A 57,671-nucleotide genomic window follows, 5' to 3' on the forward strand; every position below is an offset into this window, starting at 1 on the left:
GATGATGGAGGGCTAGATAATGGCTGATGTTGAACAAAAGGATACAGTAATTGTTGGTGGAGGTCCTGGTGGTTATGTAGCCGCTATTCGAGCTTCAGAATTAGGTCAAAAGGTTACCTTAATTGATAAGGGAGAACCAGGTTTAGGTGGTGTTTGTTTAAACGTTGGATGTGTGCCATCTAAAGCATTAATTGCTGCTGGGCACCGTTACCAAGAAACTTTAGACTCATCTATTTATGGTATTTCTAAGACCGATGCAAAGTTAGACTTTACTAAGACTCAAGAATGGAAAGACCATAAAGTTGTCGACCGTATGATTCGTGGAGTTAAGATGCTATTGAAGAAGCATAAGGTTGAAATCATTGATGGAGAGGCAATTCTTGATAATGACCACCAACTTCGTGTAATTAAGCCTGGTCCAAAGCAATTCATGGATAATGATAATGGTCGGACTATCACATGGAAGAATTTGATTCTTGCAACAGGAAGCCGTCCAGTAGAAATTCCTCATTTTAAGTTTGAAGGCCGCGTTATTGATTCAACCGGTGGCTTAAACCTTAAGGAAGTACCAGAAGAATTAGTTGTAATTGGTGGGGGCTACATTGGTACAGAATTAGCTGGTGCCTATGCCGATCTTGGTGCTCATGTAACAATTATTGAAGGTACTGATTCAATTCTTGGTGGATTTGACCACGATATGGTTGATATTGTTGTCAAGAATCTTGAAAAGAAGGGCGTAGACATTGTAACTAAGGCAATGGCTAAAGATTCTCAGCAAGATGAAAATAGTGTTACTGTCACTTATGAAGTTGATGGTAGCGAAAAGAGCATTAAAGCAGACTACTGCATGGTATCTGTTGGTCGTAAACCAAATACTGATGATTTTGGCCTTGATATGACAAATGTTAAGTTAAACGACCGCCATCAAGTAATTGTTGATGAACAAGGCCGGACGAATGTACCTGGTATTTGGGCTATTGGAGATATTGTTCCTGGTCCTGCACTTGCTCACAAGGCATTCTTTGAAGCTAAGACTGCTGCTGGTGCAATTGCTGGTAAGAATACTGCTAACGATTGGGTTGGAGTGCCAATGGTTTGTTTTGCTGATCCAGAATTAGCTCAAGTTGGTATGACGGTTGAAGAAGCTAAAGATAAAGGAATTGATGTATCTACTGCTCAGTTCCCATTTGCCGGTAATGCCCGTGCTGTTTCTCTTGACGCTGCCGAAGGATTTATTCGCTTAATCTACACTAAAGATAAGAAAAATGTTATTGGTGCTCAAGGTGTCGGCCCTGGTGTTAGTGACCTTGCTGGTGAACTTTCATTGATTGTCAATTGTGGAATGAATGTTGAAGACGTTGCTTTAACAATCCATCCACACCCAACTTTGAATGAACCTGTTCAAGAAGCTGCAGACATTGCGCTTGGCTTCCCAACACACATCTAAATTTTAGTAAATTAAATTAGAAAAGTTCTTAGTGATGGATGACTCGATTTTGAGATCGCTAAGAACTTTTTCTGTTTGTATTCTTTTAGGCCTTTTATTCCTAAATTTCCGTTTGGATTGTATAATACAAGTAGGAAATGAATGGAGGGACAAAAAATGAATTCACAAAACTATAGTTATCCGCTTGATCTATCATGGACAACTAAAGAGATGGAAACAGTAATTGCCATGTTTAGGGCGGTTGAAGATGCTTATGAAGTTGGGATTGACAGAGATAAAATTTTAGATTGTTATCGTGCTTTTAAGCAAGTCGTTCCCTCAAAGGCTGAAGAGAAACAATTGGGTCGCGAGTTTGAAAAGAATTCGGGTTATGTTCTCTACCGTGTTGTCAAAGCAGCACAAGAGTCAACAGATAAGCGAATTAAAATGGTTGGGCAAAAAAATGATTAGTATTGAAGAGTTAGATCAAAAAGCACAACAAATAATCCGTCAAGCAGGTCAAAATGCATACCAGAAAATGGAAAACGATTACCAGGTTGATACGAAGACGAATTATACGGACCTTGTAACGACAATTGACCGAGAAAATGAACAATTAATAAATGATCAACTGCGAAAAATTGATCCTGATAGTCAAATTTTAAGTGAAGAAGGATTTGGCGACCAGCAAATAAGCAATATGCAAGGACATGTTTGGATTGTTGATCCAATTGATGGAACAATGAATTTTGTTAAGCAGCATAATAATTTTGCTGTTATGTTAGCATTGTATGTTGACGGTCAACCAACGCTTGGCTATATTTTAGATGTAATTAATAATCGTCTTTACCATGGTCGCAAGGGTGCTGGTGTTTATGCTAACAACCAAAAAATTAGCCAGCCAGCTGATTTAGGCTTACGCGAAAGTTTGTTAGCAATGAATCGGATATTAACTTTAAGTGGCGATTCAGCATTAAAGAAAATCGCTCAAGACGCAATTGGCTTACGGATGTATGGAAGTGCTGGTATTGAGATGATTGGTGTGATCACTGGTCAATTAGGTGGATATATCTCGAATTTGAAGCCATGGGACCTTGCTGCCGGGCGAATGTTAGCAGAAGAATTAGGCTTAGTTGTGAAATCAATTGACGGTAGTTCTATTAATGTGTTATCATCTAATCTTGTATTAGTAGCAACGAGGCAGGTTAGTCGAGATATTCGACAGATCATCAATTAGTTGTCGAGGCTGTGACCGCGATGTCACAGTTTTTTTATGAAATTGGCAATTGATAGGCCGCTGCTGTTCGACTTAAAAATGATATGACGAAAGGGAGAATCAAGTTTTGAAAACTCGTGACGACATTCGTAACATTGCGATTATTGCCCACGTTGACCACGGTAAGACTACCTTAGTTAACGAAATGTTGAAGCAATCAGATACTTTACCAGAACACTTCTCAATTGAAGATCGTGCGATGGATACTAACGCTATTGAGCGTGAACGTGGTATTACTATTCTTTCGAAAAATACTGCTGTTAAATATGACAATCACCAAATTAACATCTTGGATACACCAGGACACGCGGACTTCGGTGGTGAAGTTGAACGTGTTATGAAGATGGTTGATGGTGTATTACTTGTTGTGGATGCTTTCGAAGGGACGATGCCTCAGACACGGTTCGTTCTTAAGAAGGCTCTTGAACAACACTTAACACCAATTGTTGTGATTAACAAGGTTGACCGTAAAGGTGCTCGTCCTGAAGAAGTTGTTGATGAAGTTCTTGACCTCTTTATCGAATTAGGTGCTGATGAAGATCAACTTGACTTCCCAGTTGTTTACACTTCAGCAATGAACGGTACTTCAAGTTATGATTCAGATGTTTCTACTCAAGAACACACCATGAAGCCATTGTTTGATACTATTATCAAGACAATTCCTGCTCCAGTAGACAATTCTGATGAACCACTTCAATTCCAAGTTGCTATCTTAGATTACAATGACTTCGTTGGTCGAATTGGTATCGGTCGTGTCTTCCGTGGTAAGATTAAGGTCGGAGATAATGTTACCTTAATGAAGCTTGATGGCTCAAAGAAGAATTTCCGGGTTACTAAGCTCTTTGGTTTCTTCGGTTTGAAGCGGTTGGAAATTAATGAAGCTGAAGCCGGTGACTTAATTGCGGTTTCTGGGATGGAAGACATCAACGTTGGTGAAACTGTAGCTGATGCAGAACACCCCGAAGCAATTACTCCATTACGGATTGATCCACCTACATTACAAATGACTTTCCGGACCAACGATTCTCCATTTGCTGGTCGTGAAGGTAAATTTGTTACTGCCCGTCAGCTTGAAGATCGTTTGAAGCGTGAAATGCAAACTGATGTGTCATTAAAGGTTGAAGATACTGATGACCCAGGTGCATGGACTGTTTCAGGTCGTGGAGAATTACACCTTTCTATCTTGATCGAAACTTTACGTCGTGAAGGATATGAATTATCTGTATCACGTCCACAAGTTATTTACCGTGAAATTGATGGAGTAATGAGTGAACCATTTGAAGAAGTTCAAATCGATACTCCAGATGAATACACTGGTGCAGTTATTGATAGCCTTTCTAAACGTAAGGGTGAAATGAAGAACATGGAACCAGGCGAAAATGGTCAAACTCGTCTTATCTTCTTAGCACCATCACGTGGTTTGATTGGATACTCAACTGAATTTATGACTATGACCCGTGGCTACGGAATCATGAGCCATACCTTTGAAAAATACGCACCAGTTATCAAGAACTGGAACCCTGGTCGTCAAAAAGGTACTCTTGTATCCATGAATGCTGGTAAGGCTACTACTTACGCAATGATGGGTATCGAAAGTCGTGGTCAATTATTAATTGATCCAGGTACGGAAGTTTACGAAGGTATGATCGTTGGTGAAAACAGTCGTGAAAATGATATTACTGTTAACATCACCAAGGGTAAGAACTTAACGAACGTTCGTGCTGCTGGTTCTGATGAAATGGCTCACATTAAGACCCCTACTCACTTCTCCCTTGAAGAATCGCTTGAATTCTTAAATGAAGATGAATACTGTGAAGTAACTCCAGAAAATATCCGTTTACGGAAGAAGACCCTTAACACAAATGCCCGTGAAAAGGAAGCTAAGCGTCGTCGTGCTGCTTCACGGAAGTAAATATTTAAAAAAGCTTGGGAGGCTAACTAGCTTTCCGAGCTTTTTTTTGTTGTATAATAATGATTGTATTTTGTTTTTAGGTAGGTGCACTTTGTGAAGAAAAAGAAATTAAGATTCCGTAAGATTCGTTCTGTATGGAATAACGTCCGCTACCTTGATTATTATATTTTAGTTCCTTATCTTGCTTTATGTTTAGTAGGAATTGTAATGGTCTATTCAGCTAGTGCTTCCATTGAAATGCAAAATGGTGGAACCCCATTAGGATATTTAGTAAAACAAACAATTTATGTTGTAATGGGAGTTGCAGTAATGGCATTTATGGCAAATTATCCTTTGCGGCATTATCGAACGCCAAGGTTTTTGCGGGATTCAACATTGGTGGTTGGTGCTTTACTTGTCATTGTTTTAGTCTTTAGCCGAGCTGTTAACGGAGCTAAAGGTTGGATATCTTTAGGCTTCTTTAATATTCAACCGGTGGAAATTTGTAAGCTATATTTTATCTTATATTTAGCTGATCGAATGGCTAAAATTAGGCAACGGGGACAACATTTTACCACTGATGCTAAAGGTCCTTGGCTCATAATTGTAGTCTTTCTCGGATTGATTATGATTCAACCAGATATTGGAGGAATGGCGATTAACGGAGCGATTATTGCAATCATGCTTTTAGCGGCGGATTATAAATGGGGCGTTGGTTTGGGGATAATTCTTGTTTTACCAGCGCTTGGCTACCTTGGATTGGAACGACTAGTTGAAAGTGGTTTGCTCCAAGGCGGTGGATACCAAGTTGCGCGTTTTGTTGCCTTTCTAAATCCTTTTGGAAATGCTAGTGGTTCAGGAAGCCAATTAGTTAATTCCTATTACGCAATCAGTAATGGTGGTGTATTTGGGGTAGGACTTGGAAACAGTATCCAGAAAATGGGATATTTGCCAGAACCCAATACCGACTTTATTATGTCGATTACTAGTGAAGAATTGGGCCTAGTTGGGGTAACGGCAATTTTGGTTACTTTACTCTTTTTGATTTGTCGTATTATTCAAGTTGGGGTGCGGGCAGATAGTTTGTATCAAACGCTCATCTGTTATGGTTCAGCAACATTTTTTACGATTGAAACACTCTTTAATATTGGTGGAGTTCTAGGACTCTTGCCGATTACGGGGGTTACCTTCCCATTTATTAGTTATGGGGGATCAAGTATGTTGATTCTTTCTGCAACGGTAGGCATTATAATGAATATTAGTATGCAGCAAAACCGTGATCGCTTGGTTATGGGAAAACCGTTTGTTCCTGAAACAGGAGGCGTAAAGAATGTTTAAATTAATTCCACGCCGTTCCTTGATAATTTACATTAATAATAATCGTGTGATTCGAGCTCTTCGTCATTATGGTCAGGTTGATTATATTTCTCGCCGAATGCATTATGTGGTAATGTATGTAGACCAAAGTGATGTCGAAAAAATAAAAGAGAAGATAGGTCGATTACGCGCAGTGAAAAAGGTTGAATTATCAGCTCGGCCAGATTTAGACCCGACGTTAGCTGATCTTGAATTAACGGGGGTCTATCAATTACATGATGAGGATGATAAAAAATGAGAATTGTTGCAGGAGACTTTGGGGGACGAAAGCTAAGTGCTGTTCCGGGAATGGCAACGCGTCCAACAACTGATAAAGTTAAAGAAGCATTATTTAATATAATCGGTCCTTACTTTAATGGCGGAACCAGTCTAGATTTGTTTGCCGGAAGCGGTGGATTAAGTATTGAAGCTGTATCACGCGGAATCAGTCAGGCAGTCCTAGTTGATCGTCAATATCAAGCAATCAAAACAATTAAGAAGAATATTGACGTTACAAAACATGTTGAACAATTTAAAGTTTATAAAATGGACGCTCATAAAGCATTAAATTTGTTTGCAAAAGACAAGATGAAATTTAACTTGGTCTTTTTAGATCCGCCCTATGCTAAACAGCAAATTGTTAATGATATTGAGCAGATGGTTAAAAATAATTTACTAGCTAAAGATGCAATAATTGTGGCAGAAACAGATCAGAATGCGAAATTGCCAACAGATTTAGCTGATTTTAACTTTATTCGCCGTCAAGAATATGGAATTACGGTTTTAACAATTTATCAATATGAAGGAGAATCAAAATAATGAAAGTTGCAGTTTTTCCTGGATCATTTGACCCATTAACACTTGGACATTTAGATTTAATTAAACGAGGAAGTGCATTATTTGATCAATTGGCAGTAGCGGTAATGACTAATGAAAGTAAAAACCCGCTGTTTACTGTTGAAGAACGAGTAGCGCAAATTAAAGAGGCAGTTAGCGGACTAGATAATGTTTCGGTTATTACAACAGAGGGCTTAACTGTTGATCTAATGAACCGCATTGGGGCAGATTACTTAATGCGTGGTTTGCGTAATACTACTGATTTTCAATATGAACGTGATATTGCGGCGATGAATAACTTTTTAGATGATCAGTGTGAGACCGTCTTTTTCCTTGCCAAGCCTGAATATCAGCACTTATCTAGTAGTTTGCTAAAAGAAGTAACATCGGCTGGGGGAGATATCTCAGCTTATCTTCCTGCTAATATTAATGAAGCACTAAAAAAGCGTTTAATGGAACGAGAAATGTTACGGGTTAAGAAAGACAATGAAAAAGCAAGATAATGTAATATTACGACGAATAGGAATTATTTTAGGGCTTGTCCTTTTACTAGGCTGCTTTTTGTTCTGGCCCCTAAATTCCTATATCGAAAGTCCGGGAACGGCAGCTGATTTACAGTCTTTTGTTAAAATAAAGAGACACCCCGATCGATATAAGGGGAGTTTTATGTTGACATCGGTGGCGATTCAACGCGCCCATCCTGCAACATATTTATATGCCAAAATGATGCCCTATATGTCAATCGAGAGTGCAGAGGATGTAACTGGCGGTCAAAATAGTGCAACGTATGACCGTGTCCAAAAATTTTATATGGATAGCTCAATTAACGAGGCAATTGCAGTTGCTTACAATGCCGCTCACCAAAAAGTAACGCGACGCTATCTAGGAATTTATGTATTGCAAGTTCAGCCTAATTCTAAATTCAAACATGATATTCATGTTGGGGATACAATTACAAAAGTAGATGGTCATCACTTTAATACCGCTCAAGGCTTTCAAAAATATATTGGTGCTAAAAAAGTTGGCACTCCGTTAGCGGTTACTTATACTCGAGATGGGAAAACTAAAACTGTCACTCATCCGCTTGTTAAAATTGCTAATACTAATAAGCCGGGAATTGGGATCATCCTTACTAACAATATGCAAGTTAAGACTAAGATCCCAGTAAAGGTTGATGCTGGTCAATACGGTGGGCCATCCGGTGGCTTAATGTTCAGTTTACAAATATATCAACAAATTAGTGGAAAAGATTTGCAACGGGGACGTAAAATTGCCGGAACTGGAACGATAAATTCAGACGGGACCGTTGGAGAAATTGGTGGAATTGACAAGAAAGTAATCGCCGCGCACCGTGCAGGAGCCACTATTTTCTTTGCCCCTTATATAAAACCAACGAAAGAGATTCTTAAGTATGAAGAAGGTCATCTGACTAATTATCAAATGGCTAAAAAAGCAGCTAAAAAATATGCACCGGGAATGAAGGTTGTCCCAGTCACTTCCTTTGATGACGCGGTGAAATATTTACAAACGCATAAGTAAATTAAAAAGCAAGAGGCAAAATAAAGGTCTCTTGCTTTTTTTAATGCAAAATTGATTTTTTTACGTATTTATATTTATAGGGAGGTGAGAAACATGCAGCAATTATCAGAATTATGGATAAAATATCGAGTACAAGTGCTGATGATAGTGATTGCTGCAGTGGTTGGGGGATATTGGATACTTAATAAAAACAATAACGATGCTTTAATTTCAAATACTAATGCTGTTTTAACAAGTAGCGAAACGGGAAGCAGTTTAACTTCTACCACTACGATGAAAGGGACCGTTGCCATTGATATAAAAGGTGCCGTAAAAATGCCCGGAGTTTATGAGTTGAAAGCAGATGATCGTGTGAACGAAGCCTTGAAGGCGGCAGGTGGACCACTACCCAGTGCAGATTTGCGTCAAGTGAATCTTGCTAAACAATTAACAGATCAGCAAATGATCTATATTCCGCTTCAAGGCGAAACGCCGGTAGCTTCCAGCAGTACAGAACCATCAGCAGCTAATAATGAAAATGGCAACGATAATTCTGCAAAGATAAATCTAAATACGGCAACCAAAGAACAACTATGTCAAATAACGGGAATTGGCGATAAAAAAGCAGACTTGATATTACAATACCGACAAGAACACGGTCAGTTTAAGAGTATTGACGAACTTAAAGAAATAAATGGCTTTGGCGAAAAAACTGTTGCTAAACTAAAAGATCACCTATCTATCTAGTTTTTATTTTTTTGATGAAGATATTTGTTATACTATATTTCAAATATAGAGGAGTGAAATAATATGAAACCGAGAATTGATTGGGACCAGTATTTTATGATTCAAGCAGCTTTATTGGCGTCGCGAAGTACCTGCAACCGCCTTTCAGTAGGTGCAGTTTTAGTTCGTGATAAGCGGATAATTGCTGGTGGGTACAATGGCTCAGTCGCTGGTGATGCACATTGTATTGATGAAGGCTGTTATTTACGTGATGGACATTGTGTGCGAACTATTCATGCAGAAATGAATGCTCTTTTACAGTGTGCTAAGTTTGGTATTTCTGCTGATGGGGCAAGCATTTATGTAACAGATTTTCCTTGTTTACAATGTACCAAAAGTTTATTGCAGACTGGAATTAAGGAGATAAATTATATTCGTAATTATCACAATGATGATTATGCAATGAAATTACTTAAACTAAAAAATGTTGCGCTTCATCAGATTAAATTAGATAGTGATATTTTAGAAGAGGTCGATCTGGACCAGTATATCAACCCAGATCAAAAATAGATTATTCAACACTTTTGGTTTTTCCCCGCGCTAATTGCAAGTTTAGTAGCAGTTAGTTTCTTTAGTTCATATTGGTTAATTTTTCTTTTAATTGCTATATTTTACCGAATTGCCGTATTAAAAAGGCCAATAGTACTTGGGATTGGAGTGCTGACATGTTTATTAATGGCGATTTTGTGTTACAGTTTACAAAAAAATTGGGCAACTATTACGGCAGATAAGCAAATGGAAGTTACCCAAAGAATATTAGTTTACCCTGATGAATTAAAATTTAATGGAAATTTTATGACAGGGACTGCGATCGACATTCAAACTGGACAACGCGAAGCAATAACGATGTCGTTTAAGTCACCCCAGATGCTAAAAAATATTGATAAGCTTACAACACCCTCGATATGGCTTATTAATGGGCAGTTAAAACCGATTATTCCCCGTACAAATGAAAATCAATTTGATAACTTAACTTATAACCATCATCGTCGGATCTGTAATCAAGTTCAAATTAACCGGGTAGAGCAAATAGTTAGGCAAAAAAGAGGGATAGTTGGCTGGTGTCATACATTAAGAAAACGACTCAGCCTCTACTTCGAAACTTTACCGCCTCCTCTTAGTGCATATTGCCAACAATTAATAATTGGTAGTAGTAATGAGGATTCGGCTGAATTAATGGTAAGTATCAAAAGGCTTGGCCTGCTTCACCTTTTTTGCATTTCAGGAATGCATATCGTACTTTTCACTGATTTATTACGGCGACTATTGGTTCATTTATGGTGGCGTAAAGAATCGATTGATTTATTCTTAATTATTATTTTGCCGTTTTATCTTCTCATTGGTGGTGGAGCAACAAGCTTGATAAGAGCAACCATTATGGCTGAACTTGGCCTTCTTCATCGATATTTAAATTTGGACCGTCTTGATGGGTGGGCGCTGAGCTTATTAATTGGATTGGTTATTGATCCGTTGCTATTGCTTACATTAGGCGGTCAATTAAGCTATTTGCTTTCTTTTATTCTTCAAGTTCTTCCAGAATCAGTACGTGGTTTTAAACAGTCTTTATTATTGAATTTAATTAGTTTGCCTTCGTTATTGAGTTATGTATATGAGGTTCATCTTCTAAGCTTTGGGGTTAGTTATTTAATAATTCCGCTATTTTCTACAATTGTTTTTCCAGCGGTCTTGGTTGGGGCACTTAGTTTTAAGCTTTTTGAACCACTCACGTATCTAATTAATGCTGGTTTAAAATGCTTTCAATATATTTTAAATTGGTTATCTGATTTTCCAGGAATGATTCATTTTGGGAAACCACCGTTAATTTTGGCCCTTCTATTATTTGCGGCATCTTTATTTGTTATTTCTCAAGATACATCTTTAAAATCATGGAAGATATTAGCCTTATTGTATGTAATTACTGGAGGGATAATTCATTTGCCACTTAATGGCGAAGTTACCTTTGTTGATATTGGACAGGGGGACTCGATAATTATTAGAGAACCTTTTAATCGACGGGTAACAATGATTGATACAGGAGGCAAATTAAATTTTAAAAAGCCGGATTGGGCGACTTCAAAGCATTCTCAAGATGATGCCCAACGAATAACTATTAATTATTTGAAAAGTAAAGGCATTAGGCAAATTGATAATATTTGTTTAACTCACCATGATGCAGATCATATCGGCTATTTAACAACGATTTTAGATAATATAGCAGTGAAAAGATTGATTGTCTCAGCGGGGATGGAAAGACAACCAGCACTTCTTAATAAAGTAAGGACTGCTGAAAAGTCATCGCCAATGATAATTCCGGTGACTGATAATGTTAAGTTGTCATCATTTCCATTGCAAATTCTACATCCTTTTGTTCCGGGTGAAGGGAAAAATGAAGATTCTTTAGTGTTAGCTGGGAAATTTGGTGGGAAAAGATTCCTTTTTACTGGGGATTTGGACCAGGAAAATGAAGAAAAAGTTATTCAAAAGTATCCGCAACTAAAGTCAGATATCTTAAAAGCTGGTCATCATGGCAGTAAAACTGCTAGTAGTTATTTATTTTTGCAGACAGTTGCTCCTAAGTATGCGATAATTTCAGCTGGACGATTTAATAGGTATCGCCATCCTGATGAAATAACAATAAAAAATTTTCAAAGATTAAATATTAATTACTTATCAACGCAGCAATTTGGAATGATACAATATGTATACCATGGTCGAAATGGAAAAATAAAAACAACATTGAGGGGAGATGAGACAAGTTGGACATTGCCCAATTATCTACACAATTAAAAACTAAAACCCCAGCAATGGTATATTTGATTTTAGGAAAACAACAGGTTCTTCAACAGCAGGCAATTGATGCCTTTACAAGCCTTATTCCAGAGAATGAACAGGTCATGAATGTTGGTCGATATGATATGGAAGCCACGCCGTTGGCAGTTGCTTTGGATGATGCGATGGCGACTCCATTTTTTGGTGAACGACGATTAGTTATTATCAATAAACCGTTCTTCTTAACTGGTGAGAAAAGGCATTCGAAAGTTGAGCATGATTTGGATAGCTTAAAAAAGTATCTTGAACACCCTGAACCGTCTACAATTTTAGTTTTTACGGCCCCTTATGAAAAGCTTGATGGACGAAAAGGGATTGTAAAGCAATTAAAGAAGACAGCAGTTTTAGTTGATGCTAGTCCACTTGATGAACGAGCAGCTCGTCAAAGAGTGAGAACTCAATTATCAACTGCTGGGTTTGAAATATCAGAAGCTGCTTTGGATGAGTTGGTTCAACGGACTAATGCGGATTATGGGATGATGGATGCAAGCTTAACTAAATTAAAGATTTTGGCTTATCATGAAAAAAAGATTGATCAAAACATGGTAGCCGCTTTAGTTCCGCAATCATTAGATGAAAATGTATTTGATTTAGTCACTGCGGTTCTTAAGCATAATCAAATAAAGGCCTTAGATCTCTATCAACAGCTATTAGCAGGTCAGCAACCACCGTTAAGGATTAATGCGGTGCTAGTGGGGCAGTTTCGGTTGTTGATTCAAATAAAAGTATTAAGCAAACGCGGCCTTACGCAAGGGAGTCTAGCAAGTCAACTTAATGTCCATCCTTATCGAATTAAATTGGGATTAAAGACTGCACGTGATTTCTCAATGCAGGCGTTAGAAAATGCCTATTTGGGATTAATTCGTATTGAACAATCGTTAAAAACGACACAGCGCGATCCATCACTTTTATTTCAGTTATTTATGTTACAGTATTCTCAGCAGAGCAAAGGGGCATGAGATACAAAAAGAGGATAAGAAAACAAAATTTCTTATCCTCTTTTTGTGAAAAGTTAAAAATAAAAAAGCAACTAACTTAATAGTTGCTTTTTCATTACTTAGCGTAACGTGCTGAGAGACGTGACTTGTCACGTGCAGCCTTGTTAGCCTTGATAAGGCCCTTAGAGTGGGCACGGTCAATTGCTGAGATAGCAGCCTTGTATAAGTCGTCAAGGTTATCTGCGCCAGCAAGCTTTGCCTTATCGAACTTCTTAATAGCAGTCCGCATTTGGCTTAATTGTGAAGCGTTACGTGCTTCAGCTTTTTCACTAGTACGAACACGTTCAATTGCTGATTTGATAATTGGCATGAGTTTCACCTCCGTTACCCGATTTTCAGTTGACCAGAATTTTCAACATTTGTCATTATACAAAAGACTAGCGAGCAATGCAATAGCTAACGACGATCAAGTCAAAATTTCACAGAAATAGTTGCAACATTGGTAAATTTTATGTATATTTGTATAGGTTACTTCAAGCAAGTAATTAATTGCCTCTTCTCAGTTTAACGATCCTCACCGACGTTATACTTAGATCTTAGGCGCATTAATATTGAAAGGTGGGAAAATAGCATGGCTATTTCAAAAGAACGTAAAGATCAAATTATTAAGGAATTCGCAACTCACGAAGGAGACACTGGTTCTACTCAAGTTCAAGTTGCTGTTTTAACTGCTGACATCAACGAATTGAACGATCACCTTCGTACACACAAGCACGATTACCATTCACAACGTGGTTTAATGAAGAAGATTGGTCACCGTCGTAACTTATTAGCTTACTTACGTCGGACTGATTTACCTGCTTACCGTGAACTTATCCAAAAGTTAGGTTTACGTCGGTAATATTTTATTATCAAAGCACTTTGCCTTTTACTTGGAGGCAAGGTGTTTTTTGTTTTTACTCCATTATTTTCACTGATTGTGGTAAGATATTTATAACTATAATGAACGATATAAAATTCTTATCGCTACACATTGTAATCGATAAGGGGTTCAAAACTAAATATTAAAGGAGCCAAATCAATGGATAATAATATTAAAATTATTCCTTTTGGTGGTGTACGCGAAAATGGTAAAAATATGTACGCCGTTGAGATTGAAGACCAAATTTTCATTTTGGATACGGGGTTAAAGTATCCGGAAAATGAATTAATGGGAATCGATGTTGTCATTCCTGACTGGGAATACCTTCGTGAACATAAGGACAAGATAGTCGGAGTATTCTTAACACATGGACATGCAGATTCAATTGGGGCACTTCCGTATTTCTTGATGGACTTTAATGTTCCGGTATTTGGAAGCGAGATGACGATTGCCTTAGCAAAACTGGCAGTTAAAAACCATAAGGAAGTTAAGAAATTTAATGATTTTCATGTTGTTGATGCTTCAACAGCAATTGATTTTAATGATGTTACAGTTTCGTTCTTCCAAACGACCCATACTATTCCTGAAACTTTAGGGGTTGTTTTAGAAACTAAAGCAGGAAATATTGTTTACACTGGTGATTTTAAATTCGATCAGACAGCTAAAAAAGGTTATCAAACAGACCTTGCTCGTTTAGCAGAAATTGGATCACAAGGTGTATTAGCACTTTTAAGTGATTCTGCTGGTGCTGGAATTACGGGTGCGTCTGCTCGTGAGCAAGATATTGGAGACTACATTAAAGAAACATTTAAATATCAAAACGGTCGGATTATTGTTGCTAGTGTAGCTTCAAATATTATGCGCGTACAGCAGATTATCAATGCTGCTGTTGCCGTTGGTCGGAAGATTGTTTTATCTGGTAAAGATATTGAGCAAATCATCGATACAGCAATGTCTTTGGGAAAGCTGCACTTACCAGATGACTTATTCATTAGTCGCAAGGAAGCAGAAAAACTTGAACCAAATCAAGTTGTTATTTTGGAAACTGGTAAAATGGGCGAACCGATTAAGTCATTACAGCAAATTGCAAACGGTGATAATCCTAATTTACAATTAACGAGTACCGATCTTGTCTTTGTTACTACTACTCCTTCTTATGCGCAGGAGACTGAGGTACAAAAGACAAAAGATATGATTTATCGTACGGGAGCAGAAGTTAAGTTTATTTCTGATGATTTGAATCCTTCTGGGCATGCTAACCAAAATGATGAACAGTTAATGTTGAACTTCATGAAACCCAAGTTCTTCATTCCAATTCAAGGCGAATACCGTCTGTTAGATCGTCATGCAGAATTAGCAGAAGAAGTAGGAATTCCAAAAGAAAATATCTTCCTCGTTAATAAGGGTGATGTTCTAACCTACAAAAATGGTAAATTCCATGTTGGAGAACATATTGATGTAAGCAATACTATGATTGACGGGACAGGTGTCGGTGATATCGGTAATATTGTTTTACGAGATCGGCGCGTCCTATCAGAGGATGGGATTTTTGTTGTGGTGGCAACTATTGATCGGAAAAAGAAAAAGATCGTTGCTCGACCACAAATTACGTCACGAGGATTCGTGTTTGTAAAGACTAACCGTCAACTAATGCAACAGAGTGCTGACTTAGTTGAAAAGATTGTTCAAGAAAATCTAGATCAAAAGGAATTTGATTGGAGTCACTTGAAACAAGATGTTCGCGATAAATTAAACCGATTCTTGTTTGATCAAACTAAACGGCATCCAGTTATTTTGCCAGTTATTATGGAGATTAATCAACACCAAAAGAAGATTAAAAACAATGTTGAGAAGAAAGAAGAGAAATCTGCAAAGTCACGTTCAACGAAAGAACATCATCGTGGTCGTGGTAAAAAACGAATGGCAAAAGAAAAGAAGTAGCTGTTTAATATAAATAATGTGAAGGGAGGCTGGGAGAAAACTTTCGTTTTTCTCCCAGCCTCAACTGCTTTTATGAATAATTGTATAAAGTAATGAAATAAAAAAGGGTGATAAAAATGAACGAAACCCAACAAGATCAATATCTCCAGGCTCAAAAATTAATTGCTGAAGAAAAATGGCAAGAAGCTAGTAATATTCTGGAAGATCTTATAAACGAGGTTGATGATTCAGAAATCGGTCGATTGACGATCATCGCTCTGTATCATTCTCAACAATATACCAGGGCTTGTACTTACTTGTTTGAGTATTTAGAAGTAATGTTTGATAGCTTGGCAGATGCTCAAATTGCCATTAAAATTTTATGTCAAAATGAATTATTTGTTTTAGCAAGACAGGTGATTAGTAGTCTTTCGCAATGGCAGGAAGATTTGTTGACAATTGTTACAATGGGTGAGAAAAAATCTCGTCAAGAGTACCAGGAGACATTACAAACACGTTTGCGAGACTTTTATCATTTAGGAGATTACTCCCTTGAAGAGCAGCAAAGTAGGCTGCAGGCGGCTTTTAAGCTTCCTTTAAATGAATTTATTACAGGCGCTAAATTCCTGCTTCGTGACCCCTATACTCATCCACTGGTAAAGTCTAGTTTGGTTGAGCTACTTAGTAAGTTACAAGTTGCAGATCCAGTTACTGTTTATTGGCTAGATAAGAAAGAATATACAGTTGTGCCAGCCGATATTCAGCCTTTAAATTTATTGCCAATCGTTAGTGAAGGTAAGAGATTAATTACAGAAAAGTGTGGAAATCAAAACCCGCAGACAGAAAAGCTGGCAATTCAAGAATTTCAATTACAGGTAATGTTTTTGTATCCGCGAATTAATCAAATTATTGAGGACATTGATGAATGGACAAACGTTTTAATCGCAAGAATAGAAGGAAAGAAAGTCGCAACAAATACAGTTTCTAATACCTGGCAGAAACGATTAGGTAAGCAGATTGACGAATTAATAGAAAAACATTAGTCAAATACATTTACAAATGAACAGATAGTTGATATTATATTTAAGAATTCTTCTTCAGAGCCTAAGATTAAAGCTTTCAATTGGCGAAAAGAAGTTGTACAATATGTATAAGGGTATGTCAGTCACCGAATCAGATGATCTGGCATTATACTTGTAAATTATCAGGAGGTTTTCATTAATGGCTGAAAAAGAACATTATGAACGTACAAAACCCCACGTTAACATTGGTACTATTGGCCACGTTGACCACGGGAAGACTACTTTAACTGCTGCTATTACAAAGGTATTGGCAGCCAAAGGTTTAGCAAAGGCAGAAGATTACGCTGATATCGATGCTGCTCCAGAAGAAAAGGAACGTGGTATCACTATCAACACTGCCCACGTTGAATACGAAACTGAAAAGCGTCACTACGCACACATCGATGCCCCTGGACACGCTGACTACGTTAAGAACATGATCACTGGTGCTGCCCAAATGGATGGTGCTATCCTTGTTGTTGCCGCTACTGATGGTCCTATGCCACAAACTCGTGAACACATTCTTCTTGCTCGTCAGGTTGGTGTTCAATACATCGTTGTATTCTTGAACAAGACTGACTTAGTTGACGATGATGAATTAGTTGACTTAGTTGAAATGGAAGTTCGTGACTTACTTAGCGAATACGATTTCCCTGGTGACGATGTTCCAGTTGTTCGTGGATCTGCTCTTAAGGCACTTGAAGGTGACCCAGAACAAGAAAAAGTTATCCTTCACTTAATGGATGTTATTGATGACTACATTCCAACTCCAAAGCGTCCTACTGACAAGCCATTCATGATGCCTGTCGAAGACGTATTTACTATCACTGGTCGTGGTACTGTTGCTTCTGGTCGTATTGACCGTGGTACTGTTAAGGTCGGTGACGAAGTTGAAATCGTTGGTTTAACTGAAGACGTTCTTAAGTCAACTGTTACTGGTTTGGAAATGTTCCACAAGACTCTTGATCTTGGTGAAGCCGGTGATAACGTTGGTGTACTTCTTCGTGGTATTTCACACGACCAAATCCAACGTGGTCAAGTTTTGGCTGAACCAGGTTCAATCCAAACTCACAAGAACTTCAAGGGTGAAGTTTACGTTATGACTAAGGAAGAAGGGGGACGTCACACTCCATTCTTCTCAAACTACCGTCCACAATTCTACTTCCACACAACTGATGTTACTGGTACTATCGAATTACCAGATGGTGTAGAAATGGTTATGCCTGGTGATAACGTTACATTCACTGTTAACTTACAAAAGCCAGTTGCTCTTGAAAAGGGTCTTAAGTTCACTATTCGTGAAGGTGGACACACTGTTGGTGCCGGTGTTGTATCCGACATCTTAGACTAATTTTTGAGTACAGATGTGCTAAAAGGCTTGGGGAAACCCAGGTCTTTTTTCTTTAACAAAAATATTTGAAAATAACTTGGGGATCAGCCGTCAATAAGTTGCAATTACTGGTCTCCTACGGTAAACTAATATAGTATGTAAAGACTAATTATAAATATTAATTAGTCAAATTGATTTGTTATTGGAGGAAATAAAATGTCAGCAAAATGGGAACGCGATAGCGATGCCAGCAAAGGTACATTGACATTTGAAATTGATGTCGACACTATTAACAAGGGAATTGACGAAGCTTTCGTTGAGACTCGTAAAAAGATCACTGTTCCGGGTTTCCGGAAGGGTCGTGTCCCTCGTCAAATCTTTAACCAAATGTACGGTGAAGAATCATTGTATCAAGATGCCTTAAACAAGGTATTACCTGATGCATATAATGAAGCAGTAAAAGAAACTAACATTCAACCTGTAGATCAACCTAAGATTGATATTAAGAGCATGGAAAAGGGTCAACCATGGGTATTAACTGCTGAAGTTGACGTTATGCCAGAAGTTAAATTAGGTGAATACAAGGGTATGGAAGTTCCTGCTCAAGACACCACTGTTACTGATGCTGATGTTGATGATGCACTTGAAACTAAGCGTCAACAACAAGCTGAACTTGTATTAAAAGAAGATAAGCCAGCCGAAAAGGGTGACACTGTTGTTATTGATTACAAGGGTAGCGTTGACGGTGAAGAATTTGATGGCGGTTCAGCTGAAAACTACTCACTAGAATTAGGCTCAGGCTCATTTATTCCAGGTTTTGAAGATCAATTAATCGGTCACAACGCTGATGAAGATGTTGATGTAAATGTTACCTTCCCAGAAGATTACCACGCTAAGAATCTTGCTGGCAAGGATGCACTTTTCAAGGTTAAGATTCACGAAATCAAGGAAAAGCAATTACCAGAACTTGACGATGATTTCGCTAAGGATGTTGACGAAGATGTTGATACTTTAGCTGAATTAAAGGAAAAGACTAAGAAGCAACTTCAAGAAGAAAAGGATAACCAAGCTAAGGCTGCTATTGAAGATGCTGCTATCAATAAGGCTGTTGCTAATGCAGAAATCCAAGATATTCCACAAGCAATGTTGGATGATGACACTAACCGTCAAATGCAACAATACTTAGCAGGAATGCAACAACAAGGTATCAGTCCTCAAATGTACTTCCAAATTACTGGTACAAAGGAAGAAGATTTGAAGAAGCAATTTGCTAATGATGCTGCTCAACGTGTAAAGACTAACCTTGTCTTAGAAGCAATTGTTGACGATGCTAACTTAGATGCTACTGATGAAGAAATTGCTAAAGAAATTTCTGACCTTGCAAAGCAATACGGTATGGAAGAAGATGCTGTTAAGAAGGCATTATCTAAAGACATGTTAATGCATGATATTAAGATCCGTAAGGCTGTTGACTTAGTTGCTGATTCAGCAAAGCAAGTTAAGGATGACGAAAAGTCTGACAAGTAATTTGTTAAATAATTACTAATCAATGAGGCTGGAAGAAAACAGTAGTTTTCTTCCAGCCTCGCTATTTATCAAATATTAGTAAGATAAAGTAGAAAATAATTTACTGAGTAATTTAGTCGAAATTAAACAGTAATTTTGTTATTATGTTTTAATAAGTCTTAGAGGAGGTTCATTTATGTTTGAAGATACCACTGGTATGGATTCAGTTCACTGTTCATTTTGTGGAAAGTCCCAAGATGAAGTGAAAAAAATTGTTGCTGGTCCTGGCGTCTATATTTGTAACGAATGTGTTGACCTTTGTAAACAAATTATTGATCAGGAATTAGCAGAAGATGAAGCTAAAAAAGCTTTCCGTGTGCCAACTCCAGGAGAGATTGTTAACGAACTGGATGACTATGTAATTGGTCAAGGTGATGCTAAAAAAACATTAGCAGTTGCTGTTTATAACCACTATAAGCGGGTTAATGCAATGATGAGTGGTGATAATAATGATACAGAACTTCAAAAGAGCAACATTGCCGTAATTGGTCCAACTGGTTCTGGGAAAACCTATCTTGCCCAGTCACTTGCCCGCATTCTCAATGTTCCATTTGCGATTGCAGATGCTACAACTTTAACTGAAGCTGGATACGTTGGTGAAGATGTTGAGAATATTATCCTTAAACTACTTCAGGCTGCTGACTTTGATGTAGAACGTGCTGAAAAAGGAATCATTTACATTGACGAAATTGATAAAATCGCAAAGAAGAGTGAAAATGTATCAATTACACGTGATGTTTCTGGAGAAGGGGTTCAACAAGCTCTTTTAAAGATTCTTGAAGGAACAATTGCTAATGTACCGCCTCAGGGAGGACGTAAGCATCCACAGCAAGAATTTATCCAAGTCGATACAAAGAATATCCTCTTTATTGTGGGGGGAGCCTTTGATGGGATCGAAACAATTGTTAAGGAACGACTTGGTGATAAGACAATTGGATTTGGAACAGACTCACGAGAAGCTGAAGAGGTTACGGATAAAAATATTTTGCAACATGTTATTCCAGAAGACCTTCTTAAGTTTGGCTTGATTCCAGAATTTATCGGACGATTACCTGTGATGACTGCTCTTGAAAAACTTGATGAAGATGACCTTGTTCGAATCCTTACTGAGCCGAAGAATGCATTAGTTAAGCAATATCAAGAGTTAATTCGCCTTGATGGAAGTCAGTTGACCTTTACTGATGGTGCATTACGAGCAATGGCACAACTAGCAATCAAGCGGAATACAGGTGCTCGTGGTCTCCGTTCGATTATTGAAGATGTAATGCGGGATGTAATGTTTGACTTGCCAAGTCGTAAAGATGTAGAAAAGGTAATTATTGATAAACGATGTGTAACGCAACATACAGAACCTCGTTACGTTTTAAAGGATGAAAAAGCTTCTTAATGAAATGAGGTAAGCAAATGGAAGTTCACAATGTAGATTTAACAATCAGTGCCGTAAGTGATGAACAATATCCTAAAACAAATATTCCAGAAATTGCTTTAGTTGGTCGTTCAAATGTTGGGAAGTCATCGTTGACAAATGTCTTAATCAACCGGCGCAATTTTGCTCATACGTCTAGTCAGCCAGGTAAAACCCAGACGTTAAATTTCTATGACGTTGAGGATAAGGTATATTTTGTCGATGTTCCAGGATATGGGTATGCCAAAGTCTCGAAAAAAGAGCGAGAACGATTTGGAAAAATGATCGAACAATACTTAACCCAACGTGAACAATTACGCGGAGTTATTCAATTAGTTGATGCACGGCATGAACCAACCCCTGATGATGTAAATATGTATAATTGGTTACAATATTATAATATTCCAACATTAATCGTAGGGACAAAGATTGATAAGGTAAAACGAAGTGCATGGAATCGCCAACTAAGCCTTATCAAAAAGACCCTTGATGTTGAGAGTTCAACACCGATTATTCTATTTTCAGCTACAGAGAAAAAGGGTAAAGATGATGTTTGGCAGTGGATTGAAGAGCGAATGGGGAAGAACTAAGTTGGATTTTAATGAATACCAAAATGCAGCAAAACGAACCTTATATGGGAATGAACAAGTTTTAACAAATTGTGCATTAGGATTAGCTGGTGAGTCAGGACAAGTCGTTGATTTAGTAAAAAACTATACTTTTCGTAGTCGAAAATTAGATCGTAAGGAACTAATCCACGAAATGGGTGATGTCTTATGGTATTTATCTCAGATTGCAGAATGGGCCGATATTCCATTTGAAGAGGTTGCCAAAGCAAATATTGAGGAATTAAATCAGCGCTATCCGACTGGTTTTAAAAAACAAGATTAAAAAAATAAGCGGGGGTATGAGTGATCACATCTCCGCTTTTGCATTATTTCTTTTCTTTATCTTTACTATCTTTTTCTTTTTTATCGTCATTTTTTTTAGTTGCTTTTGGTTTTTTAGGATCAATCGCAAATTGATCAAATAATTTATCAAGCTGTTCGCTTCTTCTAGTAACTAATCCCATTTTTTTAGCTCCTTTTTTATATTTGACAAAATGCTAGCATAAATTTTGCTAAATGTACAATTATTTCTAAACACTTTCTTTGCCTTAATGATGATTTTTCAGATATAATATATTGTTAGATAATTTTTCGGAGGGATTTTGCGATGGCCAGTGAACATTTAGAACATAAACTAGCATTGTTACCTGACAAGCCAGGTTGCTACCTGATGAAAAACATTAATGATCAGATAATTTATGTTGGTAAAGCTAAAAATTTGAAGAATCGGGTTCGCTCTTACTTTAAGAGTAGTCACACCGGTAAAGTAGCTAAAATGGTTTCGGAAGTTGCAGACTTTGAAACCATTGTAACTTCGACTAATAAAGAGTCGTTCTTACTCGAAATAACGCTGATTCAAAAACATCAACCTTATTTCAATATCAAATTAAAAAAGGGAACTGGTTATCCCTACATAAAAATAACAAATGAGCGAGATCCTCAAATTAAGATCGTTAGTAAAATAAAAAAAGATGGTGGATATTATTTTGGCCCTTATCCAAATGTCTATGCTGCGGAGGAAACGATGCATTTTATTCAAAAGGTTTACCCATTAAGACGATGTAATGGGTACCAAGGCCGTCCGTGTTTGTATTACCATATGGGACAATGTTTAGGAGCTTGTTTTAAAGAAGTTCCTAAGAGTGACTACGAAGAGCAAATTAAGAAAATTAAGTCATTTTTGAGTGGAAACACAGCGACAGTTAAGCGACAGTTAACCAAAAAGATGCAACGAGCAGCAGAAAATATGGAGTTTGAACGAGCGGCTGAAATTCGAGACCAGCTTCACTATATTGAAGTAACGGTTGAAAAACAAAAGATTATTTCAAATGATAAGACCCCTCGTGATTTGTTTAATTTCTATATGGATAAAGGGTGGCTTTCTATTCAAATTTTCTTTATCCGACAAGCACGGTTAATGAAACGAGAAAAACGTCTATTTCCAATCGTGGATACGGCAGTCGAAGAAATGACCAGCTTTATTCTTCAATTTTATAATCGTCGTAATAATATTTTGCCGCATGAAATTCTCCTTCCCAAGGGTCTCCCTAATAAAGAAATAAGTGAAATACTAGGGGTGCCGGTTCGGACACCTGTTCGGGGAGAAAAACGAGATCTCTTAGCAATGGCACATGAAAATGCTCAGTTGTCCTTAGATGAAAAATTTCGACTGCTTGAGATGGACCAAAGTAAGACTACCGGTGCGATGAAAGAGATTACGGATGCCCTTGGACTTCCAGAAGGTCACCGGATTGAAGCATTTGATCATTCTCATATTCAGGGGGCTGACCCCGTCAGTGCAATGGTTGTATTTATTAATGGAGAACCGGCTAAAAATTTTTACCGGAAGTATAAATTGAAAACGGTGATTAATCATGCTGACGAAGCTGCCAGTACCCGTGAAGTTATTCGGCGGAGGTATTCGCGTCTCTTAAAAGAGAATAAGCCAATGCCGGATATGATTTTTATGGATGGTGGCGAAATTCAGATGGATGCGGCTAAAGATGTTTTAGAGAATGAACTTGGTCTCGAGATTCCGGTAGTAGGGATGGTAAAGAATGATAAACACCAAACCGCTGACTTATTGTTCGGGGATGATGATCACCATATTAATTTGAATCCACGGAGCCAAGGCTTTTACTTAGTTCAACGCATTCAAGATGAGGTTCACCGGTTTGCGATTACTTTCCACCGGCGCGTTCATACTAAGCATTCGTTGAGCTCGCGTTTGGATGAAATTAAGGGAGTGGGACCCCGAACTCGAACAAAATTGCTTAAAAAATATGGATCAATTACCAAAATTGCTCAAGCCTCAGTTGATGAAATCCATTCACTAGGAATTAATCGACCTACCGCCCAGTTAATCAAGGTTTCATTGCAGAAAAATGCTGAGGTGGCGAAGGGTAGTAGTCATGATTGAGTTTTGACAGGCTTATAAATTTTAAATATACTAAATAATAGACTAAAGAACGGAGACAATCATTATGAATATGTTTGTTGATCAAATAAAAATTGAAGTACATGCAGGTAAGGGTGGCGATGGAATGGTAGCATTTCGTCGTGAAAAATATGTTCCTAACGGGGGCCCAGCTGGTGGCGATGGTGGCCGTGGCGGTAGTATCATTTTAAAAGTTGATGAAGGATTACGGACATTAATGGATTTCCGTTATCACCGAATTTTTAAAGCTAAAAACGGTGGCAATGGGATGAGTAAACAGATGACTGGGCCAAGTGCAGAAGATACAATTATTGCTGTTCCCCAAGGTACCACTGTTAGGGATCTTGATACTGGCAAGATTATTGGTGATCTCGTTGAAAAAGACCAAGAATTAGTAGTTGCCAAAGGTGGCCGTGGTGGTCGCGGCAACATTCACTTTGCTAGTGCTAAAAACCCTGCTCCTGAAATTGCTGAAAATGGTGAACCAGGAGAAGACCATTACTTAGAATTAGAATTAAAGATGCTTGCTGATGTCGGATTAATTGGGTTCCCTTCTGTTGGAAAGTCAACTTTATTATCAGTAGTAACCGGTGCTAAGCCTAAAATTGCTGCATATGAATTTACGACATTAACTCCTAATCTCGGAATGGTAATGCTACCAGATGGCCGTGATTTTGCGATGGCTGACATGCCTGGTTTAATTGAAGGAGCATCGAAGGGTATCGGCCTTGGATTGAAGTTCTTGCGGCACATTGAACGTACCCGCGTTCTTCTTCACCTAGTGGATATGAGTAGTGAAGATCCTCATCAAGCAATTGAACGTTACCGGCAAATTAATAAGGAACTTGCTGATTACGATCCTGAATTATTAAAGCGACCACAAATTGTAGTTGCGACGAAGATGGATTTGCCAAATTCTGCCGATAACTTAGCCGCTTTTAAAGCTGATTTGGCAGCAGATAAGACTTTAGAAAAACAGCCAGAGATTTTCCCTATTTCAGCGGTTACTCATCAAGGTGTTCAACAATTAATGCAATTAACTGCTGATCTCTTAGATAAGACGCCCGCATTTGATAGTGAGAGTCATGATAAAGAATTGGTCGCTGAATATCGTGCTGCTGCTCCTGACAAGAAAGATGAAGCGGACTTTACCATTACCAAGGATGAAGACGGCACCTGGGTATTGGGTGGTGAAAAACTTATTCGGTTATTTAAGATGACTGATTTAACTCATGAAGAAAGTCAATTACGCTTTGCTCGTCAACTTCGCCATATGGGGGTTGATGACGCGTTAAGAGCTAAAGGTGTACAAGATGGCGATCTTGTAAGAATTGAAAAATTTGTTTTTGAATTTATTCAATAAAATTATACGTAGCAAAGGTAGGAAAAATATAAATGCAACTTGAATTTTTAGGAACAGGCGCTGGTTCCCCAAGTAAGCAACGTAATGTAGCAAGTGTTGCATTGCGGTTGTTAGAAGAACGAAACGCAATTTGGTTATTTGATGTTGGAGAAGCTACTCAACATCAAATTCTCAATACGACAATTAGGCCACGAAAGATAGAAAAAATCTTTATTACTCACTTGCATGGTGATCATATCTTTGGTTTACCTGGTTTACTAAGTTCCCGCTCTTTTCAAGGAGGAACCGAACCATTGACGATCTATGGACCAGTAGGAATAAAGCGGTATGTTCAGACTTCTTTGCAAGTAAGTGAGTCACGCCTCAGTTATCCTTTGCATTTTGTTGAAATAACAGATGACGGGGAACTATTTAATGATCATGGTTTTAGAGTGATTGCACGAAAGTTGGATCACAAAATTGCTTGTTTTGGATACCGGATTGAAGAAGCGGATCATCCAGGAGAATTACAAGTTGAAAAATTACGAGAACAAAAAGTACCATCTGGGCCAATTTACGGCCAACTAAAAGCTGGAAAAACGGTTACTCTTCCTGATGGTCGCGTATTAGATGGTCATGACTTTATTGGCACTCCTCAACCTGGACGCATTATTGCAATTTTAGGCGATACTAGACAAACAAAGAATGCAATTTTGTTAGCACAAAATGCGGATGTATTAGTGCATGAAAGTACTTTTGCTAAAGATGAGACGAAGATGGCACACAATTATTATCATTCAACCAGCAAACAAGCAGCTGAAATTGCAAAAAAAGCTGGTGTTAAAAAATTATTGTTAAATCATATTTCAGCACGATACACCGGTAAAGCAGCCTATCAATTGGCATATCAAGTTCGTAATATTATTCCTGATACTCGAGTTGTTAATGATTTTGACGTGATTGATATTCCGTTTAAAAAATGAAAAGAGATGGCAAAAAAATGCTGAGAAGAGTAAAGACGTTACGTTTTCTGCGAAATGAAGTTGTATTAATTACTGGTGGTTCAAGTGGAATCGGCAAAGAGTTGGCTTTTGAGGCAGCTCGTCGCGGCGCAATTGTTGTTGTTGTTTCTCGTAACCTTGAGAAGTTGCAAGAGGTAGCCAAGAAATGTTTAATTTTATCTGGTCGGCCAGCATTTGCTTATCAATTGGATGTCACCGACCCTGATCAGATTGATGATGTGCTTTCGAAGGTTCAACATGAAGTAGGAGGAATCGATGTATTAATTAATTCTGCTGGGCTTGGTGACTTTATTCCCGTAGTTAAGGAATCTTACCGCTCAATGGAAAAAATGGTACATACAAACCTCTTAGCCTTAATGTATATTAGTCGGTGTGTGGCTAAACAAATGATGGATCAAGGGTATGGGGCCATTATTAATATGGGTTCATTTGCTGGTAAATTGCCTACACCAAATAGCGCTGTATATTCAGCAACGAAGGCTGGGGTAATCCAGTTTGATAACGTTTTACGAATGGAAGTTGCTGATTATGGTGTCCAAGTGTTGACAGTTAATCCTGGTCCAATTGATACGCCTTTCTTTGATAAAGCGGATAATGATTATACATATCGGGCACATTTGCCAAAATGGGTGTTTATCTCTCCTGAAGACTTAGCTCGACGAATTTGGAATAATGTCGGGTATAAGACAAGGGAAATTAATGTTCCAGGATATGTGGCTTATCTTGGCTGGGCTTACCAAGTTATTCCCGGTTTAGGTGACTGGGCAATTAAGAAATTTTTTGATTTCCAACAGGATAAGAAGAACTTATAATATGCTCCCTTATTTTCATTTTCGTTAAATTGCAGAATTTAGCAGTTTCTTTCAAAAAATGAAAGGAGCAAAATAAAAGAGACTGAGTTTATCCCAGCCTCTTGTTTAATTTTGGCGTTGAAATGGTGGTTAATTTTAAATGATTGATGCAAAATTTAAGTGGAAACTTGCCGATAATGCTTCCTCAGCAACTGTTGATAATCTCGAAAAAGAGTTAGGCATTTCTAGAATATTAGCAACCTTATTAGCTCAGCAAGGAATCGATTCAACCGAACAAGCAAAAAAATTCTTTGAACCATCGATGGAAGAGATTCATGATCCAACCTTATTGCATGATATGGATAAGGCAGTTGAGCGGATTGAGCAGGCAGTTGAAAAGCAAGAACAAATTACTATTTATGGTGATTATGATGCCGATGGAATTACTAGCACATCCTTAATGTATGAAACATTATTATCTATCGGTGCTAATGTTAATTATTATGTCCCAAATCGGTTTACAGATGGATATGGGCCCAATATGGACGCTTACCAACGCCTTTGGGCTTATCTAGCAACGTTTTTACCATTGCTGGGTATTGTTGTTGCAATTAGTAACTTATTTTAAGGAGTAATAAGAAATGAGTTTATACACTAAAAAATTTGAAGAAGAAATATTAAGTAAAAGAATTATTGATATAGAAGACAGGATTGTTAAAGCTGGCAGTTATATAAATTCAATTACTGAAGATTGTTTTGAAGGTACTATCACTAAAGAAAATGGAGAAATAATTGCAGATGATCCGATTTCCTCAGCAGATGAAATTATTAAGGTCGCTAAAGAAATTAAAGATTTAGCAATTCAATATAAAACTTTAACTGATTTTGAAAACGACTTTATGGATGGTAATAAAAAAGCCGTTGATAGTGAGAACGCCAATTCAGACACTAACAACGACTAAATAAAACTTAGAGAATTAAATTTAGCTAATAAAAAAGCCAACAATCTTTACGGGGGATGTTGGACGAATTACTAATATTTAATTCTCTTTCATTCTAACATGAGTGGAGGGTTTAAACAATGGAAAAAGATAAGAACCAAGAACTAGCGTTTGAAAATCAGTTGTGGGAAGCAGATTCCAATGTTGAAGAAACAACCGGAATAGCCCAAGCACTGTATGATCAGTTAAATGATGTTTTTGCTCCAATTGTACGAGTAGACAATTATGCAGCAATGAGTGATGAACAAGTGTCTACGGTTGCTCAAACAGTAGTATCACGTAAGAAAGCATTGTTAGCACTATCTAGTATTTTGTTGGATAAGTTAGATCAAATTCATGATCAATTGCAATAGGTGGGACGTGATTAATAGTGTTAAGTTTTGAAGAAAAACTATCCGTTAATCCTTTATTAGATAGTGACAAGATGGAAAAAATTATTAATTCAACGTCACATCCCCTTAATGAGTACGCAAAGAAACAGTTTCAGAAAGCACTTGAATACTATAACGATGATTACAAGGTTATAGAACGAGCTGTTAGTAGTAAAAGTAGTAGAAAATTTATTGCTCTTTATAAAAATAATGAGGAAATAATTTCCTACTACCTAAATAAATATCATAGCGTTAAACCTGCTATTGGTGCAATGTGTTTTTATCTTCTCTACTACACAGGGGATGACGTTAAACAAGTTAACCGAATACTGCACCGTACACCACTCTTTAAGTATTGGAATAATGCTAGTCAAAACGAAGATCAATCAATAGTCGATTGGGACAATATATACGAAGAAACAAGTTTAGACGGGAAAAGCTTTGAATATATCAAAACAAAAGGCGAAGTAGAGATTATCAGTCTTAAATACAAACGCTAAATTACCATGTAAAGAGAGGGAAAATATGGCTAATATTGATGACTTAGTAAATAACAATAGTTTTCCAGAATGGTTAACTGTAAGTGATAAAGGAAATAAACTGGTTGATGAAATTAAGTTGGCTAAATATTTAGAAAAAAAGTATCACTTTACATCCAACCAATTTATAGAACACGGCTATTGGTTCGATCCTAAAAGTAGACAATGGAAAAATTACGCTGATTCAGTCATTGAAAAATCAATCAAAAATGAAATTGTACCTCATGGAATATGGAGAACGAACTTATTAGCATCGGTTTCTAAATTAATTGCCTTAGATTCACAAGAAATTGTAGAAGACAATCCATTTGATCAACCAGCACCTTATAAAGCAGTGTTTGGTAAACACACTTACAACTTGATGACGGACACTTTAGAAGATAATTCACCAGAGAACTATCTTTTACAAAATAGACCATATGAATTAGAAACAAAAGGAAAAGCTACAACGTGGAATAAATGGTTAAAACAATCATTAGTACCCTCAACTAAAGAAATCCGTGATGATACTGGAAAACTACAAGATGAATATGACCTAACAGCAATTGAAACAGTAAAAGCCTTTATTGGTTTTGCTTTAGCAGGTAGTTTTAAGGACTTTCAAATTTATATGATTCTATACGGGTTGGGTGGGGATGGTAAATCTACATTTCTAAATAAACTAATGGAGTTAATAGGGAAGCCTAACGTTTCAAACGTTTCTTTAGAAGCATTATCCGACCAAAAAGAAGCTAAATTTGCTACTTCTCAGCTGTATCATAAAGCTGCTAATGTTTTTGCTGATATAAGCCCCAAATTTATGGAACAGACTAATATTATTAAAACATTAACTGGTGGCGACGCTACAACAGCTCAATTTAAATATAAAGATCCATTTAAACTTGAAAATGAAGCTAAATTGATTTTTAGCGCTAATGATTTACCAGCCTTCAATGATTTTACAGACGGATTTAAAAGACGACCAATTATTGTAACGTTCCATAAGATTAAACATTTTAAAGAGCAATTCAAAGAGCAAGACTTTAAAAGAGAAATGCCAGCATTTGCCTATGAATGCTTAAAATCTTATAAAAAAGCACTTGATTCTGGTAAGTTTCCAGTGACTGAATACATGGAACAGCAAAAGCGAAGCTGGGTAAATGCTAATGACAATATCGGCAACTGGATTAACGATTGTTGTACTACAAATGAGAACGATAAAGAAAAATCGGTATATCTATATGGCAATTATAAAGAGTATTGTAAAAATACTGCTGTTCCTTGTCTTAGTAATCGTAAGTTTGCGAAAGAGCTAATAGCACGAGGATACAAACACACTACAGTTAAGATTAACGGTAAAAATGTTAAAGGTTATAAAGGAATTGCTCTTAAAAATTAGTTATAGTTTTATATTTATCGGTTACCTTTGCAGAAGTTCTTATAAAGCTTGATATAAAGCTATTTAAAGGTAACCGAAAGCATTTTGAGGTAACCGATAGTTTCGGGTTACTATATTAAGTAACTGCAATGTATCGGTTACCTTTATATCCTATCGGTTACCATATAAATGTTGATATAAAGGCGATTGTGGGTACTTGAAACGGGGTAACCGATAAAAGTAAAAACTATTTTCAATTGAAGAGATGAAAATTAACAATTAAAACTGCTTTTACCGTACTTTTATTTTGAGGCAGTGACCACATACCACCGGATAGGTGAAAAGCCTATTAAGGAGTTAAAAATAAAGTAACAGTAGATTTCACTAGAACGGCTGCAAACGTTCTACTATTGCTTGTATCTGCAAGTACAGGCAGAAAGGAATAATTAAATGCGAAGTAATAAATACGCAATTACACGATTAAAGCATAAGGTCACATTCGGTCATGAAGGTGGTACGGGGAAACGTAACCCGAATACTGGTAAGATCATGACAGGTTTTGTAGGAGATGTGACAGTACATTGTGGTAACTATTCAATCAGTGCTAGTCAAGCTATTAGTGAGGCAGGTAGTTCAATTACCGATGATGTTATATTGGTAGTTCGTCACAAGAAAGATTTAACGGATATGAAGAAATATCCAGAAGCACAATACAATGGCAATATCTATAAAGTTGCTGGTTGGTCAATTGATGATGAGTTATTGGCGTATAATACTGTAACCTTACGCAAGCTTGATAGTCATAAATAAGAGGTGAAATGGGGATGAGTAAATTAACAGTCAACACGCACCCAGAGTATAACAACTTTATTAATGTAATGATTGAGGCAAGCGGTGATGATCCTTCTAATTATCATATGTATACTACGCTTTATAGTTTAAAATTAGTCTCAGTAAATGGCAGTCCATTACCATTAGCTATAGATTTAGGATTGCCAGAGAACACAGAGCTAGCAAAGTATATAGCACGTGTGGCAGTTTGTAAGGACGCAGAGGAAAGCCGCAAAGATTGGTTAACTATCGCGAGGTATAAAGCAAGTGAATGTGATCCTTATAGTGCTAATCTATCAGAGTTAGAAGCTTGTATGACGAGAACGGTTAACGATATTAAAGACTGGAATATCAGCAAGCTAAAAGCTTTGAGTAAAGTAATCGAGATTATTAATCTGTAAATTATGGAGGTATCGTATTATGCGGTACCTTTTTTCATAGGAGGTTATCAAATGAGTGTAGTAAGATTCTGTAGTGCTGCTGGTTGTCGGGAAGTGATTCCAGTAGGTCAATATTTTTGTAAAAAACATCAATATCTACAAAAAGAATATGAAGACAAGCGTAAACATTGGCAACGAGATAACTATAAAAAGATGACCAAAGAACAGAAACATGAATACAACAGAAAAGTATACAAAAAGCGAATGGAAAGAAGCGCCAAAGCTCCTCATGACTATAATAGATTCTACAAAACGAGTAAGTGGGTTAAATTAAGCCGTCAAACGCTCCAGAAAAGCCCAGTTTGTGTTATGTGTTTACGAAAGGGAATAGTAAAAAAAGCTGATTTAGTTGACCACATTGTACCTATACGTGAAGATTGGAGTAAAAGATTGGATTCAACTAATCTACAATCACTTTGCTATCGTTGTCACCGAGAAAAGACAAGAAAAGATCATCAACGAGAAAGGAAAATAAATATGAATAGCTGAAATAATTTTAATACCCCCGCTATTGGTATAGACCGGTAGGAGCCGTAATGGTGGGGGTTTCTTTTAAAAAAATTCTCCCTTTACAAAAAAACGCCTTAAAATCCGAAGATTTCAAGACGTTTCTTTTTATTTTGTATGGTTTTCTTTTCAACTTTATTAAAAAATTTAGAGCCTCAAATGTCAAGGATTTTTTATTATAACTTTTAGGCATTGAACTTAACAAACTATTCAAATATGGTATAATAAGGGTTAAATAATACGATAATTGAATATGAAATGATGTTTTTTTATTTTTTAAACAAATGGTGACATGGTGTCACTAAATAAATAGAAGGAGGTAAAATATTTGGTTCAACCAATGAAGACCCGTCCAGAAGGTCATATTACTAAGGCAGAAAAAGCACAACGTGAAGACGCTGAAAAAGCATTGGCAGAATACCCAAACTTAACATCTCACGCCCCTAAATGGCTTGATGATGTAGCAAAAAAGGAATGGCGTAGAATTGTCCCACTCTTAAAGAAGAGTGCCCCTATTAGCGAACTAGATGTTAGTTTAATCGCTACTCACTGTACTTTGTATTCAACAATTATCAAATGTACTAAAGAGATTGATCGTACTGGGGTAGTTATTGATACAAAACGAGGATTACAGCAGTCACCTTACTACATGGCACGTGATAAGGCTATTAAAGAAATGAAGTCAATTGATAGTCAAATGGCACTTAGCCCACAATCACGGGTACGCCTAGAAGTCCACAAGGCAATGAGTGAAGAAGCTCCTACTGATGAGTTTGAAGAGATGTTGTCATAATGGATAGAGCTATTCAATACGCTAATTCAGTTGTTAAAGGTGAGTTAGTCGCCGGTAAGTTAGTTACTCATGCTTGCCAGCGCTTCTTAGACGACATGAAAAAGCAAAAGACCGATGACTTTCCTTATTATTATTCTGAAACGTATGCTGGTAAGGTTATTAAATTTGTTGAGAGCTTACCACAAACAAACGGTGAACCATTAAAGCTAGAGCCATTTGAAGTGTTTATCTTATCTAATATCTATGGTTGGCGACAGGTAGACGATAATTCATTGCGCTTCAATCGGATTCTATTAAGTGAAGCCCGTAAAAATGGAAAGAGCTTCTTACTGGCAGCGATTGGCGTTGTGTCTCTTCTAATGGAAAAGCAACCAGCCCGTAACCGACAAATACTATTTACTGCTAACAGTTCCCAGCAGGCACACCTTGCGTTTGATATTATGAGTGACCAACTAGAAAACTTACGGCGTAATTCAAAATATTTAAGGCAACGAGTGAAAATCAATAAACAACGGGTGACTGACAAAAAGACAGGTAGCTTCGCAATTCCACTATCTACTGATACCCACAGTACGGACGGTTATAACCCGACACTGGGCGTAGTCGATGAATATCACCAAGCTAAAGATAACACTATTCTAAACGCCTTGAATTCGGGTATGGCTCAACAAGACAATGGTATTCTAGCGATTATTTCTACTGCTGGTTTTAATCTTAATTCACCCTTCAAAAATGAATGGGACTATGCAGCCGATATACTTAACAGCAAAATTAAAAATGATCGTTACTTTGCGGTTATGTATTGCCTTGATAAAAAAGAAGAAATATTTAACCCCGAGATGTGGATTAAAGCTAATCCTTTGATGAGTAATCCTAAGATTGCTAAGACAATGAGGGAACACATTCAAAATGATTTAGATGTAGCCACAAAACAAAATAATATTAATAACGTACTTGTAAAGAATATGAATATGTTTGTACAGCAGAATGAAAATTCATATATTAGTACGCAAGATTGGGAACATGGATTGATTGAAAAAGCTCCAGATATTAGTAATAGAGATGTTTATATTGGTGCTGATCTATCAAAAAGCCGAGATTTAACGGCGATTAGTTGGTTAGTTCCGTTAGAAGATGAAAAGTTTTACGCTGATTCCCACGCCTTTGTATCTCGTTATGGTGGAATTGTTACTAAATCAAAACGTGATGGGATTGATTATGAAATGGCTGCTAAACGTGGGGAATGTTCAATCAGTTCATTAGAAAGTGGCTTGATTGATTATGATTCCGTATATGATTTCGTGATGGACCTAATCGGTAAGTATAATCTCAATGTTAAATTCTTAGTATTTGACCCTTATAAATGGGCTGATCTTGTTAATCGTTTTGAACGGGCAGGACTACCACAACTTCAGTTAACACAATCCTATAAGAATTTATCGGTACCAATTGGGACTTTTAAGGAAGAATTAATTGCTGGTAACATTCTTCACACTAACAATCAGATGTTAGCTTACAACGTAGAAAATGCAATATTGAAATATAACTTTAATGGTCAAGCTTTACTTGATAAGACTAGAAAACAAAATAAAATTGATTGTCTTGCGGCTCTTATGGATGCTTGGGCGGCTGGTTATGATTACTTCGCTAAGAGAAAGGAGCAAGAACGTACAAATGAATACTATGAAACTGCTAAAAATCTTTTCTAGCTATATTAAACCGGTTTTGTTGATCACCGGAGGCGTTCTAATGGAGATCAGTGCTATAGGATTAACCGGTTGGTTGTTTGGGATTGGCTTTCTTGGTATTGAAATGATTGTTCTAGCTTTCATGATTAACTATTCTGATAATCACAAGTAAAGGAGGGTAGATAATGGGCCTATTTAGTAAGAGAACAACGACTACAAGCGCACAAGATCCATTTCTAGAGGCTCTAGTAAGTCTTTCCAGTAATGATCCTAATGCTTATGTTAGTGCTTCGGCTTTACGTAATAGTGATATATTTGCTGCAATTAGTTCTATCGCTGGTGATCTTGCCAGTAATCCGATTAAGTCTAGTTCTAGCCTATATAACAAGATGATTAATGATCATCCTAACGAGTTAATGGACGGCAGAAGTTTCAAGTACGCCCTAGCGGTTGAAATGCTATTAAATGGTAATGCGTTTGCCGAAATTGATTTAAGTTCACACACGCTAAATTTTATTCCTAACAATAAATTAACTGTCCAGCAAGATGATGTAACGCAAAAGCTGACTTACACATACAGCCCAGATGGACGTATTAAGCGAGTAATTGCCTCTTCTAACATCTTACATTTTAAGTATTTTACCCGTGATGGTTTAGTCGGACTATCGCCACTGTATGCGCTAAAAGATGAAATGAAGATACAGGCGGCTGGAAACAGGTTAATGACTGGATTCTTTAATAATGGAATTCATGGCACAACAGTTGTCCAAGTCCACCAAGCTGATCTTAGTTCGGATGGTAAAGAGAATATTAGAAAACAATTTGATGAGGCAACTACCGGTAATAATTCACTTAACACAATTGTTACTGATGATGGTATGGACGTTAAAAGCCTACCACTTAATACAGACGTGTTAAAGCTAGTAAATTCTAATGACTGGAATACCCGTCAAATTGCGAAAGCGTTCGGACTACCACCCGAGCGTTTAGGTGTAGAAAACGAGCATAGCAACCAACAACAAAGTAACGTTCAGTATTTACAAGGTACTTTACAGCACTATGAAGATTGCTTTACTTCTGAATTGAACTACAAGCTAGGGCAAGATTTTAGCTTTGATAATAGCAAGCTATTAAGCCTTGACCCGTCCGCTCAACAGCAGATGGCAGTTGATGGTTATGTTAACGGTATCTACACACGCAATGAAGCCCGAGCCTTACTTAATTTAGTGCCAGTAACTAATGGAGATAATTTTATTGAAAAAGAAGGAGGAGTTACAGCCAATGGAGAAACGACTAACAACTAACGCAGGTTTACAAACGGTAAGCCCTAAAGAAGACCCAACAAAAGACCAGCAAGACAACCAAGATGAAACGCAAGCCTCACAGCCTAATACAGTTGAAGGCTATGCGTTACTCTTTAATCAACCCAGCAAGGACTTAGGCGGTTTTGTTGAAGTGATTGACCCTAGCGCCCTTGATAACGTAGACCTATCCAATGTAGTTATGCTTGATCAACACGACTACACTAAGCCACTAGCAAGCGTTAAGGCTGGTTCATTACAACTTGATGTGGACGATAAGGGGCTTCACTTCAAGGCAACTATTGATCCAAGTGTAAGTTACGCAAGTGACACTCTTAATAATGTTAAGAATGGGAACATTAATTCTATGTCTTTCCGTTTTGATGTTGATGATGGTTCTGACAGTTGGACACGTGACGACAACGGACAAATTACACGCACCGTTAATCAGATTAAAGATTTATTTGAGGTTTCAACCGTTACAGTGCCTTCATATGATCAGACAAATGTTGATGTAGATAAAACAAGCATTCGTAGTTACAACCAATTTATCGAAAGTGAGGAACATAATAAAATGCAACACACAATCTTAGACCCCAAAAACAATACAGAACAACCAGCTAACGCCTTTGAAAGCTTCATTCGTTCACGTGGTGAAACCCGTGACGGATTAACAACTAAGGGGGCAGAAGCTGTTATCCCAGAAGAAGTTGTTACTCCAGTCCTAGACTTAAAGAACAGTGCTTATAACTTAGCGAAGTACGCTACTGTAAAGACTGTAGGGACTGGTTCCGGTCATTATCCAATCGCTACCCGTTACAACACAGCGGTACTTACTACTAAGGAAGAACAAGCAGAAATTGCTGATGTAGACGCTAATATGTTTGAAGATGTGAAGTTTGATGTAAAGACCCGTGCCGGTAAGATTGCACTATCAAATGAAGTTGTTGACGATTCAGAAGTTGATATTGTATCTGAAGTAAAGAACCAACTTCAAAAGTTAGTTGATAACACTGATAACGCTGAAATTATCAAGGTATTACAAGGCGATAACTTTACTAAGAAAACCGTAGCTAATGTTGATGACTTGAAGCAAGTATTCAACGTTGACCTTGACCCAGCCTTACAAAGTACTTCTACATGGTTAGTAAATCAATCAGCTTTCCAAGTATTAGATACTTTGAAAGACAATGAAGGACGTTACTTATTACAACCAGATGTAACCGCTCCTAGTGGATTTTCTTTACTTGGTCAACCCGTTGTTAAGATTAGTAATAAGTTCTTACCAGATAACACGGACGGTTCACATCCAATGATTTTAGGTGATATTTCAGAAGCGGTAGCAGTATTCCGGCGTAATCAAGTTACAGCCCAATGGGACAAGTTCGATAGTTACAGTCAAGGCTTATCTGTTATCGTCCGTAACGACTACCAACCAATTAGTAATGACGCTGCTTTCAATCTCTCTTTAACCACAACTAAGGCAACCGAAAGTAAATAATAGCTACTAGCACAGGGTGGGCAATATCGCCCACTCTTTTTTTATGAGGTGTATTAATGCGAAAAGAAGTAAAAAGTCTAGTAATAGTAATACTGAAAGATTATCCTTCAATTGATAAGAAACTAAAGAGCCGTAAGTTTGAACTAATGCACCCACTCCACAAAAGAGATGAAAATGTAGGCGGTGGACGTGCTATTAATCGCCCGTGGACTTATTACGATGATATGTTAATAACCATTGACCAAGATAGATATATGCACCGCTTAAAACGTGAGAAAGAAGCTATTGACTTAGCATTACAAGACGCTGGGGACTGTACCCAGAAGATAATTAAAGAATGCTATTTTAACCCTAATCATAAGACGATAAAGAACCTAGTAGCAACTGGCGATATATGGTGTAGCACTACAAAAGCGTACAAGTTACGTGATCAATTTATAGTAGATGTTGCTAAAAAGTTAGACCTAGATGTGTTCTAAAAGAAGGTGAAATTAATGAAATTTGATGTAGAGCAGTGGGAAGTAGACAACTTTAAGCAAGCCTTATATCTTGACGGTGAAGAAGAAGACCAATTAATCAAGGATTATCTAAAGAACGCTAAGGCTTATGTACAAAACGCTGTAAACCCCACAGCAGACTTAACCCAGTATGAACAATATACGTTTGCTGTTCAGATGTTGGCGCAATTTTGGTATCAAAATAGAGGTATTGACATGTCAAATACCCCTTACCAAGTGTTAAGCATGATTCAACAATTGCGGGGGCTTGTATAGATAACTAGTATAGATTGGTGCGTTATATACCTAAAATGTATGGTATAATTAATAACGGGAAGTGAGTAAAACTTCCCGTGAACATTAAGTGTTTGGAGCAATACAGCCAGCATTACAGTATTTATTTTCTTTCAAGCCTTGTAAACTCCTTCCAGAATATAGCTATCAAAGTCACCATAGTAGAAAGTTTTATTCAATTGGAAAGGGGATGGTTATATGGAAATAAAGTATAACCGTTTTCTTGTCGCTTAGTTAAGCGATAGGAAGTATAAAGTCGTGACGGACAAGAATACAATGGTTTCTTTGATGTGTGGACTGACTAATGTTATTGCTTGATTAGTGCTTAATGTCTATTAGGCATATTTTGTTGAGTGTGGGTTAAAGTCTTTAATGGCTTTCTTATTTTTAATTTGGTAGAATAAATATCCATATTTTCCTTAGTCGGGCTTTAATTAGTCCGGCTTTTTTTGCTATCAAACGAAATGAAAAAGTATAAAACGGGTGATTGATCATCTTGTTTTGTTAGAGAAGGAATTAAACCAAGGGTAGTGTTTCCAGAAATCGAGAAAACTTTTTTTGTGATGATAAATAAAAAACGCCACGTAAATTGTGACGATTGGAATATGTATTTAAATAAGTAGATATGTATCTTGCCAGCCAGAAGATATTGAGAACATTTTGAGAACAAAAAGTGATATATGTTGAAATGTTGCGATAAATTAAAGGGCTGTTAAACCGCTATATAAAGCAATTTGAACAACCCTTTAACATTCTGGTTAATTATCTAAGGAGACAAGGGGATTTGAACCCCTGCACGCTTTTACACGCCTAACGGTTTTCGAAACCGTCCTCTTCAGCCACTTGAGTATGTCTCCATTTCAACTTTATCATTGTAACAAAAAAATTGTAAAGCGTAAAGAGAATATCAATCAAGGAAATAGCTATTTAATAATTTTGCAGAAATGATTTCTTGCTGATATGATATTCTAATATATGATGTAATTTGAAATTTGATTAGGGGATTTTTATGGTAAAAAAATATTATGCAGTCAAAAAAGGTCGTCATCCGGGAATATATAAAACTTGGGCTGAATGTCAGAAGGAAGTTAATGGATATCCAAATGCTAAGTTCAAAAGTTTTTTAACACTTAAAGGTGCTAATGAATGGCTTCAGGCTACGGGAAATACCGTGCCCTCGACTAAAGCAGTTGATCATTCTGATAATATTCTTGTTTATACTGATGGAGGCTCCCGTAATCATGGCAATAAGTTGGGGCAGCATGTTAAGGCAGATGATAAAGCAGCTTGGGCTTATTTTATTCAAACTAAAGATCAAGCTTATACAGGAACGGCTGGCGAATTCGGGGCTACTAATAATAAAATGGAGATTACAGCTTTAATCCAAGCGTTAACTAAACTATTAGAACTTGGCCTCCAAGATCAACCAATTACAGCGATTTTGGATTCACATTACGTACTAGACCCAATTATGAAAGGCTGGTTAACTAATTGGCAACGGCGGGGATGGTTAACTGCTAGTGGCAAGCCGGTAGCAAATCAGAAGCTATGGGAAGAAATAGTTACCCTTTTACCTCAATTCCCTAATTTACATTTTGATTGGACTAAGGGTCATGCAACGAATGCTGGAAATAATAAGGTCGATGAATTACTAAATAAAACGATGGATCAGTTATAATTATTTGACAAGAGGATGATAAGAAATGAGAATTGGTATTGACAAAATGGCTTTTGCAACAACAAATGATTATTTAGATCTTGTTGAATTAGCAAAAGAACGCGGCGTAGATCCTAATAAATTTACCATTGGAATTGGACAGGATCTACAGGCAGTTGTGCCACCTACGCAAGATATTGTGACTTTAGGAGCTACGGCAGCGAAAAAATTGCTTACTCCAGAATTAGAAAAAAATATTTCGACAGTAATTGTGGCAACTGAGTCAGGGATTGACAATTCAAAAGCAAGTGCAATCTACATTAAACACTTATTAGGACTTAGCGACTTTATCCGAACGGTAGAAATGAAAGAGGCATGTTATTCTGCGACAGCTGCTATCCAATTTGCAAAGGGGGTAGTGGCGCTTAATCCTCAAGAAACTGTATTGGTGATCGCTGCTGATATTGCTCGTTATGGATTAAATACTCCAGGAGAGGTGACTCAAGGAGCTGGAGCAGTTGCAATGCTGATTTCACAGAACCCTCACATCCTAACCCTTGAAGATACAACTGTCGCTTATAGCAAAGATATAATGGACTTTTGGCGGCCGTTATATGCAACAGAAGCTTTAGTAGATGGAAAATACTCTACTAATGTTTATATTGAATTTTTCCTTCAAACTTTTACCCGTTACCAGCAATTAACTGGTCGAGAATTAGCAGATTTTGCTGCCCTTACATTCCATATGCCATTTACTAAAATGGGAAAGAAAGGGTTAGAAGGGTTGCTTAAAGATCGTAATGATGAGGTAGCTCAACGATTACGAACACAATTAACCGCAAGTCAGCTATTTTCGCGTCAAGTTGGCAATCTTTACACTGGCTCCCTATATTTATCATTAATGTCATTGTTACAAAATAGTGACTTAAGAGCTGGAAGCCGAATTGGGTTATTTAGCTATGGTTCTGGTGCAGAAGGAGAGTTCTACACAGGAATCCTAGAAGATGGCTACGAGCATTATATGAATAATATTCAAGAAGAACTAAAACATCGTCATCAGGTTTCGGTGGCAGAATACGAAAAACTATTTAGTAGTCAATTAGGAATGAATGATCGGGATATCGAATTTGATGTTGCTGATGATCCATTGCCTTTCGTTCTTAAAGGACAAAAAGATCACCAACGGATTTATGAAGCTAAATAACCTAATAAAAAAGGAGCCCCAAAATGGACTCCTTTTTTATTTAGAAAATATGATCACGAAATAGTCCCACTACTTTACCAAGGATTTTAACATTGTCTAAGAAGATTGGCTCCATCGTATCATTTTCTGGCTGTAAACGAAAACGTGTTTTTTCTTTATAGAATCGTTTACAAGTAGCTTCATTATCATCGTTCATTGCAATAACGATATCACCATTTTTAGCAGTGGATTGTTTACGCACGATTACTTGGTCGCCATTAAAAATCCCTGCTTTAATCATACTAGTTCCGCGAATGGTAAGCATAAACAAATCATTATTATCTTGAATAGAAGGAGGTATCGGGAAAAACTCAGTAGCATTTTCGACTGCTAAAATTGGTTGTCCAGCCGTAACAACACCAAGCATTGGAATTTCTTTTTGAATCGGTTTTACACCTAAAATATCAAGTCCCTTGGGTGTAATCTCAAGTGCTCGAGGCTTAGAAGGGTCTTTTTGTAAGAATCCTTGTTCAATTAAGCGGGAAATGTGTCCATGAACTGTTGAAGTTGAAGACAGGCCAACAGCACTACAAATTTCACGAACAGTTGGTGGATAGCCATGATCTTCAACTTGTTTGTGAATATAATTTAGGACGGCCATTTGTTTATTTTTTGCTAGCTTTGCCATATTGACACCTCATTATCATTAATTGTGTTAAGCTTATCATAGATAGATGCATATTTCAAACGTACGTTCGCGATTTGCATTGATTTTATAAAATAAGTAAAATCGACTTTATTAAGGAGATGATTATAATGGCTGAATCTAAAGAACAAGATGCTTTATTGAAGCGAATTAATGAACTTGCTCATAAGAATAAAGAAGAAGGTTTAACTGAAGAAGAAACAAAAGAACGAGATCGTTTACGTAAGGAGTACCTAAAGAACTTTAGAGAAGCAATGCGTAGTAATATTGAAATGATGCGGATCTTTGATAAAGAAGGGAAAGAAGTTACTCCTGAAAAGGTTCGTGAAATCCAACGTAAAAAAGGACTTCGTGACGATTAACAGCGATTTGCTCTTTTCAAAAATTGCTCTTTCGTGTAAGATGGATAGGTAACGAGCAAAGGAGGAAGTAATTGTGGGTATGACGATCATGCTAATGATTCTTGCATTATTAGTCGGTTTGGTTATCGGCTTCTTTGGTGCACGTAAATACATGGAAAACTACCTCCGCAATAATCCACCGATTTCGGAAGAGATGCTGCGGACGATGATGCTTCAAATGGGACAAAAACCATCAAGTCGTAAATTACATCAAATGATGCAAGCGATGAAAGCACAAGCTAAAAAGTCGAATCGTAAATAATATAAAAGGATGTGATAATTATCACATCCTTTTATATTGGAAATTAAAATTCGTCATTCTTCGGCTTTGGAGGAACAATATATTTATAATTGGGATCAATTTGTCTATCTAATTGGTCAAAGGCGTCTTGCATTTGCTTTTCTAAGTCAGCCTGTACTTCGGGAGTGAGCCGTTGCTTTCGGTCAATATAAATAGGCTTCCCAAATGCAATTTGGCGCGGCTTACGGGTAAATAGCTGACCAAATTTTAGGGGTCCCTGGTAAACAGCAGGAACTAAGGGGACGTTTGCCATTTTAGCGATCACGGTGGCCCCGCCTTTTAATTTGGATGAGTAGCGTGATCCACTAGGAAAAATAATGGTCGATAAGTCAGTTTTCTTTAAAATTGTAACCGGCTTTTTAATAGCAGACGGGCCTGGATTTTTCCGATCAACTGGATAGGCATTTAGTGCTTTCAAGAATTTGCTAGCAATTGGATTCTTAAAAAGTTCTTTTTTAGCCATGAAGCTAAATTTTTTAGGCCATACGGCAAGCGCTAGTAAGACAGGATCCATCCAAGTACGATGAGGTGCAATAATAATATAATTGCCTTCAGGGATGTTTTCCCGATTGTATATTTTAGGTCGTCCGTTAATCAAATTTAAAAATGGATTAACGATTTTAACGAGGAAAGTGTACAACATGTCAATCTTCCAATCTATAACAAAATTAAGTTTTCGTTCCTCAGTATGACGAAAAAAAGTGGATCTTGCAAGTACAAAAATAATGGAGGACATAATGGAAAACAGAAATATTCTAAAAAAGGATGAAAGAATTGATCAATTATATAGTCAGGATGTACGGATAATCCAAAATCCCCATTATTTTGCTTTTTCGTTAGATGCTGTCTTATTAGCAAACTTTGTGCGTCCTAATCATCGACAGAAATTAAAAATTGTTGATTTATGTGCTGGAAATGGGGCAATCGGCATTTTTCTCCACGATAAGCTTGGCGGAACATTTACTGAAGTTGAATTACAACCACAGATTGCGGATATGGCTGAACGGACAATTATGCTAAATGATTTACAAGATCGGTATACCGTCATTAATGATGATATTGCTAACGTTAATGATTATATTTCTAAGGATTCGATTGATATTGTCCTTTGTAATCCTCCTTATTTCCCAGTTACAGCCCAAAGCCAGAAGAATCCAAATAAAGCTTTAGCGATTGCCCGTCACGAAATAGCGACTGATTTAGTGACAGTTATTCAAAAAATGAGTGGCTTATTAAAAATGAATGGTCATGGGTATCTTGTGCATCGTCCAGATCGTTTAGGTGAGATTTTGCAAGTGTGTCAGGAAAATAGATTAGCACCTAAAAGAATTCAGTTTATTCATCCTAAACCTGATCGTGATGCGAATATTTTGTTGCTTGAAGTGATTAAGGATGGTCGACCTGGAGGAGTAAAAGTAGTACCACCATTGATTGTTCATGGAGCAGATAACGAGTATACTCCAGCGATTCAGGAGTTATTATATGGCAAGTGAAAAATACTATATTTATGTATTGTATTGTGCAGATAATAGCTTTTATTGTGGCTTTACCAACAATGTTAAACGACGCTTTCATACTCATCAGACTTATCAAGGGGCAAAATATACTCGTGTGAAAAAGCGTCATCCGCTAAAGCTTATTTATTCAGAGGAATTTGAATCAAAGCATGATGCCCTGAGTGCGGAATATTATTTTAAACATCAAACCCGCCGCCAAAAAGAAAAATTTTTACTAGACCATGGTGTCGATTTATTGAAACTACGGAGGAATTAAGATGAAGATTTATATGTATGGTGTTTATCAGGATGAAGTTCCTTACATTAAGGAATGGCAAGAGGAACATCCTGAAGTAACTGTAGACTCAACAACGAAACTTTTAGACGAAAGCACAGTTAACTTGTCTAAAGGAAGCGATGGAGTAGTAGTATTCCAGCAAAAGCCTTATTCAGACGAGGCCTTACGTCAATTAGCACTTAATGGTATTACAAAGATGTCATTGCGAAATGTTGGGGTTGATAATCTTAACCATGAATTAGTACAAGAACTTGGTTTTCAAATTACCAATGTACCGGTTTATTCCCCAGCTGCGATTGCTGAATTTTCAGTTACTCAAGCACTTAACCTTTTACGTCGAACAAAAGAATTTTATTTGAAGTTAGCAAAAGGAGATTATAACTGGGCACCGCATATTGCTAAGGAAATGAATAAGCAGGTTGTTGGGATAGTTGGAACAGGAAACATTGGATCTACGGCGGCTAAAATCTTTGCTGGTTTTGGTGCAAAAGTGATTGCATATAGCCGTCACCAAAATAAGGAACTAGAGGGAATTGTTGAATACGTTAGCCTTGATGAATTATATAAACGGGCAACAATTATTTCACTTTATTTACCTCATGTTCCAGCGACAGATAAAATGCTTAATGAAAAAACATTTGCAATGATGCAGGACGGGGTCTTACTGGTTAACACTGCACGTGGACCATTAGTCGATGAAAAGGCATTGATTGAAGCATTGAATAGCGGTAAAGTCGGAGGAGCTGCTCTAGACGTAATGACTGGTGAAACCAAGATTTTTAACCGGCAAATTAATTTCCAAGAAGTTGATTATGACGAATTTAAAGATTTAGTTGACCGGCCAAATGTTTTAATCACGCCACATATTGCTTTTTATACTGATCAAGCAATCAAAAATATGGTTAAGATGAGTTTGTCTGCCAATCTAGATTTGATTAAAACTGGCACCTCAGATAAACTAGTTAAATTTTAAAATAAGTTAAGTGAAAAACCTTGTCAGTTTGCAAGGTTTTTTGTATACTATATTTCGGTGTTACACGCCAATTTCACACCCAGAATGATGGTGGTGAGGGTGCTTAAATAGTCCCATTGCCAGAAGAAGACTGGGGAGGAAAAACAATTTGGAGGTATATTTATGTCTGTTGTATCTATGAAGCAATTGCTTGAAGCCGGTGTCCACTTCGGTCACCAAACTCGTCGTTGGAACCCAAAGATGGAAGAGTACATCTTTACTGAACGTAACGGTATTTACATCATTGACTTACAAAAGACTGTTAAGTTAATTGATACTGCTTACAACTACATGAAGGATGTTGCTGCTAACGATGGTGTTGCTTTATTTGTTGGTACAAAGAAGCAAGCTCAAGATGCTATTGAAGAAGAAGCTACTCGTGCAGGTCAATACTACGTTAACCACCGTTGGTTAGGTGGTACTTTGACCAACTGGAAGACTATCCAATCACGGATCGCTCGTTTGAAGGAACTTAAGAAGATGAGCGAAGACGGTACATTTGATGTTCTTCCTAAGAAGGAAGTTGCTGTCTTAACTAAGCAACGTGAAAAGCTTGAACGTTTCCTTGGTGGTATTGAAGATATGCCACGGATCCCAGATGTTATGTTCATTGTTGATCCTCACAAGGAACAAATCGCTGTTAAGGAAGCTCAAAAGTTACACATTCCAATCGTAGCTATGGTTGATACTAACACTGACCCAGACGACATTGATTACGTTATCCCATCAAACGATGATGCTATCCGTGCCGTTCGCTTAATCACTTCAAAGATGGCTGATGCTTTTGTTGAAGGTAAGCAAGGTCAAGACGATGCTCAACAAGAAACTGCTGATGATAACGCTGCTAACGAAACTGTTAGCGAAGATTCATTAAAGAACTTGAAGAACAGCGTTGAAGGTAAAGAAGACTAAAAACATTAAATTCTTGGGCTGTTTTGTACGGACCATTCTGGCCTAAGTACTAAACAGCCCTTTTTTCAAAAAAAGATTATAAAAGGAGAGATTTCGTCATGGCTGAAATTAAAGCTGCTCAAGTTATGCAATTACGTAAAAAGTCCGGTGCCGGTATCATGGATGCTAAGAAGGCATTAGTTGCTAGTGATGGTGACATGGACAAAGCAATGGACTACCTTCGTGAAAAGGGTATTGCTAAGGCAGCCAAGAAGAGTGACCGTGTTGCAGCTGAAGGATTAGCTGATATTGCTGTTAATGGTAATACAGCTGCAATCGTTGAATTGAATTCAGAAACTGATTTCGTTGCTGCTAGTGAACCATTTAAGGACTTATTGAAGAAGGTTACTAAGTTAATTAGTGAAAACAAGCCTGCTAATGTTGAAGAAGCATTAGAAATCAAGACTGAAAATGGTACATTAAATGATGATATTATCAGTACTACACAAAAAACTGGTGAAAAGGTTAGCCTTCGTCGGTTTACTGTTGTAGAAAAGGATGACGGCGATAGCTTTGGTGCATACTTACACCAAGGTGGTCAAATTGCTGCATTGGTTGTCTTAGAAGGTGCTGATGATGCCACTGCTAAAGACGTTGCAATGCACGTTGCAGCTATCAACCCTGAATTCATGACTCGTGATGATGTTTCTCAAGAACGTCTTGACCATGAACGTGCTATCTTCAAGGAAGAAACCTTAAACGAAGGAAAGCCTGAAAAGATCGTTGACAAGATTGTTGAAGGTCGTTTAAACAAGTTCCTTTCACAAATTTGTTTAGCAGATCAAGACTTTGTTAAGGATTCTGACCAAACTGTTGAACAATACGTTTCAAGCAAGAATGGTAAGTTGAAGTCCTTCATTCGTTACGAAGTCGGTGAAGGAATCGAAAAAAAGCAAGATGACTTTGCTCAAGAAGTTAAGGACCAAATGAACTAAGCGTTCGGTCAAAAGGAGGACGTACTCAATGTAGTGCGTCCTTTTTTAAAAATTAGCTTACCAATTCAAGGAGGATATCATATGGCAGATATTAAATACAAGCGAGTAATTTTAAAGCTCAGTGGAGAAGCATTAGCTGGTGACAAGGGTTTTGGGATTAACCCTCCCGTTTTAAAGGATGTGGCTAAGGAATTAAAAGAAGTTCATGATTTGGGCGTTCAAATTGCTATTGTTGTTGGCGGTGGTAACATGTGGCGTGGTGTTACTGGTGCTGAATTAGGGATGGAACGGGCGCAAGCTGACTACATTGGAATGTTAGCAACCATTATGAATGCCTTGTCACTTCAAGATGCGCTTGAATCAATTGGTGTTCCTACACGGGTACAAACTTCAATTGAAATGCGCCAAATTGCTGAACCATATATTCGGCGGAAAGCTATTCGTCATTTAGAGAAAGATCGAATCGTTATTTTTGCTGGTGGAACAGGAAGCCCTTACTTCTCAACTGATACTACTGCCGCATTACGAGCAGCAGAAATCAACGCTGATGCCATTTTAATGGGTAAAAATGGGGTTGACGGTGTTTACTCAGCTGATCCAAATAAAGTTAAGGATGCTACTAAGTTTGATCATTTAACCCATATGGATATCATTGAAAAGAATTTACATGTAATGGATACTACTGCTAGTTCACTATCGATGGACAATCATATCCCATTGGTAGTCTTCAACTTGAACACATCAGGAAATATTATGAAAGTAGTAACTGGTCAAGAAGTTGGTACAACAATTGAAGGAGACTGATAATATGGCTACAGGAAAAGAAATTTTAAATGATGCCAAACAGAAAATGGCAAAATCAGGTTATGCACTTCAACGGACACTTGCTGATATTCGTGCAGGTCAAGCCAATGCAAGTTTATTAAATTCTGTTAAAGTTGAATATTACGGAGCACCAACTCCATTAAATCAAGTTGCATCAATCACAATTCCAGAAGCACGACAATTATTAATTACTCCTTATGATGAGAGCGTGCTTGAAGAAATTGAAAAAGCAATCTATGCATCTAATTTAGGATTAACTCCTCAAAACGACGGAAGTTCAATTCGCTTAATTATCCCACAATTAACCGAAGATCGGCGGAAAGAATTAGTAAAAGACGTTAAGGCTGAATTAGAAAAGGCAAAAGTTGCAGTTCGAAACGTTCGTCGTGAAGCGATGGATGACTTAAAGAAGGGTAACAAGAACGGCGACTTTAATGATGATGAATTCCATGATCTTGAAAAGAAAGTTCAAAACGAAACAGATGCTGGAATTAAGAACCTTGAAGATATTGCAAATGCAAAAGAAAAGGAATTAATGGAAGGCTAGTTTTCAGAATTAAAAAGGTTGTGAACTTTGCGTAAGTCCACAACCTTTTTATGTGCGCCCGGCATGGGTATTAGCTAGGCGGTGAGAGTCCGCTATGGGCCGTAGTAGTCGGAACCATGAGCTGAGGACAAGGGTGTCCACTGTGAGGTGGAATCTGAAGGAAGTCTAAGGCAAAGTACTGCACCGATGAACAAGAAGTAGCTATAAGGCTGGAACTAACTGGATAAGACTGCATGACAAGTTAAAGTCCAACACTACTCGAAGTTACTTTCAGTAAAGCTACCGGTGACATGGTACGAAAGTTAATATCCTTACCCGGGGAGATCTGGCCTACACGTTTCCGACAAGAGGAATAAGTTTAATTTCCACAGAAACAAGCGGTGCAGTGATGTAGCGTTGAGTAAGCCAGAAGTCAGCCGAGGTCATAGTAGTCTGAGTAATCAGATGAAGGACTGAACGACAATAACTTGTAACTTATATCGGAGATGTAATCAGGTGCGACAATCGCAGAAAACAGAACAACAAGCTGACCGCTTGTCGAGGATAGGTTTGGAAAACCGAAAGTACACAAGGGCGCGTAGTACCGATTATGGTGAAGGTAAAGGTATGAGTGTCACTATCCAAGACTTAGTCTTGGACCGCAATAACCTTAATCAGGCTTATTTGCGAGTTAAGAGAAATAAAGGGGCAGCAGGCATTGACGATATGACAGTCAATGACCTTCTGCCATATCTCAGAGAAAATAAGAGGGAATTGATCGCTAGTTTGCGTGAGGGCAAGTATAAACCAGCACCAGTCAAACGGGTAGAAATTCCGAAGCCTAATGGTGGAGTAAGAAAACTCGGAATACCAACAGTGGTGGACCGAATGGTTCAACAAGCTGTGGCCCAAATTCTTACACCTATCTTTGAGCGTGTTTTCTCTGATAATAGTTTTGGCTTCCGCCCTCACCGTGGGGCTCACGACGCTATTGCAAAAGTAGTAGATCTTTATAATCAAGGTTATCGAAGAGTTGTCGACTTAGACCTAAAAGCCTATTTTGATAATGTTAATCATGACTTGATGATTAAGTATCTTCAACAATATATTGATGACCCATGGACACTAAGGCTCATTCGTAAGTTTCTAACTAGCGGAGTCTTAGACCATGGGCTTTTCGCTAAGAGTGAAAAAGGAACCCCACAAGGAGGGCCATTGTCACCAATACTGGCGAATATCTATCTAAATGAGTTGGATAAAGAGTTGACTAGACGTGGTCACCACTTTGTGCGCTATGCGGATGATTGTAACATTTATGTTAAAAGTCAACGAGCCGGAGAACGAGTAATGCGAAGCATTACCCAGTTTCTTGAAAAGCGATTGAAAGTTAAAGTGAACCCAGATAAAACCAAAGTCGGTAGCCCGCTACGGTTAAAGTTTCTTGGCTTTTCGTTGGGTGTAGACCACAATGGAGCCTACGCCCGTCCAGCAAAACAATCGCAACAACGAGTAAAGAAAGCATTGAGGTTATTAACTAAACGTAATCGTGGAATATCTCTGACAAGAATGTTTGAAGAAATTCAGCGAAAAATGCGTGGATGGCTTCAGTACTACTCAATTGGGAAACTAACTGACTTTATTCAACGCCTTGACAAGTGGTTGAGGGCCCGAATAAGACAGTATATCTGAAAGCAATGGAAGAAGCTTAAAACTAAGGTAACTAACTTACAGAAGCTGGGGCTGTCCCAGCGTGATGCATACGTCTTCGCTAGTACCCGCAAGGGCTACTGGCGAACTGCACACAGTAAGACCTTGAGCTATTCTCTAACAAATAGAAAACTGGAACAACTCGGACTTATGAATATGTCCAAGACGCTCCAGTCAATTCAAAGTGATTAAGTTGTCGAACCGCCGTATACGGAACCGTACGTACGGTGGTGTGAGAGGTCGATAATTGAACTAATCAATTATCTCCTACTCGATTAATGTCTTTAGACCTAGTTGAGTGCGCGAGCAGAGCGAGTGCACGAAACAAAAAATCACCTGCTATGCGGGTGGGCGATAAAAATTATATAAAAAAGGCCTCTTTTGCCTTAAGATGTAGGTGTTCAAGCCAAAGTCAATAAGGGAAAAGAGGTTATATAAATATGGCTAATAAATTAAATAGCTTAGCCCATACGAAGTGGTTATGTAAGTATCACATCGTATTCATACCAAAGTATAGACGTAAAGCGATCTTCAATCAATACCGAAGAGACCTGAGAGATTATATTCGTTTGTTGTGCAAATATAAGGGAGTAGAAATAATTGAAGGTCATATGATGCCAGATCATGTGCACTTGTTAGTAAGTATTCCGCCGAAACTAAGTGTCTCGCAGTTTATGGGATACTTAAAAGGGAAAAGTGCATTAATGATGTTTGATCGACATGCAAACTTAAAATACAAATATGGGAACCGACATTTTTGGGCTGAAGGCTACTATGTGAGTACAGTTGGATTAAATGAATCCACGATAAAGAAGTATATCCGAGATCAAGAGAAACATGATATAGCAATGGATAAGCTAACAAGTGTGGAATATTCGGACCCTTTTAAGGGTAAGTGAGGTAGTATAAACACCGCTTAAAGCGGTGGCAAAGTAGTCAGAGCATTTTGGCTTGAGCAAAGCGAAAGCCAGCGCCTTGAGACGCCGGCTTTTATTATCGGCTTATAGCCGATGTGCAAACCACCCGTTTGACGGGTGGTTATGATTTTGGCTAAAATTGAATTGTTATGATAAAACTATGTAACAATTTCCTGTGGATTGACAAATCGAAATTTGCCTCTGGTATAATAAAAGCTATAATTAATTGGCAGACGTGAATTTTTAATAAATGTCTGTAATTAATCCTAAGTACATGATAAAAATGGAGGAACAATTAGTGTTTTCCAAAAGTAAACATGATGAAATAAATCAGCAACTTGATATGGAACGTATTCCTAACCATATCGCAATTATTATGGACGGTAATGGTAGGTGGGCGCAGAAACGGCACCTTCCACGAGTTGCTGGTCATAAACAGGGAATGCAAACAGTAAAAAAGATTACAATTGCTGCTAGTGAATTAGGGGTAAAAGTCTTATCATTATATGCTTTTTCAACCGAAAACTGGAAACGTCCTTCTTCAGAGGTAAGTTATTTAATGCAGTTGCCTGTCCGCTTCTTCTCAACATTTGTTCCAGATCTTGTCAAACATAATGTTAAGGTGACAGTGATGGGAGATATTACGCAGCTACCTGAAGCTACGCAAAAAGCTGTTAAAGATGCAATGGCTGATACAGCCCATTGTACGGGGATGATTCTCAATTTTGCTTTGAATTATGGGAGTCGAGATGAGATCACTCAAGCTGCTAAAAAAATTGCAGAAGACGTTCAAAATGGGAACTTGGCACTTGCGGATATTGATGAAGCTTCGTTTGGTAAGTACTTGATGTCAACACAACTGGGTCAATTTGCGAATCCTGACCTGTTAATCAGAACAAGTGGCGAAGAGCGGATTAGTAACTTTATGCTGTGGCAAATTGCTTATAGTGAATTGGAGTTTGTTCCAGAACACTGGCCAGACTTTGATGAAGATTCATTGCGATCAGCAATAATTGCCTATCAAGGACGTCATCGGCGGTTCGGTGGGCTAAAAAATCAATAAATAATAAGGGGATTTTGTTTTGAAAACACGAATAACGACCGCGGTAATTGCACTTGCAATCTTTATACCGCTTATTATATATGGTCATTGGCCATTAACAATTGCAGCCGTTGCCTTAGGAATGGTTGCAATGTCAGAAGTATTGGTAATGAAAAAAATGTTTGTAATTTCGTTTGAAGCTTTGATCAGTTATCTGGGGGTTGCTTTATTAATACTGCCGGATAGCTGGCTTGACTTCTTGCCTAGTGTTGCAACTCGATGGTTCGGATTCTATATTTTAGTTGTTTTACTTCTATTACATACGGTTATTCGAAAACAACGCTTTACTTTCGATGATGCTGGGGTTTTAACATTAGCAATGCTCTATATTGGAATGGGATTTCGCTATTTTATTGCTGCTCGTGCAATCAATTTCCAAACGCTATTATATGGAATGTTAATCGTTTGGATTACAGATAGTGGAGCATATTTAATTGGTCGAAAACTCGGTAAAAATAAACTTGCTCCTAAAATTAGTCCTAATAAAACTTGGGAAGGTTCAATTGGTGGTACATTAGCGGCTGTTATTATTTTGGCTATTTATTGCTACTTTATCCCTGTTGGCGCAGGTTGGGTAACAATGATATTCGTTACTTTGATTCTTTCAATCTTCGGTCAATTTGGTGACTTAATTGAATCATCATTAAAACGCTACTATGGTGTGAAGGATTCAGGAAAAATTCTTCCAGGCCATGGCGGAATTTTAGATCGGTTTGATAGTATGCTAATTGTTATGCCAATGCTTCATTTATTAGGGATCATTTAATCAAACGTAAGGAAGAGATTTTTTGATAATAACAATTATTACATTTATTATTGTTTTTGGAATCCTTGTCCTTGTTCATGAATATGGTCATTATTATTTTGCTAAACGAGCAGGAATTCTGGTTCGTGAATTTTCAATAGGAATGGGTCCAAAAATTTGGTGGAGACGAAAAAATGGTACTACCTATACTATTCGAATTTTGCCCCTCGGTGGTTATGTTCGTTTAGCTGGGGCTGATGATGAGGACCAAGATGAGTTAAAGCCAGGTACCCCGCTAACGATTCAACTAAATGATCAAGATAAAGTTATTAGTATTAATGCTAGTGATAAAACAACCTTATTTCAGGGGATCCCCCTTCAACTAGTTGCTTGTGATTTAGAAGATGGCTTATGGATAAAAGGATATGTCAATGGGGACGAAGATCAGCTAAAGGTATATAGTGTTGACCATGATGCAATGATTATTGAGCGAGACGGAACCGAGGTACAGATTGCTCCACGTGATGTGCAATTTCGTTCAGCAAGTCTGCCTGCACGGATGATGACCAATTTTGCTGGTCCGATGAATAATTTCATTTTGTCCTTAGTGGTATTTATCATTCTTGGCTTCACCTTAACGGGCGTACCAACTAATAGCAATCAGTTAGGGCAAGTGAATGCCGGTTCCGTAGCTGCCAAAGCGGGCTTAAAAGCAAACGATCGGATTGTTAAGGTTAATAACCAAAAAATAAATAATTGGACTGACCTTTCAACGAATATTTCAAATAAGCCTAATAAGACAGTGTCAGTAACGTATGAGCGTGGTAATAAAACTTATCATACTAAGCTAACACCAAAAGCGGTTGAGCGAGGTCATCAAAAAGTTGGCCAAATTGGAATTGTTGAAAAGCAAGAAAAGAGTTTAGCTGCGCGTCTGAAGTTTGGTTGGCAGCAATTTATCCAAGCAGGAACATTAATCTTTAGTGTTCTTGGCCACATGGTTACTCATGGGTTTAGCTTAAATGACCTTGGTGGACCGGTAGCAATTTATGCTGGGACATCGCAAGCCACCTCATTGGGAATCAATGGAGTTTTAAATTTCTTAGCCCTCTTATCAATCAACTTAGGAATTGTTAACTTATTACCAATTCCAGCATTGGATGGCGGGAAATTGTTATTGAATATTGTTGAAGCGATCATTCGGCGACCAATTCCTGAAAAAGCTGAGGGAATTATCACAATGATTGGTTTCCTAATCTTACTAACACTTATGGTTCTAGTAACATGGAACGATATTCAAAGATATTTTATTCGGTAATTAAAAAAACAAAGGAGTATATTTTTTAATGAAACAGTCAAAGGTATTAATTCCAACAAAAAAAGAGGCCCCAAGTGATGCGGAAGCCTTAAGTCATAAGATGATGATTCGTGCCGGATACATTTACCAAGTATCTGCGGGGGTATGGTCATATTTGCCATTAGCTTACCGGGTTATTCGCAAAGTAGAAAATATTATTCGTGACGAAATGGATAAGGCAGGAGCGGTTGAAATGCTTATGCCGGGACTTCTTCCAGCTGATTTATGGAAGGAATCTGGTCGTTACGAAAGCTATGGTGATAATCTTTTCAAACTTAAAGATCGTCGTGACCGTGACTTTATTTTGGGCCCAACTCATGAAGAAACCTTTACTGAAGTATTGCGTGATAGTATTAAGTCGTACAAGAAGCTTCCATTAGTAGTTTACCAATTACAGGATAAGTTTCGTGATGAAGATCGTCCTAGGTACGGTATTCTACGTGGAAAAGAATTTGAAATGCTTGACGGTTACTCCTTCTCAGCAGATCAAGAGGGATTAGACGAAGCCTACAATAATCAAGCAAAGGCTTACCGGAACATTTTTGATCGGATTGGCTTAAACTATAAAGTTATTCTCGCTGATTCGGGAACAATGGGTGGTAAGAACTCACAAGAATTCTCTGCACCAGCTGAAGTAGGGGAAGACATAATCGCTTATACTGATGGAGATTACGCTGCCAATATTGAGAAGGCTGAAAGTAAATTTACCGGTGTACAACAAACAGCAGTTCCGGCACCAATCGAGAAGAAGGCTACTCCGGGTGCTCATACGGTATATGAAGCTGCAGAAAGTTTAGATCTTGACCCTAATCAAGTAATTAAATCGATGCTTTACATTGCTAAAATGAGTGAAGATGAATACCAACCAGTCTTAGTATTAATGCGTGGCGACGATGAAGTTAATGAAGCAAAGGTAATAAATGCTCTTGATTGTGAAGAACTAGAATTAGCTACAGAAGAAGATGCCGAAAAGTACCTCAATGCTCATCCAGGATCACTTGGACCTGTAGGAGTAGGAGAAGAAGTAAAAATTCTTGCTGATAATTATGTTAAGGTCTTAGTTAATATGGCATGTGGTGCCAATGAAGATGGTTACCACTATGTTAATGCTAATATTGATCGCGACTTCCGCGTTGATCAGTTTGGTGACTTCCGGAATGTTAAAGAAGGAGAAATTGCTCCTGATGGTCAACCACTTAAATTTACTCCCGGAATTGAAATTGGTCATATCTTTAAGTTGGGTACTCATTACTCAAGCAAACTTGGTGCCCAAGTCCTTGATAGCAATGGTCGGTTGACAGACGTAATCATGGGAAGTTACGGTATTGGTGTAACCCGTCTATTGTCAGCTGTTGCAGAACAAAATGCTGATGAAAATGGTCTTGTCTGGCCTGATAGTATTGCTCCATTTGATGTTCACGTAATTCCGGTTAATGCGAAGAAAGAAGATCAAATGGCAATGGCTGATAAGATCGATCAACAATTAACTGAAGCTGGTTATGAGGTATTAGTAGATGACCGGAAAGAACGAGCAGGGGTTAAATTTGCTGATTCAGATTTGATTGGTATTCCAATTCGGGTTACTGTTGGTAAGAAAGCTCAAGATGGTATTGTTGAAATTAAGATCCGTAAAACTGGTGAAACTGTTGAAGTTAAACAGGAAGAGCTAGTAAATACGGTGGGAATTTTACTAAAGCAATTGAACGAGGAAAAAAACAAATAATTTAAACTAATGTGGCTGCGATGTTAAGATAAGTAACGTTACTCGCACCACATTTTTAAGTAGGAGGATTAGAACGTGGGATTAAGTCGCCAAGAATTATTTGGAAAACTATTAGAACAAATTCACTTTCCAGAAAAAGACAATTCTGCATTCAGAAATGCCGCAGTTCAATCAGTTGTTGTTCATAAAAAGTCTCGGCAATGGGAATTTCACTTAATCTTTAATAAAGCTTTACCGTATGACCTATTTACGCAGTTCAATCAGAGCTTACAGCTAGGGTTTAAAGATATTGCTAAAGTTAGTTTAAAGATTAGTACTCCCATGACAGAACTTGATGAATCACAGATAGCTAATTATTGGCAGTTCATCATTAATAAGGCAATTAGTGATACACCAATGCTCCAACAAGCTTGCTTACAAACGGCTCCTGAGGTTAAGGATGGGCGTGTGACGCTGGTTGTCGAAAATGAGGTAATTAAAGACTTACTAGCACAGAAAGCATTAGATAAGATTGAAAAATCATACCAAGAGCTAGGATTTCCTAAATTTAGGATTCATCCGTTTGTTGACCAGTCAGCCTCGCAAGCAAAAATTGAAGAATTAAAGGCTAAACACGAGAAGGCCGATGCTGCACTTGCTGCCAAGGCGGCTGCCCGGATCAAGAAAAATGAGGCCGCAAAGAAGACAGCAAAGAAAAGTGCACCAGTCGCCCCTGCTGATGGCCCAGTCCAACTTGGCCGGATGATTGATAGTAAGCAGAATGTTATTCAAATGAAAGACATTGAGGGGGAAGAACGATCCGTAGTTGTTGAAGGATATGTATTTAATGCAGAAATTCGCGAACTACGCTCAGGTCGTCAATTATTAACGTTTGAAATTACGGACTATACTTCTTCTTTTTCTGTCAAGAAGTTCTCACGTAACAGTGATGAAGAAGCACAATTTGCCAATATCAAAGCAGGAATGTGGTTGAAAGTTCGCGGACCTGTACAAGAAGATACCTGGATGCGAGACTTGGTAATCACGGCTTATGATGTTAATGAAGTAACTCATATAGCGCGTCAAGATAAAGCTCCTCAAGATGATAAACGAGTTGAACTGCATACGCATACAACAATGAGTCAGATGGATGCCACTAATTCGATTACTGAGCTTGCAACTCGTGCTCATAAGTGGGGACATCCAGCAATTGCGGTAACCGATCATGGGAATGTCCAGGCTTTTCCGGAAGCATTTAGCGTGGCCCAAAAAACGGGCATTAAAATGCTATATGGGATGGAAGCTAATGTTGTTGATGATGGAATTCCATTGGTATATAACGAGAATCATGAAGAACTCGCTCATCAGACCTATGTCATTTTTGACGTGGAAACGACAGGGTTATCAGCAATTTACGATAAGGTAATTGAATTATCTGCAGTTAAAATGCAAGATGGAAATGTCTTAGA

Annotated in this window: 61 protein-coding genes, 1 tRNA gene and 1 pseudogene (2 of these 63 cut by a window edge); 58 read left to right on the forward strand and 5 right to left on the reverse strand. The window is 37.7% G+C overall.

Features of this window, described 5'->3' with window-relative positions; genetic code table 11:
- From LREU_RS03420 to holA, 14 genes are all read left to right on the forward strand, one after another.
- On the forward strand, positions 1-16 hold the end of the coding sequence (locus LREU_RS03420) for a 2-oxo acid dehydrogenase subunit E2 (protein ID WP_003668266.1). 1,319 nt of this gene lie to the left of the window's left edge; the window shows 16 of its 1,335 coding nt (coding positions 1,320-1,335); its start codon lies off the left edge, out of view; it ends in the stop codon at positions 14-16.
- Positions 17-19: 3 nt separating this feature from the next.
- Entirely contained in the window at positions 20-1,447 is a 1,428-nt protein-coding gene (lpdA, locus tag LREU_RS03425) for a dihydrolipoyl dehydrogenase (RefSeq protein WP_003668265.1), read from the forward strand.
- Positions 1,448-1,603: 156 nt separating this feature from the next.
- Positions 1,604-1,897, forward strand: a complete 294-nt coding sequence (locus tag LREU_RS03430; protein WP_012390526.1) for a UPF0223 family protein — start codon at positions 1,604-1,606, stop codon at positions 1,895-1,897.
- The gene (locus LREU_RS03435) at positions 1,890-2,663 is read left to right on the forward strand and encodes an inositol monophosphatase family protein (RefSeq protein WP_003668261.1); all 774 of its coding nucleotides are present in this window, start codon (positions 1,890-1,892) and stop codon (positions 2,661-2,663) included. The genes LREU_RS03430 and LREU_RS03435 overlap by 8 nt, the downstream gene beginning before the upstream one ends.
- Positions 2,664-2,769: 106 nt before the next feature.
- Positions 2,770-4,614, forward strand: a complete 1,845-nt coding sequence (gene typA / locus LREU_RS03440) for a translational GTPase TypA (RefSeq protein ID WP_003668260.1) — start codon at positions 2,770-2,772, stop codon at positions 4,612-4,614.
- A 93-nt stretch (positions 4,615-4,707) separates the two neighbouring features.
- Entirely contained in the window at positions 4,708-5,931 is a 1,224-nt protein-coding gene (locus LREU_RS03445; RefSeq protein ID WP_003668259.1) for an FtsW/RodA/SpoVE family cell cycle protein, read from the forward strand.
- On the forward strand, positions 5,924-6,208 hold the full coding sequence (locus LREU_RS03450) for a YlbG family protein (protein ID WP_003668257.1): 285 nt from the start codon (positions 5,924-5,926) through the stop codon (positions 6,206-6,208). The genes LREU_RS03445 and LREU_RS03450 overlap by 8 nt, the downstream gene beginning before the upstream one ends.
- Positions 6,205-6,768, forward strand: a complete 564-nt coding sequence (gene rsmD, locus LREU_RS03455) for a 16S rRNA (guanine(966)-N(2))-methyltransferase RsmD (protein WP_003668255.1) — start codon at positions 6,205-6,207, stop codon at positions 6,766-6,768. Before LREU_RS03450 ends, rsmD begins: the two co-directional genes overlap by 4 nt.
- The gene (coaD, locus tag LREU_RS03460; protein WP_003668252.1) at positions 6,768-7,289 is read left to right on the forward strand and encodes a pantetheine-phosphate adenylyltransferase; all 522 of its coding nucleotides are present in this window, start codon (positions 6,768-6,770) and stop codon (positions 7,287-7,289) included. Before rsmD ends, coaD begins: the two co-directional genes overlap by 1 nt.
- Complete coding sequence (locus LREU_RS03465) at positions 7,273-8,325, forward strand: SepM family pheromone-processing serine protease (RefSeq protein ID WP_003668251.1); 1,053 nt, start codon at positions 7,273-7,275, stop codon at positions 8,323-8,325. Before coaD ends, LREU_RS03465 begins: the two co-directional genes overlap by 17 nt.
- Before the next feature lie 93 nt (positions 8,326-8,418).
- Entirely contained in the window at positions 8,419-9,051 is a 633-nt protein-coding gene (locus LREU_RS03470; RefSeq protein WP_003668249.1) for a helix-hairpin-helix domain-containing protein, read from the forward strand.
- A 63-nt stretch (positions 9,052-9,114) separates the two neighbouring features.
- Positions 9,115-9,600 carry a ComE operon protein 2 gene (locus LREU_RS03475; protein WP_003666825.1) on the forward strand — a complete coding sequence of 162 codons (486 nt, stop codon included), beginning with the start codon at positions 9,115-9,117 and terminating at the stop codon, positions 9,598-9,600.
- A 165-nt stretch (positions 9,601-9,765) separates the two neighbouring features.
- On the forward strand, positions 9,766-11,877 hold the full coding sequence (locus LREU_RS03480) for a DNA internalization-related competence protein ComEC/Rec2 (RefSeq protein WP_003668247.1): 2,112 nt from the start codon (positions 9,766-9,768) through the stop codon (positions 11,875-11,877).
- Positions 11,847-12,878, forward strand: coding sequence for a DNA polymerase III subunit delta (gene holA / locus LREU_RS03485; RefSeq protein WP_003668245.1), 1,032 nt, complete (start codon positions 11,847-11,849; stop codon positions 12,876-12,878). The genes LREU_RS03480 and holA overlap by 31 nt, the downstream gene beginning before the upstream one ends.
- Before the next feature lie 94 nt (positions 12,879-12,972).
- On the opposite strand, the gene rpsT is transcribed toward holA, so the two are convergent.
- Positions 12,973-13,227 (reverse strand): 30S ribosomal protein S20, encoded by a 255-nt coding sequence (gene rpsT, locus LREU_RS03490; protein WP_003666832.1) that lies wholly within the window; start codon positions 13,225-13,227, stop codon positions 12,973-12,975.
- Positions 13,228-13,488: 261 nt separating this feature from the next.
- Here rpsT and rpsO point away from each other — a divergent pair, with 261 nt between their 5' ends.
- The 8 genes from rpsO to LREU_RS03530 all read left to right on the forward strand — a co-directional run bounded on the left by rpsO (position 13,489) and on the right by LREU_RS03530 (position 21,952).
- Positions 13,489-13,758 carry a 30S ribosomal protein S15 gene (rpsO, locus tag LREU_RS03495; RefSeq protein ID WP_003666833.1) on the forward strand — a complete coding sequence of 90 codons (270 nt, stop codon included), beginning with the start codon at positions 13,489-13,491 and terminating at the stop codon, positions 13,756-13,758.
- A 180-nt stretch (positions 13,759-13,938) separates the two neighbouring features.
- Entirely contained in the window at positions 13,939-15,720 is a 1,782-nt protein-coding gene (locus LREU_RS03500) for a ribonuclease J (protein ID WP_003668244.1), read from the forward strand.
- Positions 15,721-15,836: 116 nt separating this feature from the next.
- Entirely contained in the window at positions 15,837-16,742 is a 906-nt protein-coding gene (locus tag LREU_RS03505; protein ID WP_003668243.1) for a hypothetical protein, read from the forward strand.
- Positions 16,743-16,920: 178 nt separating this feature from the next.
- Positions 16,921-18,111 (forward strand): elongation factor Tu, encoded by a 1,191-nt coding sequence (gene tuf / locus LREU_RS03510; RefSeq protein WP_003666836.1) that lies wholly within the window; start codon positions 16,921-16,923, stop codon positions 18,109-18,111.
- Between the two features lie 195 nt (positions 18,112-18,306).
- A complete protein-coding gene (gene tig / locus LREU_RS03515) occupies positions 18,307-19,617 on the forward strand; it encodes a trigger factor (protein ID WP_003666837.1) in 1,311 nt (436 codons plus the stop codon).
- 175 nt (positions 19,618-19,792) lie between these two features.
- Entirely contained in the window at positions 19,793-21,043 is a 1,251-nt protein-coding gene (gene clpX, locus LREU_RS03520; protein ID WP_003666838.1) for an ATP-dependent Clp protease ATP-binding subunit ClpX, read from the forward strand.
- Positions 21,044-21,060: 17 nt separating this feature from the next.
- Positions 21,061-21,651 (forward strand): ribosome biogenesis GTP-binding protein YihA/YsxC, encoded by a 591-nt coding sequence (yihA, locus tag LREU_RS03525; RefSeq protein WP_003668240.1) that lies wholly within the window; start codon positions 21,061-21,063, stop codon positions 21,649-21,651.
- A gap of 1 nt (position 21,652) precedes the next feature.
- Positions 21,653-21,952 carry a nucleoside triphosphate pyrophosphohydrolase family protein gene (locus LREU_RS03530; RefSeq protein WP_003674350.1) on the forward strand — a complete coding sequence of 100 codons (300 nt, stop codon included), beginning with the start codon at positions 21,653-21,655 and terminating at the stop codon, positions 21,950-21,952.
- 43 nt (positions 21,953-21,995) lie between these two features.
- Here the strand turns inward: LREU_RS03530 and LREU_RS10430 are convergent, their stop codons facing one another.
- Positions 21,996-22,133 carry an SPJ_0845 family protein gene (locus tag LREU_RS10430; protein ID WP_003668237.1) on the reverse strand — a complete coding sequence of 46 codons (138 nt, stop codon included), beginning with the start codon at positions 22,131-22,133 and terminating at the stop codon, positions 21,996-21,998.
- Positions 22,134-22,276: 143 nt separating this feature from the next.
- Between LREU_RS10430 and uvrC the strand changes: the two genes are divergently transcribed.
- The 18 genes from uvrC (at position 22,277) to LREU_RS03625 (ending at position 38,363) form a co-directional block, all read left to right on the forward strand.
- On the forward strand, positions 22,277-24,088 hold the full coding sequence (uvrC, locus tag LREU_RS03535) for an excinuclease ABC subunit UvrC (protein WP_003668235.1): 1,812 nt from the start codon (positions 22,277-22,279) through the stop codon (positions 24,086-24,088).
- A gap of 64 nt (positions 24,089-24,152) precedes the next feature.
- Positions 24,153-25,469, forward strand: a complete 1,317-nt coding sequence (obgE, locus tag LREU_RS03540) for a GTPase ObgE (RefSeq protein WP_003668233.1) — start codon at positions 24,153-24,155, stop codon at positions 25,467-25,469.
- Positions 25,470-25,501: 32 nt separating this feature from the next.
- Complete coding sequence (rnz, locus tag LREU_RS03545) at positions 25,502-26,431, forward strand: ribonuclease Z (RefSeq protein ID WP_003668232.1); 930 nt, start codon at positions 25,502-25,504, stop codon at positions 26,429-26,431.
- Between the two features lie 17 nt (positions 26,432-26,448).
- On the forward strand, positions 26,449-27,282 hold the full coding sequence (locus LREU_RS03550; protein ID WP_012390529.1) for an SDR family NAD(P)-dependent oxidoreductase: 834 nt from the start codon (positions 26,449-26,451) through the stop codon (positions 27,280-27,282).
- A gap of 139 nt (positions 27,283-27,421) precedes the next feature.
- On the forward strand, positions 27,422-27,889 hold the full coding sequence (locus LREU_RS03555; RefSeq protein WP_003668229.1) for a DHH family phosphoesterase: 468 nt from the start codon (positions 27,422-27,424) through the stop codon (positions 27,887-27,889).
- 13 nt (positions 27,890-27,902) lie between these two features.
- Positions 27,903-28,223: a hypothetical protein gene (locus LREU_RS03560; protein ID WP_003668227.1), complete on the forward strand. Its 321-nt coding sequence runs from the start codon at positions 27,903-27,905 to the stop codon at positions 28,221-28,223.
- Positions 28,224-28,342: 119 nt separating this feature from the next.
- Positions 28,343-28,615, forward strand: a complete 273-nt coding sequence (locus tag LREU_RS03565; RefSeq protein WP_003668226.1) for a hypothetical protein — start codon at positions 28,343-28,345, stop codon at positions 28,613-28,615.
- A 17-nt stretch (positions 28,616-28,632) separates the two neighbouring features.
- Positions 28,633-29,133 carry a hypothetical protein gene (locus LREU_RS03570; protein WP_003668224.1) on the forward strand — a complete coding sequence of 167 codons (501 nt, stop codon included), beginning with the start codon at positions 28,633-28,635 and terminating at the stop codon, positions 29,131-29,133.
- A gap of 25 nt (positions 29,134-29,158) precedes the next feature.
- On the forward strand, positions 29,159-30,550 hold the full coding sequence (locus LREU_RS03575; protein WP_003668222.1) for a DNA primase family protein: 1,392 nt from the start codon (positions 29,159-29,161) through the stop codon (positions 30,548-30,550).
- Positions 30,551-30,979: 429 nt separating this feature from the next.
- A complete protein-coding gene (locus LREU_RS03580; RefSeq protein WP_003668220.1) occupies positions 30,980-31,339 on the forward strand; it encodes a head-tail adaptor protein in 360 nt (119 codons plus the stop codon).
- Positions 31,340-31,353: 14 nt separating this feature from the next.
- Positions 31,354-31,761 carry a hypothetical protein gene (locus LREU_RS10730; protein ID WP_011953432.1) on the forward strand — a complete coding sequence of 136 codons (408 nt, stop codon included), beginning with the start codon at positions 31,354-31,356 and terminating at the stop codon, positions 31,759-31,761.
- Between the two features lie 51 nt (positions 31,762-31,812).
- Positions 31,813-32,289: an HNH endonuclease signature motif containing protein gene (locus LREU_RS03590; RefSeq protein ID WP_225349836.1), complete on the forward strand. Its 477-nt coding sequence runs from the start codon at positions 31,813-31,815 to the stop codon at positions 32,287-32,289.
- 346 nt (positions 32,290-32,635) lie between these two features.
- Complete coding sequence (locus LREU_RS03595; RefSeq protein WP_003668211.1) at positions 32,636-33,100, forward strand: phage terminase small subunit P27 family; 465 nt, start codon at positions 32,636-32,638, stop codon at positions 33,098-33,100.
- Entirely contained in the window at positions 33,100-34,809 is a 1,710-nt protein-coding gene (locus LREU_RS03600; RefSeq protein ID WP_003668210.1) for a terminase large subunit, read from the forward strand. The genes LREU_RS03595 and LREU_RS03600 overlap by 1 nt, the downstream gene beginning before the upstream one ends.
- 164 nt (positions 34,810-34,973) lie before the next feature.
- Positions 34,974-36,092: a phage portal protein gene (locus tag LREU_RS03610; RefSeq protein WP_003668208.1), complete on the forward strand. Its 1,119-nt coding sequence runs from the start codon at positions 34,974-34,976 to the stop codon at positions 36,090-36,092.
- Positions 36,070-37,590, forward strand: coding sequence for a phage major capsid protein (locus LREU_RS03615; RefSeq protein WP_011953433.1), 1,521 nt, complete (start codon positions 36,070-36,072; stop codon positions 37,588-37,590). Before LREU_RS03610 ends, LREU_RS03615 begins: the two co-directional genes overlap by 23 nt.
- A 56-nt stretch (positions 37,591-37,646) precedes the next feature.
- Positions 37,647-38,069: a DUF722 domain-containing protein gene (locus LREU_RS03620; RefSeq protein ID WP_003668206.1), complete on the forward strand. Its 423-nt coding sequence runs from the start codon at positions 37,647-37,649 to the stop codon at positions 38,067-38,069.
- A gap of 15 nt (positions 38,070-38,084) precedes the next feature.
- Positions 38,085-38,363: a head-tail connector protein gene (locus LREU_RS03625; protein ID WP_003668205.1), complete on the forward strand. Its 279-nt coding sequence runs from the start codon at positions 38,085-38,087 to the stop codon at positions 38,361-38,363.
- Positions 38,364-39,150: 787 nt separating this feature from the next.
- On the opposite strand, the gene LREU_RS03630 is transcribed toward LREU_RS03625, so the two are convergent.
- Positions 39,151-39,238, reverse strand: a tRNA-Ser gene (locus tag LREU_RS03630).
- Positions 39,239-39,390: 152 nt separating this feature from the next.
- Between LREU_RS03630 and LREU_RS03635 the strand changes: the two genes are divergently transcribed.
- Complete coding sequence (locus LREU_RS03635; RefSeq protein WP_003668204.1) at positions 39,391-40,059, forward strand: ribonuclease H family protein; 669 nt, start codon at positions 39,391-39,393, stop codon at positions 40,057-40,059.
- A 25-nt stretch (positions 40,060-40,084) separates the two neighbouring features.
- Positions 40,085-41,242 (forward strand): hydroxymethylglutaryl-CoA synthase, encoded by a 1,158-nt coding sequence (locus tag LREU_RS03640; RefSeq protein ID WP_003668203.1) that lies wholly within the window; start codon positions 40,085-40,087, stop codon positions 41,240-41,242.
- A gap of 40 nt (positions 41,243-41,282) precedes the next feature.
- On the opposite strand, the gene lexA is transcribed toward LREU_RS03640, so the two are convergent.
- Positions 41,283-41,909 (reverse strand): transcriptional repressor LexA, encoded by a 627-nt coding sequence (lexA, locus tag LREU_RS03645; protein ID WP_003668202.1) that lies wholly within the window; start codon positions 41,907-41,909, stop codon positions 41,283-41,285.
- 128 nt (positions 41,910-42,037) lie between these two features.
- On the opposite strand from lexA, the gene LREU_RS03650 reads away from it, so the two are divergent.
- Together LREU_RS03650 and LREU_RS03655 are read left to right on the forward strand one after the other, a co-directional pair.
- On the forward strand, positions 42,038-42,289 hold the full coding sequence (locus LREU_RS03650; protein WP_003674333.1) for a DUF896 domain-containing protein: 252 nt from the start codon (positions 42,038-42,040) through the stop codon (positions 42,287-42,289).
- Positions 42,290-42,362: 73 nt separating this feature from the next.
- A complete protein-coding gene (locus tag LREU_RS03655) occupies positions 42,363-42,590 on the forward strand; it encodes a YneF family protein (RefSeq protein ID WP_003666855.1) in 228 nt (75 codons plus the stop codon).
- Positions 42,591-42,633: 43 nt separating this feature from the next.
- On the opposite strand, the gene LREU_RS03660 is transcribed toward LREU_RS03655, so the two are convergent.
- On the reverse strand, positions 42,634-43,272 hold the full coding sequence (locus LREU_RS03660) for a lysophospholipid acyltransferase family protein (protein ID WP_003668200.1): 639 nt from the start codon (positions 43,270-43,272) through the stop codon (positions 42,634-42,636).
- Between the two features lie 94 nt (positions 43,273-43,366).
- Here LREU_RS03660 and LREU_RS03665 point away from each other — a divergent pair, with 94 nt between their 5' ends.
- The 14 genes and pseudogenes from LREU_RS03665 to LREU_RS03730 form a co-directional block, all read left to right on the forward strand.
- A complete protein-coding gene (locus tag LREU_RS03665; protein ID WP_003673237.1) occupies positions 43,367-44,122 on the forward strand; it encodes a tRNA1(Val) (adenine(37)-N6)-methyltransferase in 756 nt (251 codons plus the stop codon).
- Positions 44,112-44,402 (forward strand): GIY-YIG nuclease family protein, encoded by a 291-nt coding sequence (locus LREU_RS03670; RefSeq protein ID WP_003668197.1) that lies wholly within the window; start codon positions 44,112-44,114, stop codon positions 44,400-44,402. The genes LREU_RS03665 and LREU_RS03670 overlap by 11 nt, the downstream gene beginning before the upstream one ends.
- 1 nt (position 44,403) lies before the next feature.
- Entirely contained in the window at positions 44,404-45,396 is a 993-nt protein-coding gene (locus LREU_RS03675; RefSeq protein ID WP_003668196.1) for a D-2-hydroxyacid dehydrogenase, read from the forward strand.
- Between the two features lie 162 nt (positions 45,397-45,558).
- Positions 45,559-46,347: a 30S ribosomal protein S2 gene (gene rpsB / locus LREU_RS03680; RefSeq protein WP_003666860.1), complete on the forward strand. Its 789-nt coding sequence runs from the start codon at positions 45,559-45,561 to the stop codon at positions 46,345-46,347.
- Between the two features lie 98 nt (positions 46,348-46,445).
- Entirely contained in the window at positions 46,446-47,321 is an 876-nt protein-coding gene (gene tsf / locus LREU_RS03685; RefSeq protein ID WP_003666861.1) for a translation elongation factor Ts, read from the forward strand.
- Positions 47,322-47,402: 81 nt separating this feature from the next.
- Entirely contained in the window at positions 47,403-48,125 is a 723-nt protein-coding gene (gene pyrH / locus LREU_RS03690) for a UMP kinase (RefSeq protein WP_003666862.1), read from the forward strand.
- A 4-nt stretch (positions 48,126-48,129) separates the two neighbouring features.
- Positions 48,130-48,693, forward strand: a complete 564-nt coding sequence (frr, locus tag LREU_RS03695) for a ribosome recycling factor (protein WP_003668195.1) — start codon at positions 48,130-48,132, stop codon at positions 48,691-48,693.
- 495 nt (positions 48,694-49,188) lie between these two features.
- Positions 49,189-50,571: pseudogene (ltrA, locus tag LREU_RS03700) on the forward strand (group II intron reverse transcriptase/maturase).
- A gap of 248 nt (positions 50,572-50,819) precedes the next feature.
- Positions 50,820-51,278, forward strand: coding sequence for an IS200/IS605 family transposase (gene tnpA, locus LREU_RS03705; protein ID WP_003664118.1), 459 nt, complete (start codon positions 50,820-50,822; stop codon positions 51,276-51,278).
- Positions 51,279-51,579: 301 nt separating this feature from the next.
- Entirely contained in the window at positions 51,580-52,359 is a 780-nt protein-coding gene (locus tag LREU_RS03710) for an undecaprenyl pyrophosphate synthase (RefSeq protein WP_012390531.1), read from the forward strand.
- A gap of 19 nt (positions 52,360-52,378) precedes the next feature.
- Positions 52,379-53,164 (forward strand): phosphatidate cytidylyltransferase, encoded by a 786-nt coding sequence (locus LREU_RS03715; RefSeq protein ID WP_003665791.1) that lies wholly within the window; start codon positions 52,379-52,381, stop codon positions 53,162-53,164.
- Positions 53,165-53,186: 22 nt separating this feature from the next.
- Positions 53,187-54,461 (forward strand): RIP metalloprotease RseP, encoded by a 1,275-nt coding sequence (gene rseP / locus LREU_RS03720; RefSeq protein ID WP_003668192.1) that lies wholly within the window; start codon positions 53,187-53,189, stop codon positions 54,459-54,461.
- Between the two features lie 28 nt (positions 54,462-54,489).
- Entirely contained in the window at positions 54,490-56,223 is a 1,734-nt protein-coding gene (locus LREU_RS03725) for a proline--tRNA ligase (protein ID WP_003668190.1), read from the forward strand.
- Between the two features lie 75 nt (positions 56,224-56,298).
- Positions 56,299-57,671 carry the start of a PolC-type DNA polymerase III gene (locus tag LREU_RS03730; protein ID WP_003668188.1) on the forward strand. 2,959 nt of this gene lie beyond the right edge of the window, so only the first 1,373 of its 4,332 coding nucleotides appear in the window; the start codon lies at positions 56,299-56,301; its stop codon lies off the right edge, out of view.

The organism is Limosilactobacillus reuteri subsp. reuteri, assembly GCF_000016825.1.
Classification (GTDB): Bacteria; Bacillota; Bacilli; order Lactobacillales; family Lactobacillaceae; genus Limosilactobacillus; species Limosilactobacillus reuteri.

Bases quoted from the DNA above. Each gene is read 5' to 3' on its own strand.
- lpdA (WP_003668265.1), top strand. From the start codon at position 20: ATGGCTGATGTTGAACAAAAGGATACAGTAATTGTTGGTGGAGGTCCT.
- LREU_RS03430 (WP_012390526.1), top strand. From the start codon at position 1,604: ATGAATTCACAAAACTATAGTTATCCGCTTGATCTATCATGGACAACT.
- LREU_RS03435 (WP_003668261.1), top strand. From the start codon at position 1,890: ATGATTAGTATTGAAGAGTTAGATCAAAAAGCACAACAAATAATCCGT.
- LREU_RS03450 (WP_003668257.1), top strand. From the start codon at position 5,924: ATGTTTAAATTAATTCCACGCCGTTCCTTGATAATTTACATTAATAAT.
- rsmD (WP_003668255.1), top strand. From the start codon at position 6,205: ATGAGAATTGTTGCAGGAGACTTTGGGGGACGAAAGCTAAGTGCTGTT.
- coaD (WP_003668252.1), top strand. From the start codon at position 6,768: ATGAAAGTTGCAGTTTTTCCTGGATCATTTGACCCATTAACACTTGGA.
- LREU_RS03465 (WP_003668251.1), top strand. From the start codon at position 7,273: ATGAAAAAGCAAGATAATGTAATATTACGACGAATAGGAATTATTTTA.
- LREU_RS03470 (WP_003668249.1), top strand. From the start codon at position 8,419: ATGCAGCAATTATCAGAATTATGGATAAAATATCGAGTACAAGTGCTG.
- LREU_RS03475 (WP_003666825.1), top strand. From the start codon at position 9,115: ATGAAACCGAGAATTGATTGGGACCAGTATTTTATGATTCAAGCAGCT.
- LREU_RS03480 (WP_003668247.1), top strand. From the start codon at position 9,766: ATGGCGATTTTGTGTTACAGTTTACAAAAAAATTGGGCAACTATTACG.
- rpsT (WP_003666832.1), bottom strand. From the start codon at position 13,227: ATGCCAATTATCAAATCAGCAATTGAACGTGTTCGTACTAGTGAAAAA.
- rpsO (WP_003666833.1), top strand. From the start codon at position 13,489: ATGGCTATTTCAAAAGAACGTAAAGATCAAATTATTAAGGAATTCGCA.
- LREU_RS03500 (WP_003668244.1), top strand. From the start codon at position 13,939: ATGGATAATAATATTAAAATTATTCCTTTTGGTGGTGTACGCGAAAAT.
- LREU_RS03505 (WP_003668243.1), top strand. From the start codon at position 15,837: ATGAACGAAACCCAACAAGATCAATATCTCCAGGCTCAAAAATTAATT.
- tuf (WP_003666836.1), top strand. From the start codon at position 16,921: ATGGCTGAAAAAGAACATTATGAACGTACAAAACCCCACGTTAACATT.
- tig (WP_003666837.1), top strand. From the start codon at position 18,307: ATGTCAGCAAAATGGGAACGCGATAGCGATGCCAGCAAAGGTACATTG.
- clpX (WP_003666838.1), top strand. From the start codon at position 19,793: ATGTTTGAAGATACCACTGGTATGGATTCAGTTCACTGTTCATTTTGT.
- yihA (WP_003668240.1), top strand. From the start codon at position 21,061: ATGGAAGTTCACAATGTAGATTTAACAATCAGTGCCGTAAGTGATGAA.
- LREU_RS10430 (WP_003668237.1), bottom strand. From the start codon at position 22,133: ATGGGATTAGTTACTAGAAGAAGCGAACAGCTTGATAAATTATTTGAT.
- uvrC (WP_003668235.1), top strand. From the start codon at position 22,277: ATGGCCAGTGAACATTTAGAACATAAACTAGCATTGTTACCTGACAAG.
- obgE (WP_003668233.1), top strand. From the start codon at position 24,153: ATGAATATGTTTGTTGATCAAATAAAAATTGAAGTACATGCAGGTAAG.
- rnz (WP_003668232.1), top strand. From the start codon at position 25,502: ATGCAACTTGAATTTTTAGGAACAGGCGCTGGTTCCCCAAGTAAGCAA.
- LREU_RS03550 (WP_012390529.1), top strand. From the start codon at position 26,449: ATGCTGAGAAGAGTAAAGACGTTACGTTTTCTGCGAAATGAAGTTGTA.
- LREU_RS03555 (WP_003668229.1), top strand. From the start codon at position 27,422: ATGATTGATGCAAAATTTAAGTGGAAACTTGCCGATAATGCTTCCTCA.
- LREU_RS03560 (WP_003668227.1), top strand. From the start codon at position 27,903: ATGAGTTTATACACTAAAAAATTTGAAGAAGAAATATTAAGTAAAAGA.
- LREU_RS03565 (WP_003668226.1), top strand. From the start codon at position 28,343: ATGGAAAAAGATAAGAACCAAGAACTAGCGTTTGAAAATCAGTTGTGG.
- LREU_RS03575 (WP_003668222.1), top strand. From the start codon at position 29,159: ATGGCTAATATTGATGACTTAGTAAATAACAATAGTTTTCCAGAATGG.
- LREU_RS03580 (WP_003668220.1), top strand. From the start codon at position 30,980: ATGCGAAGTAATAAATACGCAATTACACGATTAAAGCATAAGGTCACA.
- LREU_RS10730 (WP_011953432.1), top strand. From the start codon at position 31,354: ATGAGTAAATTAACAGTCAACACGCACCCAGAGTATAACAACTTTATT.
- LREU_RS03590 (WP_225349836.1), top strand. From the start codon at position 31,813: ATGAGTGTAGTAAGATTCTGTAGTGCTGCTGGTTGTCGGGAAGTGATT.
- LREU_RS03600 (WP_003668210.1), top strand. From the start codon at position 33,100: ATGGATAGAGCTATTCAATACGCTAATTCAGTTGTTAAAGGTGAGTTA.
- LREU_RS03610 (WP_003668208.1), top strand. From the start codon at position 34,974: ATGGGCCTATTTAGTAAGAGAACAACGACTACAAGCGCACAAGATCCA.
- LREU_RS03615 (WP_011953433.1), top strand. From the start codon at position 36,070: ATGGAGAAACGACTAACAACTAACGCAGGTTTACAAACGGTAAGCCCT.
- LREU_RS03620 (WP_003668206.1), top strand. From the start codon at position 37,647: ATGCGAAAAGAAGTAAAAAGTCTAGTAATAGTAATACTGAAAGATTAT.
- LREU_RS03625 (WP_003668205.1), top strand. From the start codon at position 38,085: ATGAAATTTGATGTAGAGCAGTGGGAAGTAGACAACTTTAAGCAAGCC.
- LREU_RS03635 (WP_003668204.1), top strand. From the start codon at position 39,391: ATGGTAAAAAAATATTATGCAGTCAAAAAAGGTCGTCATCCGGGAATA.
- LREU_RS03640 (WP_003668203.1), top strand. From the start codon at position 40,085: ATGAGAATTGGTATTGACAAAATGGCTTTTGCAACAACAAATGATTAT.
- lexA (WP_003668202.1), bottom strand. From the start codon at position 41,909: ATGGCAAAGCTAGCAAAAAATAAACAAATGGCCGTCCTAAATTATATT.
- LREU_RS03650 (WP_003674333.1), top strand. From the start codon at position 42,038: ATGGCTGAATCTAAAGAACAAGATGCTTTATTGAAGCGAATTAATGAA.
- LREU_RS03660 (WP_003668200.1), bottom strand. From the start codon at position 43,272: ATGTTGTACACTTTCCTCGTTAAAATCGTTAATCCATTTTTAAATTTG.
- LREU_RS03665 (WP_003673237.1), top strand. From the start codon at position 43,367: ATGGAAAACAGAAATATTCTAAAAAAGGATGAAAGAATTGATCAATTA.
- LREU_RS03670 (WP_003668197.1), top strand. From the start codon at position 44,112: ATGGCAAGTGAAAAATACTATATTTATGTATTGTATTGTGCAGATAAT.
- LREU_RS03675 (WP_003668196.1), top strand. From the start codon at position 44,404: ATGAAGATTTATATGTATGGTGTTTATCAGGATGAAGTTCCTTACATT.
- rpsB (WP_003666860.1), top strand. From the start codon at position 45,559: ATGTCTGTTGTATCTATGAAGCAATTGCTTGAAGCCGGTGTCCACTTC.
- tsf (WP_003666861.1), top strand. From the start codon at position 46,446: ATGGCTGAAATTAAAGCTGCTCAAGTTATGCAATTACGTAAAAAGTCC.
- pyrH (WP_003666862.1), top strand. From the start codon at position 47,403: ATGGCAGATATTAAATACAAGCGAGTAATTTTAAAGCTCAGTGGAGAA.
- frr (WP_003668195.1), top strand. From the start codon at position 48,130: ATGGCTACAGGAAAAGAAATTTTAAATGATGCCAAACAGAAAATGGCA.
- tnpA (WP_003664118.1), top strand. From the start codon at position 50,820: ATGGCTAATAAATTAAATAGCTTAGCCCATACGAAGTGGTTATGTAAG.
- LREU_RS03710 (WP_012390531.1), top strand. From the start codon at position 51,580: ATGGAGGAACAATTAGTGTTTTCCAAAAGTAAACATGATGAAATAAAT.
- LREU_RS03725 (WP_003668190.1), top strand. From the start codon at position 54,490: ATGAAACAGTCAAAGGTATTAATTCCAACAAAAAAAGAGGCCCCAAGT.